The organism is Azospirillum sp. VT-I1 (assembly GCF_055698305.1).
Map to the genome: position 1 here is coordinate 57672 of NZ_CP168802.1, position 57671 is coordinate 115342.

Consider the following 57671-nt stretch of genomic DNA (forward strand, 5'->3'; position numbering starts at 1 on the left):
AAGCGTCTTGATGTTTCCGACGCCGCCCAGCGCCTCGGCGATGCGGGCGGCGCGGTCGGTCGGCACCGGTGCCGCAGGCGCGACCGCAGCGGCAACGGGCTTGGCGGAAACAGGCGCCGCGGCGACGGCCGGACCGTCGGCTTCCGCACCGGCGGAGCGCAGATACTCCTGCATCTCCGTCTTCAGGTTCTCCGACAGGGTACCGAACACAGCCTGCACGCTGTCGCGCACCCGCAGGATGCCGGACGCGCCCATGCTGCGCAGCTTGCCTTCGTCGACCCGGGCCGGGTCCTGCACCACCACGCGCAGGCGGGTGATGCAGGCGTCCAGGTTGGTGATGTTGCCGCGCCCGCCGAAGGCCAGCACGAGGTCGCGCGCCCGCTCGCTGCCGGTGGCGGCCGAAGCGGCACCTTCCGCCGCGTCCTCGCGGCCGGGGGTCTTCAGGTTCAGCGCCTGGATGGTGTAGCGGAACACGACGTAGTAGATCGCCGCATAGGCCGGCCCCAGGATCAGCACCAGCCACCATTTCTGCGAATAGGGGCTGAGCACGTTGAACAGCACGAAGTCGATGCCGCCCTGCGAGAAGGTGAAGCCCATATGGGCGCCCAGCGAGTTCATGATGAACTGCGAGGTCGCCGCCAGCACGGCGTGGATCAGGTACAGCACCGGCGCCAGGAACAGGAACGAGAATTCAATCGGTTCCGTGATGCCGGTCAGGAAGGAGGTGAGCGCGGCAGAGATCATGATGCCGCCGACTCGCACCCGGTTCTCCGGCTTGGCGGCATGCCACATGGCGATGGCCGCGGCCGGAAGGCCGAACATCTTGAACAGGAAGGCGCCGGACAGGATGCCGGCGGTGGGATCGCCCGCGAAGTAACGGGCGATGTCGCCGTGGACCACCTGTCCCGCGGCATTCTGGAAGGATCCGATCTCGAAGAAGAAGGGCACGTTCCAGATGTGGTGCAGGCCGAAGGGGATCAGCAGGCGTTCGACGAAGCCGTAGATGGTCGCCGCCAGACGCGGGTCGTTCACCGCCGCCCAGTGCGAGAAGCTGTTGATGCCGCCCTGGATCGGCGGCCAGATCACCGACAGCACGACGCCCAGCACGATGGCGGCCAGCGCGGTGATGATCGGCACGAAACGCTTGCCGGCGAAGAAGCCGAGATAGGCGGGAAGCGCGATCTTGTAGAAGCGGTTGAACATCGCCGCCGCAAGACCGCCGGCCAGGATGCCGCCGAACACGCCGGTTTCCATGGACTTGATGCCCATGATGGTCTTGGGCTCCATCCCCCAGACCCCGGTCATCACGCCAAGCGTGGCCAGCATCACGATGTAGCCGATGGTGGCGGCGATGGCCGACACGCCGTCATTCTCGGTATAGCCCAGCGCGACGCCGATGGCGAAGATCAGCGGGAGATTCCCGAAGATCACGTCGCCCGAATTCTTCATCAGCATCGACAGCAGCGGCGGCATCCATTCGAAGTTCGCCGCGCCGATACCCAGCAGCAGGCCGGCGACGGGAAGAACCGCCACCGGCAGCATCAGCGATTTGCCGATTTTCTGTAGAAACGCAAAGGGGTTCAATGCCATGGCGGCTCTCCCGCAATTTGTCCGGCGGCGGCAACATCGTCATCCCCGGACGGGAATACAACCCGCAACGGGGTCTGGTTTCTGGACATAGGCGACTTAGCATGTCGGGCAAGGCTTGAGGCTTATCCCGGATGCGCATGATCCGGCACGTGTTGGCCGCAGGCTTCCGCCTTTTCCGGACAGAAAGTTTCGATAATCTATAGCGGGAACTACGCCTGGGCCATGCGGCGTCTGCGCGCATACAAACGATCCGGCGTCCGTGCCAGGATCGCAGCCGTCCGACGCGAAGGCGCCCGCCGGGGTCGATGCGTTAAGAATGAGGACCAACCAATCATGACCGCGATCACGCTTGCAGCACCGCTGGCCGGATGGGCCATGCCGCTGACCGAAGTTCCCGACCCCGCCTTCGCCCAGGGGCTCGTCGGAACCGGCATGGCCATCGACCCGACCGTGAACGAGTTGCGCAGCCCCTGCGACGGCGTCGTGCTGTCGGTTCACCGCGCGCGCCACGCCTGCACGGTGCGGGCCGCCAGCGGGGCGGAGGTGCTGCTGCATCTGGGCGTCGACACCGTCGGGCTGAACGGCGAAGGCTTCACCGCCCATGTCCGCGACGGACAGGCTGTGAAGGCCGGCGATCCGCTGATCAGCTTCGACATGGATCTGGTGGGAAGCCGGGCGCAGAGCCTGGTCAGCATGATGGTCGTCGTGAATGACGGCTTCACCGTCGACGGCCAATCCGTCAACCGCGAGATCGCCGTCGGCGAGCCGGCGATGACCATCCACGGCGGCAGCGGCGCCGATGCCGCCCCCGCCGGCAACACCGCCCCCGACTCGGACGAGACGGGCGAACGCGGCGTGGAGCTGCGCATCGCCAACGGCCTGCATGCCCGGCCGGCCGCCGCCCTCGTCGCCGCCACCAAGCCCTATCCGGGAACCGTCACCATCCACTGCCGCGACCGCAGCGCGAATGCCAAGAGCGTCGTTGCCCTGATGGGGCTCGGCACCGTTCTGGGCGACCGGCTGACCGTCCGCGCCGCCGGCCCCGGCGCCCAGGACATGGCGGAGAGCATCGCCGTGCTGATCGAAGGCGGGCTGGGCGATCCGGTCGTCGACGGGGCCATGGCGCCCGCGGCGAGCGCCGCCGCTCCGGTTGCCGCCCAGGCTGCCGCTCCGGTCCAACCGCCGGTGGAGGAGGACGTCGGTCCGCCCTTCGCCCCCGGGGAGGAGGTCCTGCTGAAGGGCACCATCGCCGTGCCGGGTCAGGCGGTGGGCACCGTCGTCCGCCGTTTCCGCAGCGCCGTGCGCGTGGTGGAGGAAGGCGCCGGACCGGCGGTGGAGGAGCCGCGGCTGCGTCGGGCGCTGGACAGCGTGGTGGCGGAGCTGGGCCGCTCGGCCGAGCGGATGCCGGAACACGCTGCCATCTTCCAGGCCCATCGCGAACTCCTGGACGATCCGGAACTGCTGGACGGCGCGCTCGCCGACATCCGCGCCGGCAAGAGCGCCGAATGGGCATGGCAGCGGACGGCGCGCGTGCAGGCCGATGCGCTGGCGGCGCTGGCCGATCCGCGCATGGCGGAACGGGCGGCCGACCTGCGCGACCTCGAACAGCAGGTGCTCGCGGTGCTGGGCGGCAAGGGGCCCAGCGTCGGTCTGGCGGAACTGCCGGCCGGCAGCATCGTTCTGGCCGACGAGATCCTTCCCTCCGACCTTGCCGGCGTCCCGGCGGGGCGGCTGGCCGGAATCGGCATGGTGCATGGCGGCCCGACCTCCCACGCCGTCATCCTGGCGGCGGCGCTCGGCGTGCCGACCGTGGTGGCGCTCGGCCGGCAGGCGGAGCGGGTGCCGGACGGCGCCCCCGTCGTGATCGACGGCAACCGGGCCGAATTGCTGGTCTTCCCGCCGGAGGACATGCTGGCGACGACCCGCACCGCCGTCGCCGCCCGCGCCGCGCGGCGCGAGGAGAACCGCCGCAGCGCCGGTGAGGACTGCCGCATGGCCGACGGCACGCGGATCGAGGTGTTCGCCAACCTTGGCCGGGTCAGCGACGCCCCCGGCGCGGTGGTGGAGGGGGCGGAGGGCTGCGGCCTGCTGCGCACCGAATTCCTGTTCCTGGAACGCCAGTCCGCGCCGACGGAGGACGAGCAGCACCGGCAGTATCAGCAGATCGCGGACGCGCTGGAAGGCCGGCCGCTGGTGATCCGCACGCTGGATGTCGGCGGCGACAAGCCCCTGTCCTACCTGCCGCTGCCGAAGGAGGAGAACCCGGTGCTGGGCCTGCGCGGCGTCCGCGTGGGCCTGCGCGAGCCGGAGCTTCTGCGCGCGCAGATCCGCGCCATCCTGCGGGTGAAGCCGGCGGGTGCCTGCCGCATCATGGTGCCGATGATCGCCTCGCCGTCGGAACTGCTGGCGGTGCGCCGGATGGTGGACGAGGAGCGCGAGAGGCTCGGCCGTGCGGAACCGATCGAGCTTGGCGCCATGATCGAGGTTCCGGCCGCGGCGCTGATCGCCGACCGCATCAGCGCGGTGGCCGATTTCCTGTCCATCGGCACCAACGACCTGACCCAGTATGTGCTGGCGATGGACCGCGGCAACCCGCATGTGGCGGCCCAGCTCGACGCCCTGCATCCGGGCGTGCTGCGGCTGATCCGCCTTGCCGTCATGGGGGCCAAGACCTACGACCGGACGGTCGCGGTCTGCGGCGGCTCCGCCTCCGACCCGATGGCGGCCCCGCTGCTGATCGGTCTCGGCGTGACGGAACTGTCGGCCACCCCGGCGGTGATCGCCGATCTGAAGGCCTTCATCCGCACCCTGCGCATGGAGGACTGCCGCCGCGTCGCCGAGGCGGCGCTGGCCACCGACAGCGCCGACGAGGTTCGCCGGCTGGTCGCGGAGACCTGGCCGGCAATCTGACGCCGGCACTGCCGGCGAAAGCCGCACAAGCCGAAGGCCGGCCGCCCTTTCCCGGGCGGACCGGCCTTTCGTCTTTTTGCGGGCGCCGCAGGGAAGCGCCGTGCCATCGGCCAAACTAAAGTTGCAACTGGTGCCATGCGTTAGCTCATTGACTGCACCGCCTGAGCGCAAGCACGAACGGCAATCGTATAACTTGATCAGCTTTTGCAGCCAAAAGACATCATCGGCGCGACTCTGCATTTTATTTGAAAATCCGCAAAATTATTCACGCCTGCGGAATGGTCTCTGCTGCGGCATTTTGAACCATAGTTTGATTGCGCCTGCATTCCAAAGTTATCCAAGTTAAAATATTAATATATCAACCCTAAAGGACCGTCTCTGCGGAACGAACCATCCAATTGTCAATAAGGGCAGAGCCGGGCTGACCGCCCGGTTTCCTTTACCGTCTTTGGTTTAGACCGTCGACCACCTTGGTGGATCTGCCGGTCGCGGCCGTTCCCTCCGCCGAGGCAGGAACTCTTTGCATAAGCAGGACCTTACCATGATCACGCTCCTTCCGCGGCTGTCGATCCGCGCCACGCTTGGCCTTGTCGTCGCCGCGCTGGGCCTGCTGCTGATCGCCACCAGCACCCACACGATGATCGACGTGGTGAACCGCACGCGCACCGCCGACCGGGTGGCCACGCTCAGCGAGACCAGCCGCGAACTGCTGCGCACTCTGCTGGCGATCCGGCTGGAACGCGGGCTGGTCGGGCCGGCGCTGGGGGCCGAAGGGCCGGCCGGCGATAGCGAACTCCGCCAGATCACCGCGAACCGCGAGGTGGCGGAGGCCGGCTATGCCGCCATCGCCGCGAGGCTGGATGGGCTCGACCTGCCCGGTTTGCCGGCCGCCGCCTCGCGTCTGCGCACCGCACACGACACCCTCGCCACCCTGCGTCGGCAGGCTGACGAGGCTCTGCGCCAAGGCAAAGCGGCGCGTGACCCGGCGGTTTCCACCGCCTGGGCGACGGCGCCCGTCGCCTATCTCGACGCGCTGACCGCCGCTACCGATCTGCTGGATGCCTCGCTGAAGCTGGCCGATCCGATGGTCGATCACCTGCTGGGCATCAAGCGCGCCGCCTGGAACACCCGGCTGAACGCCGGCGGCATGGCACTGCGCATCCAGACCGCGGTCGCCACCGGCCAGGCCTGGACGCCCGCCGACGCGCAGGCGGTGGCGGAGGCGGTCGGCCGCACCACCCAGGCCTGGACCCTGGTGACGGAAGCCGCCGCACGTCCCGACACGCCCGACGCCATCCGCAGCGCGGTGGAGAAGGCCAAGGTCAATTTCGAAGGCCCGCTGGTCGAACAGCGCAAGGCGGTGCTCGCCGCGCTCGCCGAAGGACGCAAGTCGCCAGTCGAGATCGGCACGATGCGCCAGCAGGACACCGCCAGCCAGGGCTACATCGTCGATGCCGCGCTGGCCGCGGTGGACCAGATGGTTGCCCGTGCCGATGCGCAGGCCGCGCACGCCACGCGCGACGCCATTGTCGCCGGCCTGCTGGTGGTGGCCGCCATCGTGCTGACCATCGCCGGCATGATCGTCGCCAAGCGCCGGGTGAGCGACCCGATCCGTTCGATGACCGACGCAATGCGCCGGCTGGCCGACCGCGACATGGCAGTGGCGATCCCCGGGCTGGACCGCAGCGACGAGATCGGCGGCATGGCCACGGCCGTCACCGTCTTCCGCGACAGCATGATCACCGCCGACCGGCTTGCCGCCGAACAGGCGCGCGAACAGGCCGCCAAGGAGAAGCGTGCGGCCCATCTGGAAGCGCTGATGCGCGATTTCGACGCCAAGGCGATGCACATCGTGGAGACCGTCGCGTCCGCCGCCACCGAGATGCAGGGCACCGCGGGCGCCATGTCCACCACCGCCACCCAGGCCAGCGAGCAGGCGACCGCCGTCGCCGCGGCGTCCGAACAGGCATCCGCCAACGTCCAGACGGTTGCGTCGGCGACGGAAGAGCTGTCGGCCTCCATCCTGGAGATCGGCCGCCAGATCGCCGCCTCCACCCGCATCTCGGGCGAGGCGGTGACCCAGGCCGACCAGACCAACACCACCATGCGCGTCCTGGTGGAGGCGGCCGACCAGATCGGCCATGTGGTGGAGATGATCAACACCATCGCCGCCCAGACCAACCTGCTGGCGCTGAACGCCACCATCGAGGCGGCCCGCGCCGGCGAGGCCGGCAAGGGCTTCGCCGTCGTCGCCGGCGAGGTGAAGGCTCTGGCCAGCCAGACCGCCCGCGCCACCGACGAGATCCAGGCCAAGGTGCGGGAGATCCAGCTCGCCACCGGCGGTGCGCAGGAAGCGATCCAGGGCATCGGCCAGACCATCGGCCGCATCAGCGAGATCACCACCACCATCGCCGCCGCCATCGAGGAGCAGGGCGCCGCGACTCGCGACATTGCCAGCAACGTGACGGAGGCCGCGCGCGGCACCACGTCGGTGTCCTCCACCATCGTCGGCGTCAATCAGGCGGTGCTGGAGACCGGCTCCGCCGCGACCGAGGTGCTGGACGCGGCCAGCAGCCTCGCCCGCGAGGCGGAAACCCTGCGCGGCGAGGTGACGTCCTTCATCACCGCAGTGCGCGCCGCGTAACCCTCCTGCCAGGGCGGGCTCAGGAGCGGCATCAGGGACGACCGTTCCGCTCCCTGCCCGCCCCCGCCAGCATGGTTTCCTGCACCGCCATCACCGCCGCCCCGATCACCCCGGCGCTCTCCACCTCCGGCACATATTGGATGTCGAGATGCCGGGTGGAGAGGGCGAGCGAGCGCTGATAGACGCTCTGCCGGATCGACGCCAGCAGAAGCGGACCGATCCGGGCGACGCCGCCGCCGATGAAGATGTGCGACGGGTTGAAGAAATTGACCACCGCCGCCAGCATCCGGCCGATATGGGCGCCGGCCTGCTGGACGATGGCGTTGGCGGCGGCGTCGCCCGCCCGGCTGGCATTGCCGAGATCGACGGTGGTCAGCGTGCCGTTGCGCTCCAGCAGGTCCATCAGCCGCGGGCTCTCCCCGGCGCGGGCGGCCTCCTCCGCCATGCGGGCGATGGCCGGGCCGGCCGCCATCGCTTCGACGCAGCCGGCATTGCCGCAATGGCAGATCGGCCCCTGCGGATCGACGCAGATATGGCCGACGTCTCCCGCCGAGCCGTCCCGCCCGCGATAGACCATGCCGTGGCAGATGATGCCGCAGCCGATGCCGGTGCCAATTTTGATGACCAGGAAGTTCTGAAGCTGCCCGCGCAGGCGCCAATGGGTGCCCAGCGCCATGATGTTCACGTCGTTGTCGACGAAGACCGGGGCGGCATACTCCTCCGCCAGACAATCGCGGATCGAGAAGCTCTCCCACCCCGGCAGCAGCGGCGGGTTGACCAGCATGCCGCTGTCGAAGGCGACCGGTCCCGGCACGCCGACCCCGATCCCCAACACCTGCGCCGCACCGATCCCGCAACGCTCCCGCGCCTCGCGCAGCAGATCCCGCACGCGCGCGAACAGGGCGGCCGGACCGTCGCGGACCTCGGCCGGTTCCGACCGGTGGTCCAGCACCGTCATGTCCGGCGCGAGCAGAGCCACGTCGAGGCTCGTCGCGCCGATGTCGATCCCCGCCAACACCCCCATGCGGTGGCTCAGCCGCAGCACCTCCGGCCGCCGCCCGCCGGAGGATGGCTGCACCCCGCCCTCCTCGATCAGTTCGCGCCCGATCAGTCCGGATATCGCGAGGTTGGCCTTGCTCTTGGAGAAGTCGACGGACGACGCCAACTCGCCCCGCGACAGCCCGCCCGACCAGAACAGCCGCTCCAGCATGGCGCGCTCGCCGTCGGACAGACGTTGCCAGTCAACCATGAGGATTGCCTTTCTGGAGTGCTATTGCCCCCTCCCCATCCCTCCCCGCTTCGCGGGAGAGGGGGCCTTACGCGAAGCGGCGGCAGTTCCCTCCACCGCCGAAGGCGGGGAGGGTTAGGGAGGGGGCACACGATTCCTTCCCCCATCCCTACCACACCCTCTCCACTTTTGCCAAATTATGTTCGAAGTCGGCCATTGTCTGTCCAAAGCATCGGGCTTACCATCCGCTTAACAGACGAAGCGGCGCCCTTCGGGACGACACGCTCCGCGATGGGAGAAACGTCATGGACGGCATCCGCCCCGCCGCAGCATCGCGGCCGGTGGGAAGGCCGTCAGGGGGTGCGGAGCCATGAGCCTGCATGTCGCCTTCGACGGCATCACCAAGGAATTCGGTCCCGTGCGCGTGCTGCACGGCGTCAGCTTCGACCTGCATCCGGGCCGGGTGCATGGGCTGCTGGGCGAGAATGGCGCCGGCAAATCGACGCTGATGAAGATCCTCGCCGGCTATCACGCGCCGACCTCCGGCACGCTCAGCATCGACGGCGAACCCGTGGCCTTCAAAGGCTCGCGCGACGCCGAAGAGCGCGGGATCGTGCTGATCCACCAGGAACTCAGCCTTGCCGACGACCTGACCGTCGCCCAGAACATGTTCCTGGGCCACGAGATCAAGCGCGGCTGGCTGCTGGACGACCGCGCCATGCGCGCACAGGCGGCCGAGGCCCTGCGTCAGGTGGGCTTCGACCGCGATCCCGACACCAAGGTCCGCGAGCTGATCGTCGCCGAGAAACAGCTGGTCGAGATCGCCAAGGCCCAGCTGCGCAACGCCCGCCTGCTGATCATGGACGAGCCGACGGCCAGCCTGACCCCGTCCGAATGCGACCGGCTGTTCGGACTGATCGAGCGGCTGAAGCAGAACGGCGTCACCATCGTCTACATCTCGCACAAGCTGGACGAGGTGGAGCGCATCACCGACGAGGTGATCGTCATGCGCGACGGCCGCTTCGTCGCCCGCGCCCCCACCGCCGAGACGCCGCGCCAGCGCATGGCGACGCTGATGGTCGGGCGCGAGTTGACCGACATGTTCCCGGACAAGCACATCCCCGCCATCGGCAAGCCGCTGATGGCCGTGCGCGGCCTGACCGTACCCGGCTGGGCGGAGGATGTGAGCTTCGACCTTCACCCCGGAGAAATCCTGGGCTTCGCCGGCCTTGTCGGCGCCGGCCGCACCGAGCTGTTCGAAGGCATCCTGGGCCTGCGCCCGCGCAGCGGCGGCACCGTCGAGATGGAAGGCCGCCCGGTCTCCTTGCGCAACCCGCGCGAGGCGATGCGCAACGGCCTGACCTATCTCAGCGAGGACCGCAAGGGCAAGGGCCTGCACGTCAATATGGGGCTGCGCGACAACCTGACCCTGATGATGCTGCGCCACCATGCCCAGCCGCTGCTGTCGCCGGCCTCGGAGGATCGGGCGCTGGAACACGCGGTCGCCGGCTTCGGCATCCGCGGCAATCCGCAGGGCACAGCATCGTCGCTGTCCGGCGGCAACCAGCAGAAGCTGGCCATCGCCAAGTTCCTGGAGCCGGACCCCCGCGTCTTCGTGCTGGATGAGCCGACGCGCGGCGTCGATGTCGGCGCCAAGCGGGACATCTATTTCCTGATCGCGCGGCTGGCCGCCGAAGGGCGCGGCGTGATCGTGATTTCATCGGAACTGATCGAACTGATCGGGCTCTGCCACCGGGTGATCGTGATGCGCGGGCGCCGGGTGACCGCGACCGTGCCCGCCGACCGGCTCAGCGAAGAGGAGTTGATTGCCCATGCCATCGGGACAGATGCCAGCGGGACCGACGTCAGCACCCGCCCCCACGCCGGCCACTGAGGTCCGCAGCGTGTCCACAGGCAAGCCGGCACGCCGCTTCGACCCGCACCGTTTCGGACCGGTCGTCGGGCTGGTGCTGCTGCTGATCGTCGGCACGGCGCTGAACCCGGATTTCGCGACCTGGGACAACCTGATGAACGTGCTGACCCGCACGGCCTTCATCGGCATCATCTCCATCGGCATGTGCTTCGTCATCATCTCCGGCGGCATCGACCTGTCGGTGGGGTCGATGGCGGCGCTGATCGCCGGCGGCATGATCCTGCTGATGAACGCATTGGCCGAGTCGGTCGGCTCGCCGGTCGCGGTGGTGGGGCTCGGCATGCTGTTCGCGCTGCTGCTGGGCGGCGGGTTCGGGCTGGCGCACGGCTATCTGGTCACGCGCGGCCGGATCGAGCCCTTCATCGTCACGCTCGGCACGCTGGGCATCTTCCGCGCCGTGCTGACCTGGCTGGCCGACGGCGGCGCCATCACGCTGGACAACGATCTGTCGGAGGCTTACGGCCCGGTCTATTACGGCAGCATGCTCGGCCTTCCGGTCCCGGTCTGGGTCTTCCTGGCCGTGTCGGTGGCGGGTGCCGTCCTGCTGAACCGCACCGCCTTCGGCCGCTATGTCCAGGCCATCGGCTCCAACGAGCAGGTCGCCCGCTTCGCCGCAGTGGATGTCGACCGGGTGAAGCTGCTGACCTACGGGCTGCTGGGCGTGTGCGTCGGCATCGCCACGGTTCTGTATGTGCCGCGCCTGGGCTCCGCCTCCCCCACCACCGGCCTCTTGTGGGAGCTGGAGGCCATCGCCGCGGTGATCGTCGGCGGCACCTCCTTCAAGGGGGGCGAGGGGCGGATCGCCGGCACGGTGATCGGTGCGGTGCTGCTGTCGGTCATCAGCAACATCCTGAACCTGACCAGCATCATCAGCGTCTATCTGAACGCGGCGGTCCAGGGCTGCGTCATCATCGCCGTCGCCTTCCTGCAGCGCCGGCGCCCTTAAAAACGATAAGGAGGAGAAACGTCATGTCGGAAGTTGCGCGTTATTCCCGCCGTCTTGTCCTGGGTGCCGGTGTGGCCATGGCCGCGACGGTCGCCCTCGGTGGCGGCCTTGGCGGCGCCGCCTTCGCGGCGGACGCGGTGAAGCTGGGCGTCAGCATCCCCGCCGCCACCCATGGCTTCACTGGCGGCATCGTCTGGTGGGCCAACCAGGCGAAGGCGGAGTTGGAGAAGGCCCATCCCAACCTGAAGATCACCGTCAAGACCGCAAGCGGCGCGCCGGAACAGGCGAACCAGCTTCAGGATCTGGTGACGGTGACCAAGATCGACTCGCTGGTCATCTTCCCGTTCGAATCCGCCGCCCTGACCCAGCCGGTGATGCAGGCCAAGAAGAAGGGCGTCTACGTCACCGTCGTCGACCGCGGCCTGACCGACGCAAACGCCCAGGACGCCTACATCGCCGGCGACAACACCGCCTTCGGCCGCATCCCCGCCGAATACATCGCGAAGAAGTACAACGGCAAGGCCAACATCGTGGCGCTGCGCGGCATCCCCACCACGCTCGACAACGAGCGGTGGGAGGCTTTCACCGCCGTGATGAAGCAGCATCCGGGCATCAAGATCCTCGACGCCAAATACGCCAACTGGAACCGTGACGACGCCTTCAAGGTGACGCAGGACTTCCTGACCCGCTTCAAGGAGATCGACGTCATCTGGGCCGCCGACGACGACATGGCCTTCGGCGTGCTGAAGGCGATCGAGCAGGCCAAGCGCACCGACATCAAGGAGGTGTTCGGCGGTGCCGGCTCAAAGACGATGGTGAAGACCATCATGGACGGCTCCAACCCGCTGCTGCACGCCGACGTGTCCTATTCGCCGAAGTTCATCTACGACGCCATCAAGATGACCGCCGAAGCCCGCCTGAAGGGCGACAAGCTGCCGGCAACCTACATCATCCCGTCGTCGCTGATCACCAAGGAGAATGCGAAGGAGTTCTACTTCGCGGATTCGCCATACTGATCCTTGCGACGTTAGACCCCCACCCTGACCCTCCCCCGCTGGGCGGGGAGGGGATAGGACCCTTGTCGACGTTCGGCGGCAGTCCCTCCCCGCCCAGCGGGGGAGGTTAGGTGGGGGCATTCGCCAGCCGACACCTCCCGTCAACCGGGGAGCCCAAACCCATGAAGACCATCAAAGGCCCGGCGATCTTCCTCGCCCAGTTCGCGGGCGACGCCGCACCCTTCAACTCGCTGGACGGCATCGCCCGCTGGGCCGCCGGCCTCGGCTTCAAGGGCGTGCAGATCCCCAGCTGGGACCGCCGCCTGTTCGACCTGCAGAAGGCCGCCACCAGCCGCACCTACTGCGACGAGGTCAAGGGCACGCTCGCCGCTGCCGGCGTCGAACTGACCGAGCTGTCCACCCACCTGCAGGGCCAGCTCGTCGCCGTCCACCCCGCTTACGACGCGCTCTATGACGGCTTCGCCCCGGCGGAGGTCCATGGCCGTCCTGACGCGCGGCAGGCCTGGGCGGTGGACCAGCTGCATCTCGCCGCCAAGGCGTCCGCCAATCTCGGCCTGACCGCCCACGCCACCTTCTCCGGCGCGCTGGCCTGGCCCTATCTCTATCCCTGGCCGCAGCGCCCGCCCGGCCTGATCGAGACCGCCTTCGATGAGCTGGCGAAGCGCTGGCGCCCGATCCTGGATGCCTTCGACGAGGCCGGCTGCGACCTCTGCTACGAGATCCATCCCGGCGAGGACCTGTTCGACGGCACCACCTTCCAGATGTTCCTCGACCGGGTCGGCGGGCACAGGCGCTGCAACATCCTGTTCGACCCCAGCCACTTCGTCCTGCAACAGCTGGACTATCTCGGCTACATCGACGTCTTCCACGACCGCATCCGCATGTTCCACGTCAAGGATGCGGAGTTCAACCCGACCCCCTGGCAGGGCGTCTATTCCGGCTATGCGCCGTGGAAGGACCGGGCCGGGCGCTTCCGCTCGCTGGGCGACGGGCAGGTCGATTTCCGCGGCATCTTCTCCAAGCTGACCCAGTACGGCTTCGACGGCTGGGCGGTGCTGGAATGGGAATGCTGCATCAAGCATCCGGAGCAGGGGGCCGCCGAGGGCGCCCGCTTCATCCAGGACCACATCATCCGCGTCACTGACCGCGCCTTCGACGATTTCGCCGATGCCGGAACCGACGAGGCGGCCAACCGCCGGATTCTCGGTCTGGGGAAAGGGGCACCATGAGCGCGGAACAATCGCCTGCATCAGCCAGACGCTTGAGGCTGGGCATGGTCGGCGGGGGCCAGGGCGCCTTCATCGGCGCCGTGCACCGCATCGCCGCCCGCATCGACGACCGCTATGAACTGGTCGCCGGCGCCCTGTCCTCCGATCCCGAGCGGGCGCGGGCCAGCGGGGCCGAGCTGTTCCTGGCGCCCGACCGCTGTTACGACGACTTCCGGACGATGGCAAAGGCGGAGGCTGCCCGGCCCGACGGCATCGACGCCGTCGCCATCGTCACGCCGAACCACCTGCATTACCCCGCCGCCAAAGCGTTCCTCGAGGCTGGCATTCACGTCATCTGCGACAAGCCGCTGGTCCACACCGTGGAGGAGGCGGAGGACCTCGCCGCCCTGGTTCACAGCCGCGACCTCGTCTTCGTGCTGACCCACAATTACAGCGGCTATCCGATGATCCGGCAGGCCCGCGCCATGGTCGCATCGGGCATGCTGGGCAAAATTCGGGTGGTGCAGGCCGAATATGCCCAGGACTGGCTGGCGACCGATCTGGAGGCCAGCGGGCAGAAGCAGGCGTCCTGGCGCACCGATCCGGCGCAGAGCGGCATCGCCGGCTGCATCGGCGACATCGGCACTCACGCCTTCCATCTGGCGGAGTTCGTGACCGGCCTCACCTGCACCGACATCGCCGCCGACCTGACGGCGTTCGTGCCCAACCGGCGGCTGGACGACAACGCCCACATCATGATGCGCTTCGACGGCGGCGCCCGCGGCATGCTGTGGGCGAGCCAAGTCAGCCCCGGCACCACCAACGGCCTGCGCCTGCGCGTGTTCGGCGAGGCCGGCGGGCTGGAATGGCAGCAGGAACAGCCCAACGAACTGCGCTTCACCCCGCTGGGCGAGCCGACGCGCACCCTGCTGCGCGCCGGAGCGGGGAGCCTGCCGGCGGCGAGCGCCATCTCGCGCACGCCTGCCGGCCATCCCGAAGGCTATCTGGAAGGCTTCGCCCAGATTTACCGCGACGCTGCCGACCGCATCGCCGCCCGGCTGGACGGCCGCCCGGCTCCGGCCGACGTGCCCTTGCCGACGGTGGAGGACGGGCTTCGCGGCGTGCGCTTCATCCATGGCGCGGTGGAGTCCAGCCGCTGCAATGCCGCGTGGGTTTCGTTGGAGTCCTGAGCCACCCGTGACCTACCCCCTCTCCCCCGGGGAGAGAGGGTAATTTGCTTTTGCGTTCCCGTTGGCGTGATGCACAGAACCGGCAAAAGCCGTTCCGATGAGGCAATCACGCTCCCGGCCCTTTCCGTACCATCCGTTCATCAAGACAGCCGGAGCCGACCCAGACGGCACGGCCCCGAACGGACGTCGCATGACCACCCACGAATTCAACCCGTCGCGCCGGACGGTCCTCTCCGGCAGTGCCGCTCTCGCCGTTGCGGGAAGCGGGCTGCTGACCTCGGTCGCCGGCCCCGCCGCAGCGGCCGAAAAGACGGCCATCCGCCAAGACCCGACCAAAGGAACGAGACCCATGCTTCAGGGCAGCTACGTCACCACCAAGGATGGCGTCCAGATCTACGTCAAGCAGTGGGGGCCGCAGACCGGCCAGCCGGTCGTCTTCAGCCATGGCTGGCCGCTCACCGGCGACGCCTTCGAAGACCAGATGATGTATCTGGCCCAGCACGGCTACCGCACCATCGCCCATGACCGCCGCGGCCATGGCCGGTCGTCGCAGCCGGGCTTCGGCAACGATCTGGACCATTATGCCGACGATCTGGCCGCGGTGACCGAGGCGCTGGAGCTGAAGAACGCCGTCCATGTCGGCCATTCCACCGGCGGCGGCGAGGTCGCACGCTACATCGGCCGCCACGGCGTGTCGCGCGTCGCCAAGGCCGTGCTGATCGGCGCCATCCCGCCGATCATGGTCAAGACCGACTGGAACCCCGACGGCGTGCCGATGGAGGTGTTCGACGGCATCCGCGCCGGGGTGAAGGCCGACCGGTCGCAGTTCTTCAAGGATCTGACGATCCCCTTCTACGGCTACAACCGTCCGGGCGCCAAGGTCTCGCAGGGCGTCATCGACAGCTTCTGGATGCAGGGCATGATGGGCGGCCTGCTGGCCGAGTACGAGTGCGTCAAGGCCTTCTCCGAGACCGACCAGCGCGAAGACCTGAAGAAGATGATCGTCCCGACGCTGGTGATGCACGGCGACGACGACCAGATCGTCCCGATCGCCACCTCCGCCAAGGCCGCCGTGGCACTTCTGCCGAAGGGAACGCTCAAGGTCGTCCCCGGTGCCCCGCACGGCATCTGCACCACGCACAAGGACATCGTGAACGAGGAACTGCTGGCCTTCATCCGGAGCTGAGTCATGACCTACCTGTCCCGTCTCGACCTGCACGATGTCGTGCGCAAGGAAGCCGCGGCGCTGCTCCAGGCCCGCCTGTCCGACGCGCTCGACCTGGAAGCCCAGACCAAGCAGGCCCACTGGAACGTCAAGGGCCCGCATTTCCTGCAGCTGCACGAGCTGTTCGACCGCCTCCATGACGAGGTCGAAGGCTTCGTCGACCTGATTGCCGAACGCATCACCACGCTGGGCCACATCGCCGACGGCCGGGTGCAGACCACCGCCTCCCGCAGCGCTCTCTACGAATATCCGCTGCAGGCAGTCGACGGCGTGGCGCATCTGAAGGCGCTGGCCGGCGCACTGGCCCAGTTCGGCGCCCGCGTGCGCGCCGACATCGAGACCGCCACCGGCGTAGGCGATGCCGACACCGCCGACCTGTTCACGCAGGTCTCGCGCGAGTGCGACAAGCAGCTCTGGATGCTCGAAGCCCATCTGGTGACCGGCGAATCCGCGACCTGATCCCCACGGTCAATGTCTCTTGCCGCACAACAGTCATGTTCCATCTCGCATGATTGTTCTGCCTGACTCCACCATGGCAATGTCCCTGTCAGACGGCGCCAACGACGCACGACGGCAGGCGGCCCACCCATTTAAAACCCACACCGAACAGGAAACGATCATGACCTTCCCGGCCAAGTCGCTCATCAATGCCGACGACACCGTCTTCGTTTTCATCGATCACCAGCCGCAGATGTCCTTCGGCGTGGTCAACATCGACCGCCAGCAGCTGAAGAACAACACCATCGCTCTGGCCAAGACCGCCAAGCTGTTCGGCGCCTCGACCATCGTGACCGCGGTCGAGACCGAGAGCTTCTCCGGCTACATCTGGCCGGAGCTGATGGACGTTCTGAAGCAGGACCCGATCGAGCGCACCTCGATGAACAGCTGGGATTCGGAAGAGCTGGTGGCCGCCGTCAAGGCGACCGGCAAGAAGAAGCTGGTGATGGCCGCGCTGTGGACCGAAGCCTGCCTGCTGTACCCGACGCTGTGCGCCATCGAGGAAGGCTTCGAGGTCTACATCGTCACCGACTGCTCGGGCGGCACCTCGCAGGAGGCCCATGACGCCGCGGTCCGCCGCATGGAGCAGGCCGGCGCCCATTCCATCACCGCCATCAACGTCCTGCTGGAAATCCAGCGCGACTGGGCCAAGCGCGGCACCTATGACGGCGTCATGAACATCGTCCGCGAGCACTTCGGCGCCTACGGCATGGGCGTCGATTACGCCTACACCATGCTGCACAAGGCCCCGCAGCGCGGCGAATTCCCGCACAAGGTGATCGGCGCCGCCGCTCACGAGCACGCCTGATCCGCTTCCCGGCGTCCGGCTTCGGCCGGGCGCCGGCTTCTGTTTCCAGACCAGCTTTCCAGACCGGGAGACCGGATCCATGATGCCCTATCTCCTATCGGCCGGCGCCGGCATCCTGGTCGGCGTGATCTATGCGCTGATCGGGGTCCGTTCCCCGGCGCCGCCGACCATCGCACTGATCGGGCTGCTCGGCATGCTGGTCGGCGAACAGGTGGTGCCGGTCGTCAAGCGTCTGATCGCCGGCGAACCCGTCGTCGCTTTCATCCAGACCGACTGTGCCCGCCATGTGCTGGGCCCACAGGCCGGAACCGACAAAGCCCCGGCCACGACGACCGCTGACGGAGAGAAGGCATGACGCCCCCTACCCCTCCCGCGATCAGCCGCCGCAAGGCGATGGCGGGAACTGCCGCCGCCTCCCTGCTCTCCGCGCCGCTGATGTCCACCCTCGCGTCCAGAACCGGGAATGCCGCCATGCCCAACACCGCCACCACCGGCGACCTGATCCTCGTCAACGCCAAGGTCACCACGCTCGACCGCGCCAACCCGCAGGCCAGCGCCATCGCCATCCGCGACGGCCGCTTCCTGGCCGTCGGCACGGAGGCCGAGGTGCGCGCCGCCGCGCCGCAAGCGACGGTGATCGACGCCAAGGGCCGGCGGGTGATTCCCGGGCTGATCGACAGCCACATGCACATCATCCGCGGCGGCCTGAACTACAACATGGAACTGCGCTGGGACGGCGTGCCGAGCCTTGCCGACGCCATGGCGATGTTGAAGCAGCAGGCGGCCATCACGCCGCCGCCGCAGTGGGTCCGCGTCGTCGGCGGCTTCACCGAGCACCAGTTCGCCGAAAAGCGCCTGCCGACCATCGAGGAGCTGAACGCCGCCGCCCCCGACACGCCGGTCTTCATCCTGCACCTGTACGACCGCGCCCTGCTGAACGCCGCGGCCCTGCGCGCCGTCGGCTATACCAAGGACACGCCGAATCCGCCGGGCGGCGAGATCGTGCGCGACGCAGCCGGCAACCCGACCGGCCTGCTGCTGGCGCAGCCCAACGCGACGATCCTCTATTCGACGCTGGCGAAGGGGCCGAAGCTGCCGCCGGAGTACCAACTGAACTCCACCCGCCATTTCATGCGCGAGATGAACCGGCTGGGCGTGACCGGAGTGATCGACGCCGGCGGCGGTTACCAGAACTATCCCGACGATTACGCGATCATCGAAAAGCTGCATGCCGACGGCGAACTGACCCTGCGCATCAGCTACAACCTGTTCACCCAGAAGCCGAAGGAGGAACTGTCCGACTTCGCCGGCTGGGCCTCCAAGGTCAAGCCCGGCGACGGCGACGACAGCTACCGCCACAACGGCGCCGGCGAGATGCTGGTCTATTCCGCCGCCGATTTCGAGGATTTCCGCGTCGCCCGCCCGGACATGCCGCCCAACATGGAAGGCGATCTGGAGCCGGTGATCCGCCTGCTGGCCGAGAACCGCTGGCCCTGGCGCCTGCACGCCACCTACGACCAGACCATCAGCCGGGCGCTGGACGTGTTCGAGAAGGTCAACCGCGACATCCCCTTCGACGGGCTGCACTGGTTCTTCGACCATGCGGAGACCATCAGCGACCGCAACATCGACCGCATCGCCGCACTTGGCGGCGGCATCGCCATCCAGCATCGCATGGCCTATCAGGGCGAGTATTTTGTCGAGCGCTATGGCGCGAAGGCGGCGGAACGGACCCCGCCCATCGCCAAGATGATGGCGGCCGGCCTGCCGGTCGGTGCCGGCACCGACGCCACCCGCGTCGCCAGCTACAACCCGTGGGTCTCGCTGTCCTGGCTGGTGACCGGCCGGACGGTGGGTGGCCTCAGCCTCTATCCCCAGGCCAACCGGATGGACCGCGAGACGGCGCTGCGCCTGTGGACGGAGGCCAACACCTGGTTCTCCAACGAACAGGGCAAGAAGGGCCAGATCAAGGCGGGTCAGCTGGCCGACCTCGCCGTGCTATCCGACGACTTCTTCTCGGTTTCCGAGGACCGCATCGCCCATCTGAACTCGGTCCTGACCATGCTCGGCGGCGCGGTGGTGCATGGCGAGGGCGATTACGGCCCGCTGGCCCCGCAACTGCCGAAGCCGATGCCGGACTGGTCGCCGGTGCGGACCTTCGGCGGCTATTACAAGGCCGCCGACGGCGGTGCGGGCGACCAGCGCAAGGCGCTGGCATCGGCCTGCGGCTGCGCCACCGGCTGCGGCGTCCACGGCCACGACCACGCCGCCGCCTATGCCGCCGACGTCCCGGCTGCCGACGTGCAGTCCTTCTGGGGTGCGCTCGGCTGCGGATGCTGGGCGGTGTGACCCCCTCCCCGACAGCTGGTCCCCTCTCCCCCCGGGGGAGAGGGTTAGGGTGAGGGGGATGCGCGGTGAGAATCTTCAAGGATCGCGCGCTCTCCATTCCCACCAAATCCGCTTGATGCATCCCCCTCACCCCGACCCTCTCCCCGGGGGGAGAGGGGGATTCTCGCCTCCTCGTAAACATACGAAACGGTTCCCGCCATGACCTTCCGCGATTTGGAAAGCCCCATCGACCGTATCCTCGACTGGGACGGCACATGGTTTCTGGCCCGGCTCGCGTTGGTGGGTGCCTATCTGCTGGGCGGGCTGGTGAAGCTGGCCGACTGGCCGGGGGCGGTGGCCGAGCAGGCGCATTTCGGCCTGCATCCGCCGGAGCTGTGGGCGGCGCTGACCATCCTGGTCGAGCTGGTCGGGCCGCTGCTGATCCTGCTGGACCGCGCGCTGTGGCTGGGGGCCGGGGCGCTGGGCGTGTTCACGGTGCTGGCGGCACTGATCGCCAACGACTTCTGGACGATGGCCGGCCATGAACGCTTCATGGCGACCAACGCCTTCTTCGAGCATCTCGGGCTGGTCGGCGGCTTTGCGCTGGCCGCCATGCTGTCGCGGCTGCGCCGGCGCTCCCGGCGCCTTTGAGGGCAGCCCGCCCGCCCCCGCCAATGGACGAGATCAGTGGGCGCGGCAGAGCATCAGGCTGTCGACGATCCGCACCAGCTCGACCACCGACCGCGCCTCCATCTTGCGCATGGCCTGACCGCGATGCAGCTTCACCGTCGCCTCGCTGAGGCCGAGATCGTCGGCGATCTGCTTGTTGCGCAGGCCGGACACCACCATCATCGTGATCTCGCGCTCACGCGCCGTCAGCGTGTCGAAGCGGGCGCGCTGGGCGACGAGGCCCCGCTCCTGGTCGCGCTGCTCGCCATGCCGGGCGATGGCGGCGTGGATGGCGTCCAGCAGTTCCTGGTGATGGACCGGCTTGGTCAGGAATTCGAAAGCCCCCGCCTTCATCGCGCGGACCGACATCGGCACGTCGGCATGGCCGCTGATGAAGATCACCGGCAGGCTGTTGCCGCAGCGCGCCAGCTCCGCCTGGAAATCCAGCCCGCTGCGCCCCGGCAGCCGCACGTCCAGCACCATGCAGCCGACGTCGATGGCCGGGCGCTGGTCGATGTATTGCTGCACCGACCCGAAGCTCTTCACCTGCAGCCCGACGGAATCGAGCAGCCCTTCCAGCGCCTCGCGGACGGCTTCGTCGTCGTCGATGATGACCACGGTCACCGCGGCCGCGGCGGTTTCGGTCTTGCCCCTCATCACACCCCTCCGGACGATACCGGCAGAACGAATTCGAACACGCTCCCGCAAGGGGTGCCGGGCGTCGCGGTCAGCCGCCCGCCATGCAGTTCCACAATGGACCGGCTGATCGACAGGCCCATGCCCAGCCCTTCCGGCTTGGTGGTGTACAAGGCGCGGAAGATGGCGTCCACATCGGCGTCCGCGATGCCCGGCCCGCTGTCCTCGACCCGGACGCGGATCCAGCCGTCCTCGCCGGCGGTGACGATGCGCAGGCGCCGTTCCGGTAGGTCGGGAGCGGCCATCGCCTCGACCGCGTTCATCACCAGATTGAGGACGAGCTGCTGCAGCTGCACCCGGTCGCCATGGACCCACGGCGCCCCGGCCGGAAGATCGGTCTCCACCGTGATGCGGGCGCGGCGCAGCTCCGCCCGCACCAGCGCCAGCGTGTCGGCGACCAGCGCGCTCATGTCCACCCATCCGGGATCGGCGGGGGTCCGGCGCGCCAGCGCATGGATGCTGCGGACCACGTCGCCGGCCCGCTGGGCGTCACGGACGATCCGCTCCACCACGACGCGGGTCTTGGCCAGATCGGGATGCGGCTGCGACAGGTGCTGAAGGCAGGTGCCGGCATTGGTGATGATCGCCATCAGCGGCTGGTTGACCTCGTGCGCGACGGCGGCGGCCAGTTCCCCCATCATGGTCAGCCGGCCGATATGGGCGAGGTCGGCCTGGGCCTTGCGCAGCGCCTCGGCGATCTGGCGGCGCTGGGTCAGGTCGCTGAACACCAGGATGGAGCCGACCATCTCGCCGCGGTCGTCGATGATGGCGGAGCAGCGCTCCTCCACCACGATTCCAGCCGGCACCGCCACCCCGGCCGGAGCCGGCTCTCCGCGCGGCAGCAGCCGCGACAGCCGTTCCGGCGGGGCGAAGGCGCCATTGCGCAGGACGACGGCGGAGAAGTCCTCCAGCGGCTCTTGCGTTTCCTCGTCCACCGCGACGAAGACGGAGGCGAGCGGCTGCCCGGCCGCCTCCGCCGCCGTCCAGCCCGTCATCGTCTCCGCCACCCGGTTCATGAAATCGACGCGGCCCTGGCTGTCGCACAGGATGACGCCGTCGCGGATGCTGGCGAGCGTGGCGGCATAGCGCCGCTCGCTCATCCGCAGCCGGACGTCGCTGGCGTGCTTGTAGAGCGCCATCTGGATGACGGTGCGCATCTGCGGCTCTTCGAAGGGCTTCAGCAGATAGCCGAAGGGCTCCGTCAGGCTGGCGCGCTGAACCACCTCGTCATTGGCGTAGGCGGTGAGGAAGACGACGGGGATGCGCTGTGCGTCGCGGATCTGCCGCGCCGCCTCGATCCCGTCCATCTCCCCTTCCAGGCGGATATCCATCAGGACCAGATCGGGCTGGTGGCTGCAGGCCAGCCGCACCGCCTCCTCGCCGCTGGCCGACATGCCGACCACGACATGCCCCATCCGGGAAAGTTGATGCTGAATATCGCGCGCAACGATGCGGTCGTCTTCGACGATCAGGATCCGTGCCGCGATCATTCACTTCCCCGATTGCGCCCCTTCAAAGGAAAGGTGACGATGAACTCCGTCCCAGCGCCGGAACTGTATTTCAAATTCCCATGCAGCTGGCCGGTCAAGTCAGCGATCAGCTGAAAACCGACCGTGTCCATCCTATCGGGATCGTACCCTTCGGGCAAGCCCACGCCGTCGTCGCGAACGGATAGACGGCAGTCCCGCCCGTCCGTCGCCAGCCCCACGCTGAGCACCCCGCCCCGCCCGCCCGGAAAGGCGTGCTTCAGCGCGTTGGAGACCAGTTCGTTGACGATCAGGCCGCAGGGCACCGCCCGGTCGAGGTCGAGCTTCAGGTCGTCCATGTCGGTGTCCAGCCGCACCGCGCCGGCCTGCCGGGCATAGGCGCGCAGCAGATGGGCGCACACCGATTCCAGATGCTCGCGCATCGGCACGCGGGCGAAATTGCCGAGCCGATAGAGGTTTTCGTGCACCAGCGCCATCGAGCGCACCCGGTCGCGGCTGTCGGCGAACAGGGCGGCGACCGCCTTGTCCTCGATGCGGCGGGCCTGGAGGTTGAGGAGGCTGGTGACCAGCTGAAGGTTGTTCTTCACCCGGTGATGGATCTCCTTCAGCAGCGCCTCCTTCTCCTCCAGGGTCGCAGTCTCCAGCGAGGCCGCCGCCTGGGCGCCGAGCAGCGTCAGGATGTCGACCCGCCGCGGCGTGAAGGCATGGGTCGCCAGCGCGTTCTCCAGATGCAGAAGCCCGACGACGCGCCGGCGGCGGACCAGCGGCATGCACAGGATGGAACGCGCCTCCGTCTCGCGCAGATAAGGGTCGGCGGAGAAGGGGCCGGGGGCGCGGGTGTCGTCGACGATCACCGCCTCCTGGTCGCGGATCGCGCCATGGACGATGGCGTGGGGCAGCGGGATGCGGTCGGCATCCTCCTGCACCAGCCGGACCGACACGCCGTAGAGCCCGGTCGTCGCCTCCGCCTCCACCCGCAGTCGTTCGCCGCGGGCGAGGATCAGCATGCCGCGGCTGGCGCCGGCATGTTCCAGCACCAGGGTCAGCAGCGTGGTGGTGAGTTGCTCCACGCTCGCCTGGTCGGAAACCGTGCGCAGCGTGCCGAGAAGGGCGGCCAGATCAATACCGTCGAAGCCGCGCGGCGCCTCCGGCAGAGCCGGTTCCGCCGCGTCGAGGGCAAGCGAGGGATAGCGCCGGGCGAGCTGCCCGACCTTGGCCGTGGCGCCCCAGCGCGCATAGCCGTCGGCCGCATCCCGGATGCAGGCGAGTTCCAGCGTCGGCACGCCCAGCCGGCGGTAAAGGCCGGCGGCGCATTCATGGGCCAGCGCCTCCACATGCGGCAGGGCGGTGCGCCGGGCGGCCTGGACGGCGCGGTCATAGCCGCGCATCGCGTCCTCCGTCCGCCCTTGCGTCCTTGCGGCCTCCGCCTCGGCCAGCGCGAAGCGGGCGTCGAAGCTGTCGGGGCTGTGGCCTGCCCAGTCGCGCAGCTGGCCGAGATGGCGGGCGAGTGCCGCGGCGTGGCGGGCGCGATGGTCCGGCCGGACGTCGTCCATCGCCCCGGCCCGCGCCAGAGCGGCGTGGAAATGGAACTCCGCCATTTCCCAATGGCCGGAGGTGGTCCACAGCAGCCCTTCCGCCCGCTCCGCCGCCTCCACCGCCGCCGCCATCTCGCCGGCGATGCAGCGGAGCTGGAGCGTGCGGATCCAGTGCCAGCAGGTGGCGATGTCCAGGCTGGGGTTGGCCAGCAGCCGCGCCTCGAAGGCGGCATTGTCGAAGCCCTGCCCGTCGAAGCAGCCGATGGCGTCGGTCTGGCCGCGCAGGGCGCGCAGCAGCTGCAGCTGCGTCGTCAGGATGTCGGCGCACAGCCCGAATTTCACCTGCCGGACATAGGCCAGCCGCGCCTCCGCCGTGCGCTGCACCGTCGCCAGCGGATCGCCCGAAGCCAGCATGCTGGTGACGAGCGTGACGCTGGTGAAGCCACCATAGGTGACGTCGCCGGCCTCGCGTGCCTCCTCGAAAGCGCGCAGCAGCAGGGCGCGCTCGCTGCGGATGTCGCGGGTCCAGGGGACGACGTGATAGGCGAAGGTCATCAGCACCCGCGCCCGGTAGCGCGTCGGCCCCTGGCGCTCCGCCAGATCGTAGCCGAGCCGGCCGAACTCGTAGCCGGCGGCATAGTCGCCGAAATAGGGGCCCGCCATCATGCCGAGATAGGCGAATCCCAGGGCGGACGCGTCGCTGCGCCCGTTCCGCAGCGTCAGGTTCGCCATCCGGCACAGGATCAGGCAGACGAGGTTGCGGTCGCTGAAAAATGCCGGCGGCAGTGCCGCGGCCAGCACGTCCAGCGTCGCCCGGCTGTCGGGATCGGCCGCGGCGGGGGTCGATGCCAGCGACGCGATGGGCCGGTCGCCGATGGCCGCCCGCAGCCGCCCGTATTCCTCATGCGCCAGCGCCGCCGGCGGGTGGGCGTGCCAATCGATGCCGACGCCCCGCAGATAGGCCAGACAGGCGTCGATGGCGCGGTCGCTGCGGTCGATGGCGGTGTAGACGGTCACGAGCAGCGCCGTGATGGCGGCGCGGTCCGCCGGACATTCGGCCCGGCCGGCCAGGGCGCTCAGACGCCGCTCCGCCTGCTGCAGGTCGCCGCAGAGGAACTCGCACTCGGCCTGCAGATGCTCCAGCGCGAAGGCCAGCCGGTGCCGCCGCTCGATCGCGCCGCCCTCCAGCAGGCGCAGGCCGCCCAACGCATAGGCCAGCGCCGACCCGTGGGCGCTGGCGACCTTGGCCTGATGGCCGGCGGCGAGATGGAGCGTCGCCACCTCCGACCGCTCCCGCCCGTCCTGGATCAGAGGCAGGCAACGGTCATACTGGCCGACCAGCGCGAACAGCCGCTCCCCCGTCAGGTCGGCTTTGAAGCCGCGGTGCAGCGCGCGGGCGATGTCGAGGTGGAGCCCGGCGCGCGATTCCGCCGGCACCAGGGCATAGGCCCCTTCCTGCACCCGGTCGTGGAGGAAGCGGACTCCTCCTCGGTGCGCAGAACCAGCCCTTCGGCCAGCACCGGCCCGAGATGGCGCTCCGTCTCCTCCTCCGTCAGGCCGGCGGCGATGGCCAGGGTGGACAGCCGGACGGCGGCGCCCAGCGCGGCATGGCGGGCCAGCAGGTCGCGCGCCTGCGCCGGGAAGCGGCCGAGCCGCTCGGTCATCAGCGTGGCGATGCCGGCGCCCGACGGCGCCTGCTCCACCGCCGCCAGATCCCAGTCCCAGCGTCTGGCCTCGCGGTCGAACCACAGGCGGCCGGAGCGTTCCAGCGCGGTCAGCAGCTGCACCGCGAAGAAGGCGTTGCCGCCGGTCCGCTCCTGCAGCAGGGCGGCGAGCGCCGCCACCTCCCCCGGCTTGCGGTCCAGGCTGTCGGCGACCATGCGGCGCAGATCGTCGGGAGCCAGCGGCCCCAGGGCGATCTCCTCGCAATCGATCACCTCGCCGGCCGCACCGCCACACGCATCCCGGATGCGGCGCATCAGCGATTCCAGCGGGTGGCCGGCGCCTATCTCGTCGCTGCGGTAGGCGCCGACCAGCAGCAGATGGCCGATGCCGCCGTCGGCGACCAGCCGGTCCAGCAGGTCCAGCGTGGCGCGGTCCAGCCATTGCAGATCGTCCAGGAACAGGACCAGCGGGTGGTCGGGACGGGCGAAACTCTGCAGTACGCGGCGGAACAGCAGGTCGAAGCGGTTCTGCGCCTCCCGCGGCGGCAGCGGCGGCACGGCGGGCTGTTCGCCGATCAGCAGGGCCAGATTGGGGATCAGCGCGGTCATCAGCGCGCCGCCGTCGCCCACCGCCTCCGCAAGGCAGCGGCGCCACTGGTCGCGATGCGGGGCCGGCAGCGCCAGGATGCGGGCGACCAGCGCGCGGAAGGCCTCCGCCAAGCTGGCATAGGGCAGGTCGCGCTTGCCCTGGTCGAACTTGCCGACGGCGAACAGGCCGCGCGGCGGCACCAGCCGCTCCTCCAGCGACCGGACGACCGCCGACTTGCCGACGCCGGACCGTCCGGCGACCAGGACGATGCCCATCCGGCTGCGGGTGGCGACCCGCTCGAAGGCGGCCTGAAGGAGGGCGACCGGCTCGTCCCGCCCATAGAGGTCCGGCGGCGGGACCAGCCCCTCCGGCATGTCTCGCCTGCCGACCGGGAAGGCGGGGATGCTGCCTTCGACATCCCATGACCGAAGGGCATGGGTGAGGTCGCGGACGAGCCCGTCTGCGCTCTGGTAACGGTCCTCCGCCGTCTTGGCCAGCAGGCGCAGCAGGATGTCGCCGATGGCCGCGGGCAGGTCGGGGGCGTGGTGGGCCGGCGGGATCGGCGCGCGCGCCAGATGGCTGTGGACCCACTCCATCGCATCGCGCGCGGCGAAGGGCAGCTCGCCGGTGAACAGCTCGTAGAGCGTGACCCCAAGCGCGTAGAGGTCGCTGCGGCGGTCGACCGGACGGTTCATCCGTCCCGACTGTTCCGGCGCCATGTAGGGCAGCAGCGCGTCCGGCCGCTCGGCCTCGTTGGGCATGGGAACCGGCAGGGGGCCGGCGCGCCCGAAGCCGGTCAGGCGCACCGATCCGTCGTCGCCGACCAGCAGGTTGAAGGGCCGCAGGTCGCCGTGCAGCAGGCCGCGGCGATGCAGCTGCGCCACCGCCCCGGCGATGCGGATGGCCAGCGACAGCCGCTGCCGGAACGGCATCGCCGGCACGGGCAGGGCCGACAGCGGCTGTCCACCCGGATCGGCGAGGGTCAGCACCGGGACCATGCCATGCTGCAGCAGGTCCAGCGGCTTGACCGCCCAAGCCGGGTCCAGCCGGTGGGACAGCCCGTGCTCCCGCCGCAGCCGGCCGAGCGCCGCATCGGAGCGGGCGGCCGCATCGTCCGCCGGCGTGGGCGCCATGCGGACCAGGATCGGGAAGGGCTGGCCCGGCCGGGTCACGCGCAGCAGCCGGCTTTCCCCGTCGCTGCCCAGGGCGTGGCTGCCGGATCCGGTCGCCGTCAGATGGTCGAAACTCGACTCCATGTGCCGGCCCTTCCCCGCCCGCCATCCCTGATATGCCCTGCCGCCCTATCCTGCCGCCATGGCGCTGTTCAGGGAAGCGATCAGGACGTGGTCGTCGACCGGCTTGCCCAGCACGCCGCGGGCGCCGCCGCCCAGCGCCCGCATCCGCGTTGCGTCATCGGCGTAGGAGGTCATGAAGAGGATGGGCGGATGGCCGCCGCCGTCGGCGTTCAGCCGCTCCTGCAGATCCAGCCCGGACAGGCCGGGCATGCGCACGTCCAGGATGATGCAGGCGATGTCCGCCCGGTCCGCATGGGCCAGGAAATCCTCGGCGGAGACGAAGGGCCGGCAGCGGAAACCGACGGACCGCAGCAGGTCGTCCAACGCCTCGCGGATCGCCTCGTCGTCGTCGACCACCGCTATCAGGGGTGCATTGGACACGTCGTGATGCCTCGACCGAATAAAGGGCGCCGGTCCCTGGCGCCACGCGCATCCTATCCGGATGGGACGGGCGCGGGATACCACACCTAGGTCTAGAAAGAGGCGGTCTGGAAAGAGACGGAGGTCAGCCCGTACCGCGCCCCGCGGTCAGCCGCGGTCGGCGCGCGACAGGGCGTCCACGAAATGGCCCATCGCCAGCTTCATGTCGTTGAAGACCGTTCCCTGCGACACGCCGAGATGGGCGGCGATCTGCGGATAGGACATCCCCTCCACCCGGTTCAGCACCCAGACCCGGCGCGCCCGGTCCGGCAGGGCCTCCATCGCGCCCATGAACTGGGCCAGCCGCTCGCGGTGAAGAAGCCGGTCCTCCACCGAGGGGCTGCCGCAGGCGACCTCCAGCGGATCGTCGGTGTCCGAGGCCGGCGCCTCGAACCGCTCCTGGGTGCGGCGGCGGCGGATCTGGTCGAGGGCGAGGTTGTGGACGGTACGGTGGAGGAAGGCGCCGATGTTGTCGATCGGCCCCTTCTGCGCGGCGTTGCAGGCCCTGAGATAACTCTCCTGGATCACGTCCTCCGCCGTCGGCACGTCGCGGACGATGCGCAGGGCCCGGCCGAGCAGGGACTGGCGGTGGTCCAGATAGATGGCGGTCAGACTTGCGGGCATGGTCGGCCTATCCGTCGCACGGGCGCTTCCTCGGGGTCGTGAGAGATTGATAATGATTCGCAGTCGTCGCTGTCAAGCCGGGCTGCAGACAGGTCCGGAGGACAGGTCGGCCTTGCGGCATCCTCCGGCTCAATTTGTGGGCGCCCCAGCCGTCAAACGTCTACTATGCGTGACCATGCTGACAGAGGACGGGCGGACGGGTGAGGCAGGACAGGTCCAACGGAGAAAAGGCCGAATCCGGCTACCGACATGCCGATCCGGTGACCGATGCGGCGCTCGACTGGTTCGTCCGGCTGCTCGACGATCCGGCCGATCCAGCGACCCTGGCCGCCTATCGGGCGTGGCGGAACAGCGACCCGCGCCATGCCCTGGCGTTCGACCGGCTGACGGAGGTCGGCGGCATGGCGGAACTCCACAGCGCCACCTTGGCGCATCTCCCGGGGGCACAACTCCCGGCGGCGCATCTGCCGGCGACCCCGGTGCCGATGAGGCGGCCGGGACACTCCCGGCGGGCCTGGATGGGCGCAATTGCGGCGACGGGGCTGCTGGCCCTGGTCGGGACGCATCTCTATCCCGATCTGAAGACCCGCTGGAGCGCCGACCACCGCACCGCCACCGGCGAAAGGCGGGAGGTGGCGCTGCCGGACGGTTCCCGCCTGATCCTGGACAGCGACAGCGCGGTGGCGCTGGCGTTCGGCGGGGCGGAGCGCCGGGTGGCGCTGCTGCGCGGACGGGCGTGGTTCGACGTGGTGCGGGACACCGCCCGCCCCTTCCGCGTCGTCGCCGGCTTCAGCACGGTCGAGGTGACGGGAACCGCCTTCAGCGTGCAGTCTGACGGCCGCGAGGATTCCGTCTTCCTGGAACGTGGGCGGGTGACCGTCAGCCGGCTGGACGATCCCGGCCGGACGGTGACCCTCGCCCCCGGCGACCGGCTGACCGCGACGGCGCGCGGACTGACCATGCAGCCCCGACCCGATCCGGCGGAGGCGATGTCCTGGCGCGACGGCCGCTATGCCTTCCACAACGAGCGATTCGCCACTGTGGTGGAAACCCTGCGGCGCTATCACGCAGCCCCGATCCTGCTGCTGGACGACCGCATCGCGGCGGAGCGCGTCAGCGGCAATTACCGGCTGGACGATCCGATCGGAACGCTGGCCGCCCTGGCCGGGATGATCGGCGCCCGGATGACCAGCCTGCCGGGCGGCATCCTCGTCCTGCGCTGACACGGGCAGGCTTGAAACAGGCAGGCTTGAGAATCGCTCGCAACTTTTTTTGTGAGGGTCAGCGGCCCCGTACGTCTGGCGAAGAGGGGGTAGGCTTGTCTGCCTGCGATTGAGCCCCTGCGCCAGCTTGAGACGGGAGTTGCAGGATATGGTCCGCCGCACGGGATCTATAGTCAAAGTTGCAGATTTCAACCGGTCCCGGATTGCCGGGCATTTGTTTGCCGCATTGATGACCTCCACGGCGCTGGGCGCGGCGCTGACGGCGCTTCCCGCCGCGGCGCAGCAGGCGGCGCCGGCCAACGGCCCCGCGGCCTTCTCGCTGCCCGCCCAGCCGCTGCGCAGCGCGCTCGACGCCTTCAGCCGGCAGACCGGCTGGCAGATCGGCTATCCCGGCACGCTGACCGACGGCCGTACCTCCCGTCCCGTCAGCGGCTCCATGCCGCCGGCCCAGGCGCTCGAGACCATGCTCGCCGGGACCGGGGTCACCTATCGCCTGACCGGCCCGGCGACCGCCACGCTGGCCCCGGCCCCCGTCGCCTCGTCCGGCGGCGACACGATGGCGCTGGGCCCGGTTTCGGTCACCGCCGCCGCCCCGGCCCCCAGCGGCCCGGCGCAGATCGTGATCGGCAAGGAGGAGCTGGACCGCAAGAACCCCAGCGACATCCGCGACGTCTTCGCCGGCGAGCCGGGGGTGCGCGTCGGCAGCTCGGTGCCGATGTCGCAGAAGGTCTACGTCAACGGCGTGGAGGAGACCAACCTGTCCGTCAGCATCGACGGCAGCCGGCAGAACAACAAGGTCTTCCACCACAACGGCACCACCCTGATCGACCCCGTCTTCCTGAAGACCGCCCGCGTCGATGCCGGCGTGGCGCCCGCCGATGCCGGGCCGGGGGCGCTGGCCGGCTCCATCGCCTACGAGACCAAGGACGCCCGCGACTTCCTGAGCGGCGACGGCATCGGCGCCTTCGTCAAGTCCAGCTTCGGCACCAACGGCTCCGTCTTCACCAACAGCGCCGCCGGCTATGGCCGTCACAAGGGGCTGGAAGGGCTGGGTTACTTCACCTACGGCAAGGGCGCCCGCTTCGAATCCGGCGACGGCCGCAAGGTCGAGGGGACCAAGACCGACCTGAAGAGCGGCCTCGGCAAGGTCGCCTACGAGACGGACGCCGGCCATCGCTTCCAGGTCAGCTACGAGCGCGTCTATGACGACGCCCCGCGCCCGTTCCGCGCCAATGTCGGCTTCATTTCCGGCCGCCCGGCCTGGGAACCGCGGGTGCGCGACTACACGCTGGACCGCCAGAATCTGGTCTTCACCTACACCGACAGCCTGCCGACCGACCTGTGGAACCCCAAGCTGGTGGTCGCCTATGGCCGGACCGACGTGGAGACGCCGATCTACACCCGTCCGGTCGGCAGCAGCACGGTCCCCGGCAGCTATCCCGGCAAGGGAGCCACCAGCTCGCTGAACGGCAAACTGGAGAATGTCTTCAACGTCGGCATGGGCACCATCACCGCCGGCACCGACTTCTACGTCGACCGCGCCCACTATGAAGACCAGACCATGACGGCGCTCGAAAAGGCCCGCAATGTCGGCGTCTATGGGCAGGCGCGGCTGTCCCCGGTGGAACGGGTCCGCCTGTCCTTCGGCATGCGCGCCGACCGGCAATGGTTCGAAGGCACCACCGGCGAGGAATGGCGGAACAGCGGCGCCAGCCACAATGTCTCGGGCGAGTTCGACATCCTCCCCGAATATCTGACCGCCAAGGCCGGCTGGTCGCGCAGCTGGGGCGGCGTCCAGCTGGCCGAGAACTTCATCATGAACCCGGTCTGGCGCTATGGTGCCGGTCCGCAGCCGGTGACCGCCAGCAACCTGACCGCCGGGCTGGTCGGCCGCTACCAGGGCTTCACCGCCGAGGGCCGCGTCTTCCGCACCGACCTGGACGACGTCCGCGCCCCGCGCTTCGCCGCCGGCAGCGGCACGCTGACCCGCGACGTGCGGTCGAAGGGCTATGAACTCGGCGTCGGCTATGCCTGGGATACCGGCTTCATCCGCGCCAAATACGCCGACATCGACGTGACCATCGACGGCCTGCCCGCCGATTCCGACACCGGCACCTACATCGCCACCCCGATGGGCCGCGTCTACACCATCGGCGGCGCCCACACGATCCCGAAATGGGAGCTGACCTTCGGCGCCGACGTCGAGATCGTGCTGGATTACAACAAGGTCCAGGCCGGCCAGCGCCCGCTGAAGGGGTACGAGACCCTCAACCTCTTCGTCGAACACAAGATCCCGCAATACTCCAACCTGACCCTGCGCGCCGACGTCCGCAACCTGTTCGACGAGACCTACGCCGACCGCGCGACCTATGGGCAGGAATTCGGCACCGTCACCCCGCTCTACCAGCCGGGCCGGACCTTCCTGCTGACCGCCTCGGCGAGCTTCTGACCTCCGCACCGCAACCGGGAGCCTCCCCGCATGCCGCAATCGACCGCCCATTTCGAGACGGAGCATGGCAAGCGCTATGCCGCCCAGCTCTGCCGCCATTTCGCGCACAAGATCGAAACGGTGGAGACCGAGGAGGGCGGCGAATGCCGCTTCTCCATCGGCACCGCAAGGCTGCGGGCGGCTCCCGACCGGCTGACCATCGAGGCCAGCGCCCCCACCGCCGCGGAACTGGCGGAGCTTCAGTCGGTGATGGAAAGGCACCTGCTGCGCTTCGCCTTCCGCGAGGGCGACCGGCAGCTCGACTGGGCGGCGTAAAGCCGGCCCGACCCACCGGATAGCCCCTCTCCCCTTGCGGAAGAGGGGTTGGAGTTAGGGGTGCAGATTTCCAGTCATTGAGGCCTTCCTGGCCTTCGGCCACCCCCTCATCCCAACCCTTCTCCCGCACCGGGGAGAAGGGCCACCAAGACCGAAAGCGGTTGCCTCCTGCCGAGGTACATCGGCCGGAAGACTCCTGCCTCGCCCACGCCTTGCCCGAAGCCCTTCAGGATCGGCAAACCATGCGTTCCACCCAACAGATCGCAGAGCACGCGACATTCCAGAACTTCGCCAACTGCTATTGGCGGGAGATCGACGCCGGCCGGACCACCCGGCACGGCACGGAGGGCGAACCCGCCGTCGAGTGCGTCGAATGGCTGCTGCCGTCGCAGCGGGCAGCGTTGCGGGCGGAGATCGTCTCGCGCTCGCTCTGCGGCCCCTGCGGCTTCGGGCGGATCTGGAAGCGTGCCCTGCCCGCGGCGTCCCCGGATGCGTCCTGGCAGCCGACCGAACCCTTCACCGCGCTCTGCTGCCTGGCGGGTGAGAGTTATCGCCGGATGGAGGGCGAGGCTGCGGGAACCGACCTGCGCGGCAGCGAACTGGAGCTGCTGCTGCGCGTCCTGCAAAGCTACCAATCGGTCCAGCGCTATCTCGACGCGGCACCGCCGGCCGATCCGGAGGCGGACGGTGACGAGGACGAGTTCATCGCCGCCGAACAGTCGCTGGTCTTCGGCCACTGGCTGCACCCGACGCCCAAGAGCCTCCAGGGCATGACGCCGTGGCAGCAGCCGGTCTATGCGCCGGAACTGGGCGGGCGGTTCCGGCTGCGCTGGTTCGCCGCCCCGGCGGCGCGGGTCAGCCACCGCTCCGCCGTCCGCCAGTCGGCGCCGGAGATGATCGCCTCCATTCTGGGCGATTCCATCTCCCGCCTCGCCCCCCGCGAGGACGAGTTGCTGATCCCGATGCATCCGCTGCAGGCCGAGGCGCTGGCGCTCGACCCGGCGGTGCAGGCGATGCTGGAGCGCGGCACGCTGCGCGCGCTGGGCGAGGCCGGACCGGAGTTCACCGCCACCTCCTCGGTGCGGACGGTCTACAGCCCGGACAGCCCGTGGATGCTGAAGTTCTCGCTGCCGGTGCGCATCACCAACTCGATCCGCGTCAACCGGCGGCACGAGCTGGACGCCGGCGTCATCATGGCCAAGCTGATCGGCGCCATCGGACGGGAACCGAAACACGATCTGGGCCCCCGCTTCGGCTTCGTGCTCGACCCCGCCTACATCACGCTGGAGTCGCCCGACGGCGGCGAAAGCGGGTTCGAAGTGATCCTGCGCGAGAACCCCTTCGCCGGAGGGCGCCAGCGCGGCGTCGCCACCATCGCGGCGCTGGCCGCCGACCCGCTTCCCGGCCGTCCATCCCGGCTGGAACGGATCGTCCGCCGCCTCGCGATGGAACGGGCCGGCGGCGTGGCGGAGGCGGCGCGGCGCTGGTTCGACGCCTATCTCGACTGCGCGCTGGACCCGGTGCTGCGCCTGTACGACGCGCACGGCGTGGCGCTGGAGGCGCACCAGCAGAACGGGCTGCTCGAATTGCGGGACGGGATGCCCGGCCGCTTCCTCTACCGCGACAACCAGGGCTTCTACCTGTCGGCCGCCTACCGCGACCGGCTGCGGCGGCTGATCCCGGAGGCCGACAACATCCGCTCGCTCTATTACGAGGAGGGGGAGATCAACCGGCGCTTCTCCTATTACGTGATCGTCAACCAGATCTTCTCGGTGATCGCCCGCATGGGCAAGGACCGTCTGGCGGCGGAGGAGGACCTGCTGCGCATCCTGCGCGCCCGGCTGGAACGGCTGGCCCTGTCGCTGACCCAGGCCGGCCGGCGCTTCGCCGAAGGGGTGCTGGACAGCCCGACCATCGGGGCCAAGCTGAACCTGACGACCCGCCTGCTGAACATCGACGAGCTTCAGACCGCCAGCGAGGCCGACCTGTACGCCCAATGGCCCAACCCGCTGTGCCGGACCGGCGCCGCGGCTGCCGAGCGGGGACGCCATGCCCTTTCCGCGTGACCTGCCCGGCCGCCCGGAGGAACGGGTGGTCCGCCAACTTGCCGCCGCCCTGCTGTTCGAGGGGATCGTCGAGCCGGCCGCCGACGGAGAGGTCGGGGAGGATGGCGGCGAGCGCCTGCTCCTCTGGCGGTCCGGCGGGCGGGAGTTCCGCTGCCTCGCCACCGCCGGGCCGTTCGGGCGCCCCCGCATCCGGTCGGGATCGGTCGAGATGCGGGGCGACGACGGCGGCTGGCGCGCCGCAACCATCGGCCGGATGGTCGCCGGGCTGGACGCCCCCGAGCCGCACCTGAACGGTTTGCTGGCCGAGCTGGAGCGCACGGTGTCGCTCTGCCGCTGGAACGCCGCCAACCTGCCGGCCACCCCGCGCCGCGGCCTGCCCTTCCCCGACCTGGAAGGCCGGCTGGAGGAGGGGCATCCCTATCACCCCTGCTTCAAGGCGCGGCTGGGCTTCGACGAGGCCGACCATGCCGCCTTCGGGCCGGAGGTGGGGCAGCGCTTCCAGCTGGTCTGGCTGCTGGTCGCCCGCTCCTGCCTGCATCGGGCGATCCCCGGCGAGGAGGAGGCGTTCTGGCAGGCCGAACTCGGCCCCGCCGCCTGGGCGGAGGTCCGGCGGCGCCGGGAGGAGCTGAACCTGCCGGCGACCGACTATTGCCTGCTGCCGCTGCATCCCTGGCAATGGTGGGCCCTGCGCGAGGGGGAACTGGCGCCCTGGCTCGCCCCCTGGTTGGCCGACGGGCGCGCCGTCTGTCTGGGGCCGCTGGGCGACCATTACCGGGCCAGCCAGTCGATCCGCACGGTGATGAACGCCGACGACCCGCGCAAGGCCGACGTGAAGCTGCCGCTGAACATCGTCAACACCGCCTCCCGCCGCATCATCGACCCGCATTCGGTCTGCACCGGCCCCGCCATTTCGGAGTGGCTGACGGCGGTGGTGGCGAGCGATACCGACTTCAGCGACCGTTACCCGCTGACCCTGCTGCCGGAATATGCGGGTATCATCGCCGACCGCGACGGCCCGCTGGCCGGACAGATGGCGGCGCTGTGGCGGCGCAGCGTGCAATCCACCCTGGGCGAAGGCGAATCCGCCATCCCCTTCAACATGCTGATGGTGACGGAGGCCGACGGCTCCGCCTTCGCGGCACCCTGGATCGAGCGGTACGGGCTGCTGCCCTGGCTGGACCGGCTGCTGGAGGTGACGGTTCTGCCGGTCTGGCACCTGCTGGTCCGCCACGGCATCGCGGTGGAGGCGCACGGCCAGAACATGGTGCTGGTCCATCGCGACGGCTGGCCGGTGCGGCTGATCCTGCGCGACTTCCACGACAGCGTGGAATACGCGCCGGACTTCGTGGCGGACCCGGCCCTGCTACCCGATTTCCCCAGCCTGCACCCGGCCTACCGCGACGCGCCGCCCGACCGTTATTACTGGGCCGGCGGGGTCGACGCGCTACGCGAACTGGCGATGGACACGCTGTTCGTCTTCAACCTGACCGACGTGTCCGACCTGCTGGCCCTGAAGCACGGCCTTCCGGAGCCGGAGTTCTGGCGCCGGGTGCACGGCCTGCTGGAGGCCCACGCCCGCCGCCACGGGCTGGAGGAGCGGCACCGCCGCGTCGGCCACACCGAACCCGAGATCCTCACCGAATCCCTGCTGCGCGGCAAGCTGCTGCGCGCGCGGGAGGAGATTCACCACACCGTTCCCAACATCTTCGCGCGCTTCGCGCCTGAGGGCTCCCGATGATCCGCATCGACGACCGAACCTATTCGCAAGCCGAGGTGGAGGCGCTGACCGCCGCCCATGCCGAGCGGGCCCGCCTGTCCGACCGGCCCGGTGCCCGCTTCGCCGTCTGCTTCACCGACACCATCGACTGGCTCGCCCTGTTCTTCGCCATCCGCGCGGCGGGCGGCAGCCTGCTGCCGCTGCACCCCTCCACCCCGCCGGAGGCGGCGCGGCGGCTGGCGCGCGAGGCCGGCTGCCATGCGCTCTACCACAACAGCCTGACGGCGGAGGAGATCGCCCCCCGCCTGCCGAACCGGAGCCGGGCCAGCTCCTGCAGATGAGTTCCGGCACCACCGGCGCGCCCAAGCGCATCGCCCGCAGCTGGTCGGAAATCGACCGCGAGATCGAAAGCTATGTCGGCTTCTTCACCGAGCCGGCCGGGATGACCCCGGTGATCGCCTGCCCGACCACCCATTCCTACGGCCTGATCTGCGGCCTGCTGGTCGGGCTGCGGCGCGGGGCGGAGCCGGTGATCCTCGACACCACCAACCCGAAGTTCCTGCTGAAGGCGCTGCGGCAGATCGAACGGCCGCTGCTCTACTCCTCCCCCGTCATCCTGCACACGCTGGCCCGGCTGCTGCCGGAAGGCGAGCGCATCCATGCGGCGATGACCTCCGGCACGCTGCTGCCGGAACCCTGGTTCGAGCGGATCCGCGGCAAGACCACCCACATGTTCCAGCAATATGGCTGCTCGGAAGCCGGCTGCATCGCGATCAACCCGGACATGGCGGGCAGCGCCGAACTGGGCCGCGTGCTGCCCCACCATCGCCTGTCCACCGGCACCGCCGACGCCCCGGCGGAGATCGTGCTGTCCGTTGTGGGCGGCGAGATCCGCACCCGCGACCTGGGCTATCTGCGCGACGACGGCATGCTGATGTTCATGTCGCGGCTGGACGACACCATCAACGTCGCCGGCCTCAACGTCTATCCGCAGGAGGTGGAGGACGTGGCGATGGCGATGCCCGGCGTCACCGACGCCGTCGCCTTCCGCCGCACCGACCGCTTCGCCGGCGAACGGGTCGCCTTGCTGTTCTCCGCCGCAGCCGAGGTGACCGACACCGCGCTGCGCGACTGGTGCCGGGAGAATCTGGCCGCCCACCAGCAGCCGGGCGAACTGATCCGCGCCGACGCCCTGCCCCGCATGGCGAACGGCAAGATCAGCCGGCGCGAAGTCGCCGCCCGCTATGCGGAGGCCGCGGAATGACACCGGCCATGACCGAACATGAGGTTATCGACGCGATCCATACCGTCCTGCGCGACCATCTGCAGAACCGGCATCTCGACCGCTTCGGCCCGGACGCGCGGCTGAACGAGGATCTCTACCTCGACTCCGTGCTGATGATGGAGCTGTTCTTGCAGCTGGAGCTGTCCTTCGGTCTGGAGGCGCCGGACGAACTCATCACCTCGCGCGATCTGGCGACGGTGGCCGACGTGGCCGGCCTGTTCGCCGGCACCCGCCCGGCCGCCGCGGAAGAGGCGCTTCCCCGGCAGCGTCCATGGCGAGGAGTATCAGGATCTCAAGATCCACTGCTTCGTCAGCTGTGTCTGCGACGCGCTGAAGCGGGCGGGGATCGACCATCGCCCCTTCTATTTCGGGGTGTGGGACGCCGGGTTCGAGGTCGGGGCCGACCGGGTGCTGCGCTATCACGGGCCGACCGTCAGCCATGATTTCTTCCGCGACTGGTACCGCCGCCTCTACGGCGCGGAGGTGCGGCAATGGTACGACCATGGCCGCAGCAAGGAGGAGAACCTCGCCCTGCTGGTCGATCTGGTGGAACGGCGGTCGGACAGCCTTTCCATCATGGCGATGGTCGATCTGTTCCACCTGCCGGAGCGGGAGAACAAGTTCAATCAGAACCCCTTCCCGCATTACCTGATGCTGGAGACCGGCAGCGACCCCGCGGTCTTCATGGTCCGCGACCCCGATTTCCGCTGGGAAGGGGAGATCGGGCGCGACCGCATCGCCAACGCCTTCCTCCAGCCCAGCGTCGCCGGCGGCTACCTGTTCGACCGGCGCGAGCTGCACCCGGCCCGGCCCGCCGACGTCGCCGCCTATTTCGAGGCCTGCTTCCTGCCCGACGCCAACCCGCTGACCGCCGCGGTGCGCGGCATCCTGGCGGCGCATCTGGACGGAACCGACGGGCTCTCGCCGGCCCGCCTGTCGCATGCCCTGCGCGAACTGCCGGTGTTCGCCATCCGCAAATACGCCTACGAGCACGGCTTCGCCTTCTTCTGGCGGGCGCTGCGCCTGCCCGACGACAGCTTCCTCGCCCACTGCGACGAGATCGAGGAGCTGTTCCAGGGCTTCAAGGCGCTGCAATACGCGATCCTCCGCCTCGCCCAGACCGGCGATGCGGGCCTCGCCCCCGATCTGTTCGCGCGGCTCGACCTGCTCGACCGGCAGGAAACGGCCTTGAAGGGCGAGCTTGGCGCCGTCTTCCGGCAATGGCGCGCCGCCACCGCTCCAGCCGCCCTTTCGACCCTCCCTTCTTCCAAGGTGGCATGATGAGACTGTCGCTCTGCACCATCAGCTTCCGGCATCATCTGGTGTCGCTGGAGGATCTGGCCGTCTGGGCCGCCGGCAACGGCTTCCAGGGGATCGAGCTTTGGGGGGCGCATGCCCGCAACATGGCGGCGGTGTCCGACCGCGGCGGCGACTGGCTGGCGGAGTTCGGCCTGTCGGTGCCGATGGTCAGCGATTACCTGCCGCTGGACGGCGATCCCGACGCGCTGGTGCGCAAGACGCTGGACCTCTGCCGGCTGGCGCAGCGCTGGGGGGCGCCCAAGATCCGGACCTTCGCCGGCAGCGCCGGCAGCGCCGAAACCTCGCCGGAGCGCAGGATCTTCATCGCGGAGCGGCTGCGCACGCTGTGCGGGCTGGCCGCCGACCATGGCCTGTCGCTGCTGGTGGAGACCCATCCCGGCACGCTGGCCGACAGCCTGGCGTCCACCCGCGCTCTGATCGCCGCGGTCGGCCATCCGGCTCTGAAGATCAATTTCGACGTGCTGCATGTCTGGGAGGGCGGCGACGATCCGGTGGCGGCCCGGCGGGCGCTGCGTCCGCACATCGGTCACTACCACCTGAAGAACATCCGCGCCCGCGACGACCTGCCGGTGTTCGAACCGGCCAACGTCTATGCCGCGGCCGGGCGGCGCGACGGCATGGTGCCGCTGTTCGACGGGGCGGTGGACTATCGCCGCTTCCTGGCCGAACTGGCGGACGATCCGGCGGCGGAAGGCTCGCTGGAATGGTTCGGCGACGATTGCTACACGGTGCTGCGCCGCGACCGCGCGGACGTCGAGGCGGCGCTGGCCCCCATGGCGGGCACCCTGCCCCGCCGCGTCGGCGCAAGCAGGGGAGCGCGTTCGGCCTGTCATGAGCCTGCGGAGCCAGCCGGCGATGGCCGGATGCAGGAATGGAGTTCCGTTGCATTTCCGTTGACGCGCTTCGCGCAGGCCCATCACTGTGAACGGACGGGGCAAGCGGAGAGCGTTCCCATGGTGATGCTGACCGAGCAGTTTCTGATCGATTACCTGCTGATCACCGCCGGTTTGTTCACCGTCGCCAACTGCGTGCTGGGTGGCTGGTTCGTCGGCACGGTTTACCGGCAGCAGAGCATGTGGATGCGCCTGCTGCTGTGGGGGCTGCCGGCCACCCTGATGACCACCGCGCCCTGGTCGCTCCTGCTGCCGATGGGCACGGCGCTGACGATCGGCGTGGCCACCGCGGCGGCCATGGTAAGCGGCCTGCTCCTGATGCCCTGCGGCCCGAGCCGGCTGGCCGGTGGATGGCCCGGACTGGTCGTGGACGGCCTGTCCGGCATCGGCCGCACGATGCTGATGCTGATCCCCGCGGTCCTGATCGGGAACGCCCCGACCTGGGTGCTCTGGCTTTCGCTGACCGCCCTCGCTCCGTCGCTTTTCTGCGCGATCCACCGTCTCCATGCCGTCCATGGCGGCACCGGCCTGCTGGCCGAGGAGACCATGCTGTGGGGCGGCACCCAGGGTGCCGTGCTGGGCGGCGTCCCGGCCCTTCTCATGGTGCTGTGAGGCCGCTCCGCCGAACGGATAACCTCCAAGGAGAAGCCGGCAGGGCCTTGAGATGTGGCGGCGCCGACCGTATCGTCTTTCCGTCGCAGATAGACTGCGGCGTTCCTTCAGCAAGGAGCTTGCTGAGCATGACCACCACCGCCGGCACCGGACGGAAGTCCGGCACCCTGTCCCTTGCCGGGAAGACCGCGGCCTCCCGCGCCGAAGGCGCTGCGGACCGCGATTTGCCGGCCCGTGAATCTCCGATCGTCCGTGAATCGCCGACATACGACTTCATGGTCTTCGTCGGACGCTTCCGCCCTTTTCATCTCGGCCATCTCACCGTCATGCGGCGGGCCCTGTCGGAAGGCCGGCATCTGATCGTTCTGGTCGGATCGTCGCGTCAGGCGCGCAGCCACCGCAATCCCTTCCGCTTCGAAGAGGTGCGCTCCTGCATAGCGGGCGCCTTCTCGCCGGAAGAGTGCGAACGCATCACGGTGCTTCCCCTCATAGACCGCTACAACGACCTGGAATGGATCCGCGATGTCCAGGCCGCGGTGCAGGGCGTCGTCGCGCAGCACCACCGGCCTGCCGACGGTTCCGCCCCCAGGGTCGGCCTGATCGGTCACTCGAAGGACCACAGCAGCTATTACCTGCGGATGTTCCCGCAATGGGGTGCGGTGGAATGCGGAAACTGCCAAGGCATTTCGGCCACGCCCATCCGCGACGCCTATTTCGCCGACGCGGCGGCGGCGCTGGAGGCTTGGAAGGGGGCGCTGCCCGCGAACGTCGCCGCCTTCATGGCGGAGTTCGCGCACACCGGCGAGTACACAAGGCTGGCGGAGGAAAGCGCCTACATCGCCAAATACCGGGCGGGGTGGGCCGATGCGCCCTACCGCCCCACCTTCCTCACCGCCGACGCCGTGGTCGTGCAATCCGGCCATGTCCTGCTGGTCGAGCGCCGGGGCCTGCCCGGACGCGGCCTGCTGGCCCTGCCCGGCGGCTTCGTCGGCCAGCATGAGCGGATCAGGGACGCCATGATCCGCGAGCTGCGGGAGGAGACGAAGCTCAAGGTTCCCGTGGGCTTCCTGGAAGGCGGCATCCGCGCCAGCCAGATCTTCGACCATCCCTATCGCTCCACGCGGGGGCGCACGGTGACCCAGGCGTTCCTCATCCACCTCAAGGCCACCGGGGAAGGGCTTCCCAAGGTGCGCGGCGGTGACGACGCCAGATCGGCCCGCTGGATGCCGATCGCCGAAATCGATCCCGAGCGGATGTTCGAGGACCATTTCCACATCATCCAGACGCTGGTCGCACAAGCCGACGCCTGACCGGGAACACGGGGACGGCCCCGGCCAACACGCGAACGATCCTGCGCGGCAGCCGTTCGTCAAGACCGCCGGTCGTCAACCGTCACGGGCTGCGCCCCGGTCAGCGAGAACAGGAGGTTTCAGCCATGCTCGTCAATTTCAGCAGCCGCGCGCACAACCACAATTTCGCTACCGACTTCATCGTCCGCTCCCTGCTCGACACCGACTGGTACAAGCTGGCGATGCTGCAGTTCATCTGGCGGCATTTCCACGACGTGAAGGTCCGCTTCAGCCTGATCAACCGCACCCGGTCGGTGAAGCTGGCCCGCATCATCGACGAGGCCGAACTGCGCCGCCAGCTGGACAATGTGCGCTCGCTGCGCCTGAAGCGGTCGGAGGCGGTCTGGCTGCAGGGCAACACCTTCTACGGCCAGCGCGGGATCTTCCGGCCGGAGTTCGTCGCCTGGCTCGCCGACGACTTCGCCCTGCCCGACTACCGGCTGTCGGAGGAGGACGGCCAATGGCGCCTGGATTTCGAAGGATCCTGGGCGACGGCCACGATGTGGGAAATCTACGCCCTCAGCATCATCAACGAGCTGAAGACCAGGGCCGCGCTGGCTGAAATGACGGAGACCGAACTCGACATCCTCTACGCCCGCGCCAAGGTCCGCCTCTGGGACAAGATCGAGCGGCTGCGCCCGCTCACCGACCTCAGCCTCTCGGATTTCGGCACGCGGCGGCGGCACAGCTTCCTCTGGCAGGAATATGTCGTGGAGACGATGGCAGCCGAACTCGGCCCGCGGTTCATCGGCACCTCCAACACCCACCTCGCCATGAAGCATGATTTGGAGGCCATCGGCACCAACGCGCACGAACTGCCGACGACCGTCGCGGCACTGGCCCGGAGCGAGGAGGAGCTGCGCGGGGCGCAGTACGAGGTGCTGCGGCTGTGGCAGGAGACCTATGGCGGCGCCATGCTGGTGTTCCTGCCCGACACCTTCGGATCGACCCAGTTCCTGAACGACGCGCCGGACTGGGTGGCCCACTGGACCGGCATGCGGGTGGACAGCAAGGAGCCGGTGGCGGCGGGCGAGGAATACATCGCCTGGCTGGAGCGGCATGGCCGCGATCCGCGCGAAAAGCGCGTGCTGTTCAGCGACGGGCTGGACGTCGAGGACATCCTGCGGCTCCACCGTACCTTCGGCGGCCGCATCCGCGACGGCTACGGCTGGGGCACCCTGCTGACCTCGGATTTCCGCGGCTGCCATCCGCGCAACGGACAGGGGCTCGACCCGCTGAGTCTGGTCTGCAAGGTGACGGCGGTCGAGGTGGACGGCGTCTGGAAAGGCGCGGTCAAACTCAGCGACAATTACGAGAAGGCCACCGGACCGGCGTCGGAGGTCGCCCGCTACCGCGCCATCTTCGGCACCGAAGGCGTCGCGAACGTTCCCGTCCTGGTCTGAACCCGAGGAGACCCATCATGACCGAGACCATCATCAGCCCGGACGCCGCCTTGGATGCCGTCGCCGCCGTCATGCCGGTGCGCAGGACCGCCGTATCTCTGGCCGGCAAGCGGGTCGGAAAGCTCGACGTCGACCCGGTGAAGGGCTTCGCCGCCATAGGCGGCGGCAATCTGGCGCCGCCCACGGCCAACGCCCAGGTCAGCCGCATGATCGCCGAGATCGACCGCACTAACCGGCTGTTCATCGAGGCCGGCCATCCCATTGCGGTGTTCCTCGACACCCATGAGCCGGGCAAGCCCGAATTTCCCTATCCGCCCCACTGCGAGGCCGGCACCGGCGAGGAGGATCTGGTGGAGGAGCTGTCCTGGCTGGACGGCGCCCCGGGCGTCACGCTGATGCGCAAGGACTGCATCAACGGCGTCGTCGGGACGACCGACCTTGCGACCGGCCGCAACCGGCTGTTCGACTGGATCGCCGGGAACGGCATCGAGACGCTGGTGGTGGACGGCATCTGCACGGACATCTGCGTTCTCCAGGCCGTGCAGACGCTGCTGTCGGCGCGCAACCACGGCATGACCGGGCCGCTGCGGGAGATCGTGGTGTATGAGCCGGGATGCTCCACCTACGACCTGCCGCTGGCCACGGCCCGCAGCCTCGGCCTGCCGGACAGCGCGGCCCACCCGCAGATGGTCGCCCATCATGTCGGGCTGTATCTGATGCAGGCGAGCGGCGCCGTCATCGCCGACGATCTGCTGCTCCAGCCGCGCTGAACGGGGCGTCGGCGCGTCCGGCATCGCGTGACCGGCGGTCAGGGCCGCAGGGCCTGCAGGACCAGTTCCACCATGTGGGCGAGCCGCTCCTCCCGCGCCGGTTCGGCCAGCAGGTCGCGGCCGAAGATGACGGACAGCGTGTGGACGTTGGACAGGTAGAAATAGGACAGGCCAGCGATGGAGATGTAGAGCTGCACCGGGTCCACCCCGGCCCTGAACACCCCCAGCGCCACGCCGCGCGCCAGCACGTCGGCGATCATCTGGACGAAGGGCGAATGCATCGACTGGACATGGGCGGAGCCCTTCAGAAGCTCCGCCCTGTGCAGGTTCTCGATGTTCAGCAGCGCCATGAATTCGGGATGATCGATGAAATATTGCCAGGTGAATTCGATCAGCCGCGCGATGGCCTGCGGCGGGGCCAGCGTTTCCAGGTTCAGCGTGCGTTCGGTGGCGCGGATATGGGCGTAGGCGCCCTCGAGGACCGCCAGATACAGCTCCTCCTTGTTGCCGACATGGTAGTAGAGCATGCGCTTGTTGGTGCCGGCCTGCTCGGCGATGCGGTCGATGCGGGCGCCGCCCAGGCCGTAGCGCGCAAACTCCTCCGTCGCCGCCGCCATGATGCGGGCGCGGGTCCCTTCCGGATCGCGGGTCGTCTTGGCCGGTGCGGCGGCTCTGTTCGGCGTCGGTGCGGGCGGCACCGGATCGGGTGCGTCGGTCAGGCTGTCCATGCGGGAAGCCGGCTCCTGCGGTACGGGACGGGGGCGGTCTTCCCCGATGGTAGAGCGTCGGCCGGCGAATTCAAACCACGCTGCGGTGCCGGTCGATGCAGGTGTCCAGCACCTCGCCCATCGGCCGTTCCCACCAGTTGGTTTGCGAGAAGATCTCCACCTCCGAAAAGCCGGCGAATCCGCACTCCTCCACCCAGCCGCGGATGCGCGGGATGTCGATGACGCCGTCGCCCATCATGCCGCGGTCGAGCAGCAGGTCGGCCGTCGGCACCAGCCAGTCGCAGACATGGAAGGCCAGCAGCCGCTCACTACCGGCGCGGCGGATCTGCGCCTCCAGCTGCGGATCCCACCAGACGTGATAGACGTCGACCGCCACCCCCAGCGCCCCGGTCCGCCCCGGGTCCAGCCGGTCACAGAGGTCGAGCGCCTGGGCCATGGTGTTCACGCAAGCGCGGTCGGCGGCATACATCGGATGCAGCGGCTCGATCGCCAGCGGCATGCCGGCCTTGCGGGCATAATCCAGCAGTTCGGCGATGCCGTCCTCGACCTGCGAGCGGGCGAGTGCCAAATCCTTGCTGGGCGCCGATCCGGGGCGGGAGAATTGCGGCAGACCGCCGACCACCAGCACGAGGCAGACCGCCCCCAGCGCCGACGCCTCGTCCACCGCGCGGCGGTTGTCGTCGCGCACCTCCGCCGCCTTGGACGGTTCGGCCGGGAACATGCCGCCGCGGCAATAGCCGGACAGCGCCAGCTCCCCAGACCGCACCGCCCGCACCGCGGCGTCGAGCCCGACCGCCGCCACCTGATCGCGCCAGGGTGCAACGGCGCGGATGCCGCGGCGGGCGCAGGCATCTAGGATCTCCACCAGATCGCCCTGCTTGCGGACCGTCGCGGTGTTGATCGACAGCCAGCGATGATCTCCGGAGAAGTCTCTTGTCTTAAAATCGGGCATCACGAAATCCCCCGCACAGCCAGGACCGCCGCCATCCGCCGTGCCGCCCGGTCCGGATCGGACAGCAGCCCGGCGCGGTCGGCCAGCCGGAACAGCTCCGCCAGATGCAGGGTGGAGCGCGTGCTCTCCTGCCCGCCGACCATGGTGAAATGGTCCTGGTGGCCGTTCAGATAGGCCATGAAGACGACGCCGGTCTTGTAGAAGCGGGTCGGCGCCTTGAAGATGTGGCGCGACAGCGGCACGGTGGGCGCCAGGATGTCGTGGAAGCCCGCCTCGTCGCCGTCGGCCAGATGGGCCAGCGCCGCCGCGGCGGCCGGCGCGATGGCGTCGAAGATGCCGAGCAGCGCGTCGGAATGATGCTGCCCGTCTCCGGCGATCAGTTCCGCGTAATTGAAATCGTCGCCGGTGTACATGCGAACGCCCTCAGGAAGGCGCCGCCGCATGACGATCTCCTTGTCCTTGTCGAGCAGCGAGATCTTGATGCCGTCCACCTTGGGCGCGAAGTCGCCGATGATCGACAGCGCCGTGTCCATCGCCGCGTCGATGTCGGTGGTGCCCCAATAGCCGGCCAGCGTCGGGTCGAACATGTCGCCCAGCCAATGCAGGATCACCGGCCGCTTCACCTGCGACAGGATCCGGCCATAGACGCGGACGTAATCCTCCGGCCCCCTGGCGACACGGGCCAGCGCGCGCGACGCCATCAGGATGATGCGGCCGTCGAGCGCCTCGATGGCCTCGACCTGCTCCTCATAGGCGCGGATCACGTCGTCGACGCTGCGGGCGTTCTCCGGCGGCAGATGGTCGGTGCCAGCGCCGCAGGCGATCACCCCGCCGCGCGCTTTGGCCGCCGACAGCGAGCGGCGGATCAGCTCCAGCGAGGTCGGCCAGTCCAGTCCCATGCCGCGCTGCGCCGTGTCCATCGCCTCGGCGACGCCGAGGCCGAGGTCCCACAGATGCTCGCGGAAGGCGATGGTGCGGTCCCAGTCGATGGCCGGCGCCAGCCACGGGTCGCCCTCGGCCAGCGGGTCGGCGACCATATGGGCGGCGGCGAAGGCGATGCGGGTCAGCGGCCGTTCGGTGCGGGCGGGAAAGCCGCGCGGCGGGGCCAGGGTGTAGCTTTCGATGCTGCGGTCGGGGCGGGGGAGGCGGATGGTGGGCATGGGTCAAGGTTCCTGGGTAGGTCGTTGCCGCCGGATGCCCCCTCGCCATCCCTCCCCGCTTCGCGGGAGAGGGGGTTGGACGCTTGCGGAGGCTAAGCAAAGGACGGCGGCAGTTCCCTCTCCCACCGAAGGTGGGGAGGGTTAGGGAGGGGGCATCGTCAGCCGACGCCTCACCCCCCGATGGCCGGCACGTCCACCCAGCGGCGCTCGCGCCAGCTCTGCAGCGCGCATTCCACCAGCTGGACGCCCTTGGCGCCTTCGATGAGGCCATGGCGGTAGGGCGCATCCTCCACCACATGGCGGATGAAGGACTCCCACTGCACCTTGAATCCGTTGTCGAACACGGCGTTGTCCGGCACCGGCTGCCAGGTGTCGTAGAAGTCGATGGTCTGCTTCTGGTCGGGGTTCCACACCGGGCGCGGCGTGCCCTGGCGTGGCTGGATCACGCAGTCGGTCAGCCCCGCCACCGCCGACCCGTTGGTGCCGTCGACCTGGAAGGTCACCAGATCGTCGCGGTAGACCCGCGTGCACCAGGAGGAGTTGATGGTGGCGATCACCCCGCCCTCAAGCTCGAACATCGCATAGGCGGCGTCGTCGGCGGTTGCCTTGTAGGGCTTGCCCGTCTCGTCCCAGCGTTCGGGAATGTGGGTGGCGCCCAGGCAGGAGATGCTCTTGACCTGACCGAACAGGTTGTCGAGCACGTAGCGCCAGTGGCAGATCATGTCGAGGATGATGCCGCCGCCGTCCTCCTCCCGGTAATTCCAGGACGGGCGCTGCGCCGGCTGCCAGTCGCCCTCGAACACCCAATAGCCGAACTCGCCGCGCACCGACAGCATGCGGCCGAAGAAGCCGCTGTCGCGCAGCATGCGCAGCTTCTCCAGCCCCGGCAGGAACAGCTTGTCCTGCACCGTGCCGTTCTTCACCCCGGCCTCCTCCGCCAGCCGGACGACGCGCAGCGCCTCGTCCAGGTTGGTGGCGATGGGCTTCTCGCAATAGACATGCTTGCCGGCGCGGATCGCCTTTTCCAGCAGCGTCGGGCGCATCTGGGTGGTGCCCGCGTCGAAAAAGATCACGTCCTCGCGGTTTTCCAGCGCCGCGTCGAGATTGTCGCTCCAGCGCTCGATGCCGTGGCGGCGGGCCAGCTCCTGCATCTTTTCGGCATTGCGGCCGACCAGGATCGGGTCGGGCATGACGCGCGTGCCGTCGGACAGGGTGACGCCGCCCTGGGCGCGGATCGCCAGGATCGAGCGGATCAGGTGCTGGTTCATGCCCATCCGCCCGGTGACACCGTGCATGATGAGGCCAAGGCGCTTGGTGCTCATGGGAGGGTTCCTTCGGAAAACGCTGATGTCGGGTGTGAAAGGGGTGACAGGCCGGACCAGTCGGGATCGGCCGAATGGGCGTATCCGGGGCCGGACAGCGGCGCCGTCGGCAGACGGCCGCTGCCGGTGGCGAGCCTGACCGTCCCGTCGGCGTCACGGGTGTAGAAGCCGGGATGGCCTCTGAGAAAGGCGTCGGCCTCGTCAGGATTGCCGAACCCCTCGCCGTATTGGTGCCCATTGCGTTCGGCATGCGGGATGCCGAGGAAGGCGACCAGGGCGGTGTCCTGCTGCACCGACACGCCGGCCTGACAGGTCAGATCCTCGGCCGAGATGAAGTGCGGCGGTCCCCAAGCCGTGCAGCGGGCGCGGTTGAGCATCGCCTTGTAGAGACCCTTGCAGGATTTCGACGATACGCCGCGATAGCCCATGGCACGGGCGCGCGGGAAGGCGTCGTAGCCGTCGTCGGATTCGTCGATGATGACCGGCACCCGCTCCGCCACCGCCCCCAGCGGCCGGGCGAGCGCCTCCTCCCGCGTGATGGGCTGCTCCAGATAGGCGAGCGCCCGGCGGATGCCGGCCAGCGCCGGAGAGGCGTCGATCCGGTCGAGAAGCTCCGCGACATGACCGGCGTCGCGGTACTGCTCGTTGCCGTCGAGCGTGGCGTGGTAGCCGGGAACAGCCTCCTCCAGCACGGCGGCCAGTTCGCCAAGCCGGTTGAGGTCCGCCGAAACGTCACCGCCCAGCTTGATCTTGAACCAGCGCAGATGCGCCTGTTTCAGCAGGGCGCGCAGATCTTCGGGACTGTCGAGCAGGCCGACGGTGTGGCGCAGTTCCACCTCGGCAAGCGGGGAGAGGCTTTTCAGGAAAGCATCCAGTCCGAAGCCGCCGAGGTCGGGCGTCAGCCGCGCATCCAGTCCGGCGACATTGGCGCCCAGCCCCTCGAAGGCGTTCAGCCCCAGCACCCGCAGCAGCCCGTCCAGCACCGCCTTGTCGATCTGCGCCGGCCCGAAGGCGGCGGCGAGTTTCGGCTCCAGCGTCGGGGTGAAAGCGGCGTGATGGCCGAAGGCGGTGTCGAGGCGGCTGTCGGACAGGTAGGCATCGCGTGCTTCGATCAGCGAGCGGCGCAGGCCGTCCACCGTGTCGGCCGGGCTGCGGTCCGGGCGCTTGTCGAACCATTTCGGCATCATCATCTCGGCGGCCGCCCCCCAGGCCTCGCCCTGCCCTTCGACAGCGACCAGGGCGCGGACGAAGGCTTGCGGGGCGGCCTCCACCGTCACCGCGCCGAAGCGGAACGGCTTCACGAAGCGGACGGGCCGCTCGTACAGCTCGATGGCGCGGATGCGGAGACGGGGGCGGGCATGGTGAAGATCCTCTGTGTTTTGCCCCCACCCTTCCCATGCTGGCGCATGGGCCCCTTCCCTCCCCCGCTGGGCAGGGGAGGGAGTTGGTCGCCGGGCGGCGGCAGTCCCCTCCTCCGCCCAGCGGGGGAGGGTTAGGGTGGGGGTCTAACGCGGCGGCCTAACCGCGCCCCCTAATCCAGATGCCCCTGCGCCGCGAAATGCTTGCGGATGGTCTGGGTCAGCTGGATGAAGACCGGGTCGCCCATGACGTCCAGCGTCCGCGGACGCGGCAGCGGGACCTCGTAGGTCGCGGCGATGGTGCCGGGGCGTTCCGACATCACCATCACCCGGTCGGCCAGGAACACCGCCTCGGGGATGGAATGGGTGATGAGGATCACCGTCTTGCCGGTCTCGTGCTGGATCCGCTGCAGCTCGACGTTCATCCGCTCCCGCGTCATGGCGTCGAGCGCGCCGAACGGCTCGTCCATCAGCAGGATCTTCGGGTCGTGCACCAGCGCCCGGCACAGGGCGGCGCGCTGCTGCATGCCGCCCGACAGCTGCCAGGGGTATTTGTTCTCGAACCCCGTCAGCCCGGTCATCCCGATCAGCTTGTGGGCGCGCTCCAGATAGCGCTCGCGCGGCAGGCGGCGGATTTCCACCGGCAGCATGATGTTGCGCAGCACCGACCGCCAGGCCAGCAGGGTCGGACTCTGAAAGACGATGCCGGTGTCGTCGTGCGGCTCGGTCACCACGTCGCCTTCGATGCTGATGGTGCCGCTGGTGACCGGCAGCAGCCCGGCCAGCATCTTCAGCAGGGTGGACTTGCCGCAGCCGGACGGGCCGACCACCACCAGGAATTCGCCCGGCCGCACGTCGAAGGTGATGGGGCGGAGCGACGGCACCTCGCCGTCGCGGGTGCGGTAGGTCTTGGTCACGCCGTCGATGCGGATCAGCGGCGCGCCGGACAGGCGTTGCGTCTCCGCCTCGCCCACCAGTTTCAACTGAGGCTGTGCCATGCTTTCCTCGTCGGGCCTTACGGGGGGCCGGTCGGTCACCAGGGGCCGGTCACTTGGCGGCGGCGTTCACCGCCTTCGCCGCAGGGTCGTCCGGCAGGAAATCGCGGGTGTAGAAGCGCTTCGGGTTCTCCTTGGCCGAGGCGTCCAGCCCGCCATATTCGACCAGCATGTCCACCGTCTCCTTCATGTTGGCGTCGGTGACCTGGAAGGGCCGCATCTTCTCCGTCTCCTTGGTGCGGTAGAGCGGAATGGTCAGCTCGAAGCCTTCCTGCAGCGTGTCGGGCTTGCCGCCCTTCGGGTTGGCCTTCAGGATGGCGGCCGCGGCGTCCTTCGGCGCCTTCTCCGCCTCCTCCACCGCCTTGGTGGTTGCGGCCATGAAGCGGCGGACGAGGTCGGGGTTGTCCTTCAGCGTGTCGGTGTGGGCGATGATGCCGGAGGAGACCATGTTGACGCCGTAATCGGCGAAGCGGATCGGCGTCACCGACTTGCCGGTGGCGTCCTTGATCTTCATGCTCTGGTCCATGACATAGCCCAGCAGCAGGTCGGCCTGTCCGTTGATGACGGCGTTCAGCTTGGTCTGGGCGTCGCCCGACACCACCTCGAAATCACGTTCCTTCAGGCCGGTCTTCTTCAGGAACAGCGGCCAGATTTGGGACATGCTGTCGCCCGGCGTCATGGCGACGATCCGGTTCTTGATGTCCTCCGGCTTGCGGATGTTCTTGTCGGTGAAGCCCATCGCCGACATCGGGCTGGTCTGCAGCAGCACGCCCGGCGAGGTCACCGGCGCGCCCTTCATCGCCGCCTTGATCATGGTCGGCACGTCGACATAGCCGAAGGTGACGCCCTTGCTGGCGACCAGCTGCGTCGTCACCGCCGACCCGCGGCCCTCCTGGATTTCCAGGTCGATGCCCTCGGCCTCGTACAGCCCCTTGTCCTTGCCGTAGTAGAAGGGGGCGTGCTCCCCATAGACGTACCAGTTCAGCATCAGCGTCACCTTGTCGGCGGCCTGCGCCGGCAAGGTGGAGGCGGCAAAGGCGCAGAGCGCCGCGACGATGGTTTTCTTCATCACGACCGGTGTCCTCCCATGGGTGGTGGATCGCCCCGTCGGCCGGCGCTGTGCGGCGTCGGGGTTCTTGTCGGTGATTCGTGTCTTGGACCGGCGTTCAGGCGGTGGGGCTGAACTTGTCGCGCTGGCTGGCGTGCCAGGGAATGGCGAAGCGTTCCAGCACATCGATGACCCAGAACAGCAGCACGCCCATCAATGCCAGCACGGTCAGGGCCGCGAACATCAAGGGCAGTTCGAAATTGCCGATGGAGCGCTGCAGGACGAAGCCGATGCCGGAGTTGGAGCCGACGAATTCGCCGACCACCGCCCCCACCACCGCCAGGGTGATGGAGACCTTCAGCCCGGCGAAGATCGCCGGCAGGGCATGCGGCAGGCTGACCATCCGGAAGGTCTGCAGCCGCGACGCCTTCATCGAGCGGGCAAGGTCCATCATCTCGCCATCCACCGACTTGAACCCCTGCACCGCCGAGACGACGACGGGGAAGAAACCCAGCAGGAAGGCGGCGATCACCTTCGGCATCAGGCCGAAGCCGAACCAAACCACGAACAGCGGTGCGATGGCGACCTTCGGGATCGACTGCGAGAAGACCAGCAGCGGGTAGACATAGGCCTCCACGGTGCGCGATCCGGCGATCAGCATCGCGATGGGAATGCCGAACAGCACCGACAGCGCGAAGCCGCCCAGCGTCGCCGTGAAGGTCGGGACGGATTCGGACAGCAGCCGCGGCCATTCGTCGATCATCGCCAGAACGACGTCGCCGGGCTTCGGCACCAGATAGGCGGGCACGCCGAACAGCCGGACCGACAGATCCCACAGAACCAGCAGGATGACCATCAGCAGGATGGGGCGGACCCAGTCGGAATTGAGCAGGCGCAGCGCTGCGCCCGAGCGTGAGCGACGTTCCATGCGTCTTCTCCGGCCGGCGGGCTCGGGCGGCCGGAGGGGCGGCCGCGGTGTTTTAACCGGCTGGTTAAAAGTATGCCCGCCGCATCCTGCCGGTCAATCCTTACAATGGTGGTAACGGACTGTTTATGGCGCTGACGGTCAGGCAGTGACGAGAAGGACACCATCCAGCAGACGCAGTTCGGTGTCATCGGAATGAACCGCGTCAATCTGGCCGCGCTGAACGGGCTGGTTCCGGAAACCCGCGTTGCCGCCCAGCCCTTCCTGTTCCACTCGGTCGATCACATGCACAAGGTGAAGGACGGCCCAGCCGGTGACAAAATCCTGGCGGCGATGGAAAAGCACGGCCCGATCGGTCTGGCCTTCCAAGGCAATAGCGCGCGCAGCTTCTACAACAGCAAGCGGCCGATCAACCGGCTGGAGGACCACTGCCTCGGCGCGCGCATCGTTGCGCGGGAACGAAGCCGGGGCGCCCCGCCGCACGGAGGACCGTCGACAAGCTACGGACATGCTTGCCGTCGATCCCCATGTGCGGCGGGACACGCTTAAGTAATGCGGTTCCGCCGGCTGCGCCATTAGGGGCAGCCCTGCGACAGAATCGACCTCAGGCCCGAACGTCGCGAGCCGGGATCAGCAGGCCGTCCTTTGCGGCACTCCATCGACGGGTGGAGCGGGCACGCAGGGCTTCGCCGCGCCCTGCCCCGGCCCGCCTTCCACGGCGGCCGGCGCGGTTCGCCCCGCTGTTCCGGCCAAGTCGTAGCCGGTCCATGCGAGATGGCCCGGCGACATCAGCAGCGGCGCCCAGATCAGGGCCGACAGGATGTTGAAGGTCTGGAATTTCCGGTGGGGCATCGCCATCATGCCGGCCGTCGTCGGCACCACCGCGCGCAACGGGCCGATGAATCGCGCCAGGAAGACGCTCTTGCTTCCATGCCGATGGAAGAAGGCTTCGCCGCGGCTGCGCAGTTCGGGCCGCTTGCTGAACGGCCACAGCCGGAAAACGCGCTCGCCATAGCGGCGGCCCAGCCAGTAGGACGTGGCATCGCCAAGGATGGCGCCGCCCGCGATAGCCAGATAGACCGACCAGAAATCGAGGACACCCGCGGCCACCAGGGCGCCGGCCGCGGTCAGCATGACGACGCCGGGGATGAGCAGCCCGACGAGGGTCAGCCCTTCCGCGAAGGCCATCAGGAAGATAATGGCTTCCGCCCAATCCGCATGCGCTTCGATGAAGGCGGCGAGAGCGGCCCCCTGCGCCGCAATATCAGGAAGTCCAGTCAGCACGATGTTTGCGTCCACGTCGTCTGGATCCCGAATGGGCGCCGGCGCCGGATGCGCTGTCGATGCAGGTCGATCATGAGGAGAGGCCGGTCCTTTCAGGTCGATGAGGGCGTCGGAGGTCCAAATGCGGGATCGTCCCATTCGGCGAAGGCGCAGGGAAAGAGAGCCGGCATTGCTGCCGGATCCCCATTGCCCGAGCGACCCAGGTCGAAGTGCCCCACAGTTGGGCCTGCTCCTCCGGACGTACAAGATGATCCCGGCCGGGTTTCCCAGGGACATTCAGTCGGGCCGCAAGCCGACCCGGCGCCCGCTACCTCACCAGCATTGCCGCCGGCCTGACGAAGCTCTTGCGGCCGCGCTTGAATCCCATGAGCGGCGCGGCTATTCCGCCGAAGGCGTCGGCCTCGTCTTCTGCATCGAGCACGATCATGTCCGCCCATCCGCCGACGGCAATGCCATAGTCCGCGATCCTCATCAGCCGGGCGGCCCCGGCCGAGATCATGTCGAGGCAGTCGCCGAAGCTTTCCGGCCCCAGATGCATGAGGTTCGCATAGAGGTTGCCCATCCGCACCAGCGAGCCGTCGCCGAAGGGCGTGAAGGGATTCAGGACATTGTTGGTGGCGACCGAGACGGTGACGCCGCCTTCCGCCAGCAGGTGGACCGGCGCCACCCCGCGCGACGCCCGATGGCCGGCATCGCGCCCATTCAGATAGAGATCCGTCGCGGGCAGCGCCGTCACCCCCACCCCGGCATCGGCCAGGAGGGCAATCATCCGCGCCAGCGCGGCATCGTCGATGACCGCGAGCTTGGTGGCATGGCCGACGGCGACCCGCCCCTGCCAACCCGCCGCCACCGTCCGCCGGCAGATCTCCTCCAGATGGGACCAGCTGGGGTCGAGATCGAAATCCAGATGGAAATCGAGATCGACGTCATGCGCCACCGCCAGGGCGAAGATCCTCTCCATCTGCAGCGATGGATCCGCGTCGGTGTAAGGACAGCCGCCCAGCAGGTCGGCCCCCTCCGCCAGCGCCTGCGCCAGCAGCCGTTCGACCGCGGGATCCTGGGTCATCCCCTCCTGCGGGAAGACGCAGATCGACAGGTCGATGGCGAAGGCAAAATCCTGCTTGAGCCGCTTCATCGCCTCGAAACTGCGCAGGCCGACCAGCGGATCCAGTTCCACATGGGCGCGCATGTGCATGGTGCCTTGCGTGATCGCGCGTTCCAGCGTGCGGGCGCCGCGTTCATAGACATCCTCGACCGTGAAATTCCTTTTAAGGCCGGAAACCGCGGCGATCGCCCCCTTCAGTCCGCCGCCGGCGTCACGGCACCGGCAGAGCAGACAGGACTTGTCGAGATGGATGTGCGTATCGACCAGCCCCGGCAGGACAAGACGCCCGCCGGCATCCTCCTCTATGGCGGCCGTCGCGGCCAGGGCGGGGGCGATGGCGGCGATCCGCCCCTGCCCGACCGCGATATCCTGCGGGCCATCCCATCCCCTCAGGCGGGCGTTGCGCAGGAGAAGGTCGAAACTGTGAGTCTGCGGCATTTCGAATCCGGCGTGTCGTTTGCATGCAGAAATCGTATGCAGTTTTGATACCATCATGACGACACTGACGGAGGTTCAAATGAGTGCGACGACCGAACGCGACCTGCAGGCCGTGAAGGATTATCTGGAGGCCTCCATGGCCCCCGATCCCGTGCGTGCGGCGAAACATGTGGCTCCGGGCTTCATCTGCCGCTTTACCGGGCATCGCGTCTTCGATACGCCGAGCGGGCCGACCGGCTTCAACGCCGCCCGCTACAAATGGGTGAAGAAGCGGATCGAGCGTTATGACGTGGTGCCGGGGGAAACGGAGACCATCGTCTACAGCCTGGGCTACCTGTACGGCGCCTGGCCGGACGGCACGCCCTTCGACAACAACCGCTATGTCGACCGCTTCGTGGTGCGGGACGGGCTGATCGTCGAAACCGATGTCTGGAACGACAGCGCCGAATGGATCCTCGATCCCTCCTGCGCCCGCTGACCTGATCGCGCCGTTCCCCGATTCCTGGCGCCCTTATTCGGTGTAGGGCGCCAGGATATCCATGAGGTCGCGGCTCTTGGCGCCCGAGCTTTGCAGCAGCGCGCGGGAGGCCACCGCCTCCAGATGCTCGTCCATGAGGGCGCAGGCCTTGTCGGCAGGGCCGGTCCGGATCGCCTCGATCAGTTCCAGATGCTCATTTACTGCGCATTCCGACGAGTGGGGCCGGCTGAAGACGGCCAGCGACAATCCCGCGCGGTAGCAGATCTCCGTTACATAGCGGATCAGCACGGGCTTGCCGGTCATTTCCGCCAGCCGAACGTGGAATTCCGTGGCAAGGCGGATCGAAATCCCCTCGGCGCCATGGCGGGCCTGATGTTCGGCTTCGACGATGGCCTTCAACTGCTTCACCTGGGCCTCGGTCAGCTTGCCGGCCAGATGCCGGACGACCTGACGCTCCAGATCGACCCGGATGTCGAAGATGTCTCGGGCATCCTCGAAGGACGGCACCGCGACCACGGCGATGCGGTTGCGGCGCAGATCGACCAGGCCCTCCGCCGCCAATTGCCCGAGCGCGCTGCGGGCGATGGTCCGGCTGACGCCGAAGCGTTCGCCCAGCGAATCCTCGGGCAGCCGGTCTCCCGGCGAAAGCGCCCGTTCGATGATCGCGCGGCGCAGGGCCGTGCAGATCACCGCAACCCGGTCGCCTCCGGTTTTCTTCGAACGTTTTTCCTCGGCCATCACCGTCCTCGCCTGCTCCGCCTTCCATAAGCGAGGCCGGATGGGAATGCAACTCACCAAGTGCCGCATTTGAATGCAGCGTCACAGCCCGACTGCACAAATGAGATGCATACAAAAACTGTACACACTTTTGATCGGCAGCCCTCCGGCTTTCCTGGTGCGGAGCGCGGCGCGTTCCGGGAACTGGCGCACCCGTTGCATACAGTTCCGTCGATCCGTCACGAAGGTATGCCGCATGTTCCCATCCCAAGCCATCCCGCAAGGCCCGTCTTCCGTCGCCCCTTCCATCGCAGTCGAGCTGTCGCAGGCCGCCGTTTCGTTCGGCAAGCCGGGCAAGACGGTCGCAGCCCTGCAGGAGACGAACCTTCGGATCGCCGACGGCGAATTCGTCGCCCTGGTCGGCCCGTCGGGCTGCGGGAAGTCCACGATCCTGCGGCTGACGGCCGGTTTGCTGAATCCGACCCAGGGGGCCGTCATCGTCGGCGGGCGCGAGGTGGGGGCCAAGGCCCTGCGGATCGGCATGGCCTTCCAGAATCCGACCATGCTGCCCTGGCTTACCATCGAGCGGAACGTCATGCTGCCGCTGAAGATCGTGCGGCCCTTCCGCAACGACTATCGCGCCAAGCGCAAGACGGAGTTCCGTGACCGGGTGCATGCCCTGCTGGCCGATGTCGGGCTCGACAAATTCGCCAACCATTATCCCTGGCAGCTGTCGGGCGGGATGCTGCAGCGCGCGAACCTGTGCCGCGCCCTCGTCCATGAACCGAGCCTGCTGCTGCTGGATGAGCCGTTCGGCGCGCTGGATCAGTTCACCCGCGAGGAGCTGTGGGGGACGATGCAATCCCTGTGGCTGAAGCGCAAGCCCACCGTCCTGCTGATCACCCACGACCTGAAGGAAGCCGGTTTCCTCGCCTCGCGCATCTGCGTGATGAGCGCCCGCCCCGGCCGCATCATCGACGACAGCGCCGTCGATTTCCCCCGCCCGCGCACCATCCAGATGACCTTCGACGCCGATTTCGTCGCCCTCAACCAGCGCCTGCGCGATCTCATCATCGACGCGCGCAGCGATACCGCCATCCGGGGAGCCTGAGCCGTGAGCTACGACCTGCGCCGCCGCCTTTGGGCCGCCATCCTGATTCTCGGCTTCTTCGCGGCCTGGGAAGTCCTCTGCCTCGTCCTTCAGGTCTCGGATCTGGTCCTGCCCCGCCCGACCCAGGTCTTCGCGACGCTTGCCG

General features: G+C 68.7%; 46 protein-coding genes and 3 pseudogenes (2 of these 49 cut by a window edge). 30 read left to right on the forward strand and 19 right to left on the reverse strand.

The window, feature by feature from the left end:
* Positions 1 to 1590 carry the 5' portion of a PTS glucose transporter subunit IIBC gene (ptsG, locus tag AB8P05_RS14425; RefSeq protein WP_472759804.1) on the reverse strand. It extends 201 nt beyond the left edge of the window, so 1590 of the gene's 1791 nt are visible here — the first part of the coding sequence; it begins with the start codon at positions 1588 to 1590; its stop codon lies beyond the left edge, outside the window.
* A gap of 333 nt (positions 1591 to 1923) precedes the next feature.
* On the opposite strand from ptsG, the gene ptsP reads away from it, so the two are divergent.
* Positions 1924 to 4500 carry a phosphoenolpyruvate--protein phosphotransferase gene (gene ptsP, locus AB8P05_RS14430; protein ID WP_472759805.1) on the forward strand — a complete coding sequence of 859 codons (2577 nt, stop codon included), beginning with the start codon at positions 1924 to 1926 and terminating at the stop codon, positions 4498 to 4500.
* Positions 4501 to 5041: 541 nt separating this feature from the next.
* Positions 5042 to 7144, forward strand: coding sequence for a methyl-accepting chemotaxis protein (locus AB8P05_RS14435; protein WP_472759806.1), 2103 nt, complete (start codon positions 5042 to 5044; stop codon positions 7142 to 7144).
* A 31-nt stretch (positions 7145 to 7175) separates the two neighbouring features.
* Here the strand turns inward: AB8P05_RS14435 and AB8P05_RS14440 are convergent, their stop codons facing one another.
* Positions 7176 to 8393 (reverse strand): ROK family protein, encoded by a 1218-nt coding sequence (locus AB8P05_RS14440; RefSeq protein WP_472759807.1) that lies wholly within the window; start codon positions 8391 to 8393, stop codon positions 7176 to 7178.
* 349 nt (positions 8394 to 8742) lie between these two features.
* Here AB8P05_RS14440 and AB8P05_RS14445 point away from each other — a divergent pair, with 349 nt between their 5' ends.
* From AB8P05_RS14445 to AB8P05_RS14495, 11 genes are all read left to right on the forward strand, one after another.
* Positions 8743 to 10266: a sugar ABC transporter ATP-binding protein gene (locus tag AB8P05_RS14445; RefSeq protein WP_472759808.1), complete on the forward strand. Its 1524-nt coding sequence runs from the start codon at positions 8743 to 8745 to the stop codon at positions 10264 to 10266.
* Positions 10220 to 11251 carry an ABC transporter permease gene (locus AB8P05_RS14450; RefSeq protein ID WP_472760132.1) on the forward strand — a complete coding sequence of 344 codons (1032 nt, stop codon included), beginning with the start codon at positions 10220 to 10222 and terminating at the stop codon, positions 11249 to 11251. The genes AB8P05_RS14445 and AB8P05_RS14450 overlap by 47 nt, the downstream gene beginning before the upstream one ends.
* A 77-nt stretch (positions 11252 to 11328) precedes the next feature.
* Entirely contained in the window at positions 11329 to 12267 is a 939-nt protein-coding gene (locus tag AB8P05_RS14455) for a substrate-binding domain-containing protein (protein ID WP_472760133.1), read from the forward strand.
* 161 nt (positions 12268 to 12428) lie between these two features.
* Positions 12429 to 13496 (forward strand): sugar phosphate isomerase/epimerase family protein, encoded by a 1068-nt coding sequence (locus tag AB8P05_RS14460; RefSeq protein ID WP_472759809.1) that lies wholly within the window; start codon positions 12429 to 12431, stop codon positions 13494 to 13496.
* A complete protein-coding gene (locus AB8P05_RS14465) occupies positions 13493 to 14665 on the forward strand; it encodes a Gfo/Idh/MocA family protein (RefSeq protein WP_472759810.1) in 1173 nt (390 codons plus the stop codon). Before AB8P05_RS14460 ends, AB8P05_RS14465 begins: the two co-directional genes overlap by 4 nt.
* Before the next feature lie 349 nt (positions 14666 to 15014).
* Positions 15015 to 15851 carry an alpha/beta fold hydrolase gene (locus AB8P05_RS14470; RefSeq protein WP_472760134.1) on the forward strand — a complete coding sequence of 279 codons (837 nt, stop codon included), beginning with the start codon at positions 15015 to 15017 and terminating at the stop codon, positions 15849 to 15851.
* A gap of 3 nt (positions 15852 to 15854) precedes the next feature.
* Positions 15855 to 16349 (forward strand): DNA starvation/stationary phase protection protein Dps, encoded by a 495-nt coding sequence (gene dps, locus AB8P05_RS14475; protein WP_472759811.1) that lies wholly within the window; start codon positions 15855 to 15857, stop codon positions 16347 to 16349.
* Positions 16350 to 16509: 160 nt separating this feature from the next.
* On the forward strand, positions 16510 to 17196 hold the full coding sequence (locus tag AB8P05_RS14480) for a hydrolase (protein ID WP_472759812.1): 687 nt from the start codon (positions 16510 to 16512) through the stop codon (positions 17194 to 17196).
* 79 nt (positions 17197 to 17275) lie between these two features.
* Complete coding sequence (locus tag AB8P05_RS14485) at positions 17276 to 17551, forward strand: XapX domain-containing protein (RefSeq protein WP_455173108.1); 276 nt, start codon at positions 17276 to 17278, stop codon at positions 17549 to 17551.
* Positions 17552 to 17631: 80 nt separating this feature from the next.
* Complete coding sequence (locus AB8P05_RS14490; RefSeq protein WP_472760135.1) at positions 17632 to 19545, forward strand: amidohydrolase; 1914 nt, start codon at positions 17632 to 17634, stop codon at positions 19543 to 19545.
* Positions 19546 to 19743: 198 nt separating this feature from the next.
* Positions 19744 to 20175: a DoxX family protein gene (locus tag AB8P05_RS14495; protein ID WP_472759813.1), complete on the forward strand. Its 432-nt coding sequence runs from the start codon at positions 19744 to 19746 to the stop codon at positions 20173 to 20175.
* A gap of 33 nt (positions 20176 to 20208) precedes the next feature.
* Here the strand turns inward: AB8P05_RS14495 and AB8P05_RS14500 are convergent, their stop codons facing one another.
* The 6 genes from AB8P05_RS14500 to AB8P05_RS14525 all read right to left on the reverse strand — a co-directional run bounded on the left by AB8P05_RS14500 (position 20209) and on the right by AB8P05_RS14525 (position 28503).
* Positions 20209 to 20850 (reverse strand): response regulator transcription factor, encoded by a 642-nt coding sequence (locus tag AB8P05_RS14500; RefSeq protein ID WP_472759814.1) that lies wholly within the window; start codon positions 20848 to 20850, stop codon positions 20209 to 20211.
* Complete coding sequence (locus AB8P05_RS14505) at positions 20850 to 22379, reverse strand: response regulator (RefSeq protein WP_472759815.1); 1530 nt, start codon at positions 22377 to 22379, stop codon at positions 20850 to 20852. Before AB8P05_RS14505 ends, AB8P05_RS14500 begins: the two co-directional genes overlap by 1 nt.
* A complete protein-coding gene (locus AB8P05_RS14510) occupies positions 22376 to 25348 on the reverse strand; it encodes a histidine kinase dimerization/phosphoacceptor domain -containing protein (RefSeq protein WP_472759816.1) in 2973 nt (990 codons plus the stop codon). Before AB8P05_RS14510 ends, AB8P05_RS14505 begins: the two co-directional genes overlap by 4 nt.
* Positions 25273 to 27420, reverse strand: coding sequence for an ATP-binding protein (locus tag AB8P05_RS14515; RefSeq protein ID WP_472759817.1), 2148 nt, complete (start codon positions 27418 to 27420; stop codon positions 25273 to 25275). Before AB8P05_RS14515 ends, AB8P05_RS14510 begins: the two co-directional genes overlap by 76 nt.
* A gap of 45 nt (positions 27421 to 27465) precedes the next feature.
* Positions 27466 to 27840, reverse strand: coding sequence for a response regulator transcription factor (locus AB8P05_RS14520; protein ID WP_472759818.1), 375 nt, complete (start codon positions 27838 to 27840; stop codon positions 27466 to 27468).
* A gap of 147 nt (positions 27841 to 27987) precedes the next feature.
* Positions 27988 to 28503, reverse strand: a complete 516-nt coding sequence (locus AB8P05_RS14525; protein WP_472759819.1) for an RNA polymerase sigma factor — start codon at positions 28501 to 28503, stop codon at positions 27988 to 27990.
* A 200-nt stretch (positions 28504 to 28703) separates the two neighbouring features.
* On the opposite strand from AB8P05_RS14525, the gene AB8P05_RS14530 reads away from it, so the two are divergent.
* The 13 genes and pseudogenes from AB8P05_RS14530 (at position 28704) to AB8P05_RS14590 (ending at position 43905) form a co-directional block, all read left to right on the forward strand.
* The gene (locus tag AB8P05_RS14530) at positions 28704 to 29726 is read left to right on the forward strand and encodes a FecR family protein (protein ID WP_472759820.1); all 1023 of its coding nucleotides are present in this window, start codon (positions 28704 to 28706) and stop codon (positions 29724 to 29726) included.
* A gap of 214 nt (positions 29727 to 29940) precedes the next feature.
* Positions 29941 to 32175, forward strand: a complete 2235-nt coding sequence (locus AB8P05_RS14535; RefSeq protein WP_472759821.1) for a TonB-dependent receptor — start codon at positions 29941 to 29943, stop codon at positions 32173 to 32175.
* Positions 32176 to 32205: 30 nt separating this feature from the next.
* Positions 32206 to 32490, forward strand: a complete 285-nt coding sequence (locus AB8P05_RS14540; protein WP_472759822.1) for a DUF2218 domain-containing protein — start codon at positions 32206 to 32208, stop codon at positions 32488 to 32490.
* 242 nt (positions 32491 to 32732) lie between these two features.
* A complete protein-coding gene (locus tag AB8P05_RS14545) occupies positions 32733 to 34556 on the forward strand; it encodes an IucA/IucC family protein (protein WP_472759823.1) in 1824 nt (607 codons plus the stop codon).
* The gene (locus AB8P05_RS14550) at positions 34540 to 36294 is read left to right on the forward strand and encodes an IucA/IucC family protein (protein WP_472759824.1); all 1755 of its coding nucleotides are present in this window, start codon (positions 34540 to 34542) and stop codon (positions 36292 to 36294) included. Before AB8P05_RS14545 ends, AB8P05_RS14550 begins: the two co-directional genes overlap by 17 nt.
* Positions 36291 to 37042, forward strand: a pseudogene (locus tag AB8P05_RS14555) (AMP-binding protein); the annotation flags it as partial. The gene AB8P05_RS14550 and the pseudogene AB8P05_RS14555, both read left to right, overlap by 4 nt.
* A 249-nt stretch (positions 37043 to 37291) precedes the next feature.
* Complete coding sequence (locus tag AB8P05_RS14560; protein WP_472760136.1) at positions 37292 to 37537, forward strand: AMP-binding enzyme; 246 nt, start codon at positions 37292 to 37294, stop codon at positions 37535 to 37537.
* A gap of 8 nt (positions 37538 to 37545) precedes the next feature.
* A complete protein-coding gene (locus AB8P05_RS14565) occupies positions 37546 to 38001 on the forward strand; it encodes an acyl carrier protein (RefSeq protein WP_472759825.1) in 456 nt (151 codons plus the stop codon).
* Entirely contained in the window at positions 37904 to 38839 is a 936-nt protein-coding gene (locus AB8P05_RS14570) for a DUF6005 family protein (protein WP_472760137.1), read from the forward strand. Before AB8P05_RS14565 ends, AB8P05_RS14570 begins: the two co-directional genes overlap by 98 nt.
* A pseudogene (locus AB8P05_RS14575) lies at positions 38839 to 39699 on the forward strand (sugar phosphate isomerase/epimerase family protein); the annotation flags it as partial. The gene AB8P05_RS14570 and the pseudogene AB8P05_RS14575, both read left to right, overlap by 1 nt.
* Positions 39700 to 40511: 812 nt before the next feature.
* The gene (locus AB8P05_RS14580; protein WP_472759826.1) at positions 40512 to 41693 is read left to right on the forward strand and encodes a bifunctional nicotinamide-nucleotide adenylyltransferase/Nudix hydroxylase; all 1182 of its coding nucleotides are present in this window, start codon (positions 40512 to 40514) and stop codon (positions 41691 to 41693) included.
* 125 nt (positions 41694 to 41818) lie between these two features.
* Positions 41819 to 43135: a nicotinate phosphoribosyltransferase gene (locus AB8P05_RS14585; protein ID WP_472759827.1), complete on the forward strand. Its 1317-nt coding sequence runs from the start codon at positions 41819 to 41821 to the stop codon at positions 43133 to 43135.
* Positions 43136 to 43152: 17 nt separating this feature from the next.
* Positions 43153 to 43905, forward strand: coding sequence for an isochorismatase family protein (locus AB8P05_RS14590; RefSeq protein WP_472759828.1), 753 nt, complete (start codon positions 43153 to 43155; stop codon positions 43903 to 43905).
* A gap of 38 nt (positions 43906 to 43943) precedes the next feature.
* Here the strand turns inward: AB8P05_RS14590 and AB8P05_RS14595 are convergent, their stop codons facing one another.
* The 8 genes from AB8P05_RS14595 to AB8P05_RS14630 all read right to left on the reverse strand — a co-directional run bounded on the left by AB8P05_RS14595 (position 43944) and on the right by AB8P05_RS14630 (position 52396).
* Positions 43944 to 44633: a TetR/AcrR family transcriptional regulator gene (locus AB8P05_RS14595; protein WP_472759829.1), complete on the reverse strand. Its 690-nt coding sequence runs from the start codon at positions 44631 to 44633 to the stop codon at positions 43944 to 43946.
* A gap of 70 nt (positions 44634 to 44703) precedes the next feature.
* Positions 44704 to 45585, reverse strand: coding sequence for a sugar phosphate isomerase/epimerase family protein (locus tag AB8P05_RS14600; protein ID WP_472759830.1), 882 nt, complete (start codon positions 45583 to 45585; stop codon positions 44704 to 44706).
* Positions 45585 to 46745, reverse strand: coding sequence for a dihydrodipicolinate synthase family protein (locus AB8P05_RS14605; protein WP_472759831.1), 1161 nt, complete (start codon positions 46743 to 46745; stop codon positions 45585 to 45587). Before AB8P05_RS14605 ends, AB8P05_RS14600 begins: the two co-directional genes overlap by 1 nt.
* Positions 46746 to 46915: 170 nt before the next feature.
* Positions 46916 to 48067 carry a Gfo/Idh/MocA family protein gene (locus AB8P05_RS14610; protein ID WP_472759832.1) on the reverse strand — a complete coding sequence of 384 codons (1152 nt, stop codon included), beginning with the start codon at positions 48065 to 48067 and terminating at the stop codon, positions 46916 to 46918.
* Entirely contained in the window at positions 48064 to 49368 is a 1305-nt protein-coding gene (locus AB8P05_RS14615) for a hypothetical protein (RefSeq protein ID WP_472759833.1), read from the reverse strand. Before AB8P05_RS14615 ends, AB8P05_RS14610 begins: the two co-directional genes overlap by 4 nt.
* Before the next feature lie 230 nt (positions 49369 to 49598).
* Complete coding sequence (locus AB8P05_RS14620) at positions 49599 to 50423, reverse strand: ABC transporter ATP-binding protein (protein ID WP_472759834.1); 825 nt, start codon at positions 50421 to 50423, stop codon at positions 49599 to 49601.
* A 49-nt stretch (positions 50424 to 50472) separates the two neighbouring features.
* Complete coding sequence (locus AB8P05_RS14625; protein WP_472759835.1) at positions 50473 to 51489, reverse strand: ABC transporter substrate-binding protein; 1017 nt, start codon at positions 51487 to 51489, stop codon at positions 50473 to 50475.
* Positions 51490 to 51586: 97 nt separating this feature from the next.
* Positions 51587 to 52396, reverse strand: a complete 810-nt coding sequence (locus AB8P05_RS14630) for an ABC transporter permease (RefSeq protein WP_472759836.1) — start codon at positions 52394 to 52396, stop codon at positions 51587 to 51589.
* Positions 52397 to 52546: 150 nt separating this feature from the next.
* Here AB8P05_RS14630 and dctP point away from each other — a divergent pair.
* Positions 52547 to 52819 (forward strand): annotated as a pseudogene (gene dctP, locus AB8P05_RS14635) (TRAP transporter substrate-binding protein DctP); the annotation flags it as partial.
* 204 nt (positions 52820 to 53023) lie between these two features.
* On the opposite strand, the gene AB8P05_RS14640 reads toward dctP, so the two are convergent.
* Both AB8P05_RS14640 and AB8P05_RS14645 read right to left on the reverse strand, forming a co-directional pair.
* A complete protein-coding gene (locus AB8P05_RS14640) occupies positions 53024 to 53815 on the reverse strand; it encodes a DedA family protein (RefSeq protein WP_472759837.1) in 792 nt (263 codons plus the stop codon).
* Between the two features lie 169 nt (positions 53816 to 53984).
* Positions 53985 to 55220 carry an amidohydrolase family protein gene (locus tag AB8P05_RS14645; RefSeq protein WP_472759838.1) on the reverse strand — a complete coding sequence of 412 codons (1236 nt, stop codon included), beginning with the start codon at positions 55218 to 55220 and terminating at the stop codon, positions 53985 to 53987.
* 79 nt (positions 55221 to 55299) lie between these two features.
* On the opposite strand from AB8P05_RS14645, the gene AB8P05_RS14650 reads away from it, so the two are divergent.
* Positions 55300 to 55698, forward strand: a complete 399-nt coding sequence (locus AB8P05_RS14650; protein ID WP_455173136.1) for a nuclear transport factor 2-like protein — start codon at positions 55300 to 55302, stop codon at positions 55696 to 55698.
* A gap of 33 nt (positions 55699 to 55731) precedes the next feature.
* On the opposite strand, the gene AB8P05_RS14655 is transcribed toward AB8P05_RS14650, so the two are convergent.
* Entirely contained in the window at positions 55732 to 56436 is a 705-nt protein-coding gene (locus tag AB8P05_RS14655; protein WP_472759839.1) for a GntR family transcriptional regulator, read from the reverse strand.
* A gap of 235 nt (positions 56437 to 56671) precedes the next feature.
* Here AB8P05_RS14655 and AB8P05_RS14660 point away from each other — a divergent pair, with 235 nt between their 5' ends.
* Positions 56672 to 57526: an ABC transporter ATP-binding protein gene (locus AB8P05_RS14660; protein WP_455173138.1), complete on the forward strand. Its 855-nt coding sequence runs from the start codon at positions 56672 to 56674 to the stop codon at positions 57524 to 57526.
* A 3-nt stretch (positions 57527 to 57529) separates the two neighbouring features.
* A protein-coding gene (locus AB8P05_RS14665) for an ABC transporter permease (protein WP_455173139.1) crosses the window boundary here: on the forward strand, positions 57530 to 57671 show its beginning. The gene runs 632 nt beyond the window's last position; only the first 142 of its 774 coding nucleotides appear in the window; it begins with the start codon at positions 57530 to 57532; the stop codon falls past the right edge of the window.

Excerpts from the sequence above, each read along its gene's own strand:
- ptsP (WP_472759805.1), top strand. The coding sequence starts at position 1,924 with ATGACCGCGATCACGCTTGCAGCACCGCTGGCCGGATGGGCCATGCCG.
- AB8P05_RS14435 (WP_472759806.1), top strand. The coding sequence starts at position 5,042 with ATGATCACGCTCCTTCCGCGGCTGTCGATCCGCGCCACGCTTGGCCTT.
- AB8P05_RS14440 (WP_472759807.1), bottom strand. The coding sequence starts at position 8,393 with ATGGTTGACTGGCAACGTCTGTCCGACGGCGAGCGCGCCATGCTGGAG.
- AB8P05_RS14445 (WP_472759808.1), top strand. The coding sequence starts at position 8,743 with ATGAGCCTGCATGTCGCCTTCGACGGCATCACCAAGGAATTCGGTCCC.
- AB8P05_RS14450 (WP_472760132.1), top strand. The coding sequence starts at position 10,220 with ATGCCAGCGGGACCGACGTCAGCACCCGCCCCCACGCCGGCCACTGAG.
- AB8P05_RS14455 (WP_472760133.1), top strand. The coding sequence starts at position 11,329 with ATGGCCGCGACGGTCGCCCTCGGTGGCGGCCTTGGCGGCGCCGCCTTC.
- AB8P05_RS14460 (WP_472759809.1), top strand. The coding sequence starts at position 12,429 with ATGAAGACCATCAAAGGCCCGGCGATCTTCCTCGCCCAGTTCGCGGGC.
- AB8P05_RS14465 (WP_472759810.1), top strand. The coding sequence starts at position 13,493 with ATGAGCGCGGAACAATCGCCTGCATCAGCCAGACGCTTGAGGCTGGGC.
- AB8P05_RS14470 (WP_472760134.1), top strand. The coding sequence starts at position 15,015 with ATGCTTCAGGGCAGCTACGTCACCACCAAGGATGGCGTCCAGATCTAC.
- dps (WP_472759811.1), top strand. The coding sequence starts at position 15,855 with ATGACCTACCTGTCCCGTCTCGACCTGCACGATGTCGTGCGCAAGGAA.
- AB8P05_RS14480 (WP_472759812.1), top strand. The coding sequence starts at position 16,510 with ATGACCTTCCCGGCCAAGTCGCTCATCAATGCCGACGACACCGTCTTC.
- AB8P05_RS14485 (WP_455173108.1), top strand. The coding sequence starts at position 17,276 with ATGATGCCCTATCTCCTATCGGCCGGCGCCGGCATCCTGGTCGGCGTG.
- AB8P05_RS14490 (WP_472760135.1), top strand. The coding sequence starts at position 17,632 with ATGTCCACCCTCGCGTCCAGAACCGGGAATGCCGCCATGCCCAACACC.
- AB8P05_RS14495 (WP_472759813.1), top strand. The coding sequence starts at position 19,744 with ATGACCTTCCGCGATTTGGAAAGCCCCATCGACCGTATCCTCGACTGG.
- AB8P05_RS14500 (WP_472759814.1), bottom strand. The coding sequence starts at position 20,850 with ATGAGGGGCAAGACCGAAACCGCCGCGGCCGCGGTGACCGTGGTCATC.
- AB8P05_RS14505 (WP_472759815.1), bottom strand. The coding sequence starts at position 22,379 with ATGATCGCGGCACGGATCCTGATCGTCGAAGACGACCGCATCGTTGCG.
- AB8P05_RS14515 (WP_472759817.1), bottom strand. The coding sequence starts at position 27,420 with ATGGAGTCGAGTTTCGACCATCTGACGGCGACCGGATCCGGCAGCCAC.
- AB8P05_RS14525 (WP_472759819.1), bottom strand. The coding sequence starts at position 28,503 with ATGCCCGCAAGTCTGACCGCCATCTATCTGGACCACCGCCAGTCCCTG.
- AB8P05_RS14540 (WP_472759822.1), top strand. The coding sequence starts at position 32,206 with ATGCCGCAATCGACCGCCCATTTCGAGACGGAGCATGGCAAGCGCTAT.
- AB8P05_RS14545 (WP_472759823.1), top strand. The coding sequence starts at position 32,733 with ATGCGTTCCACCCAACAGATCGCAGAGCACGCGACATTCCAGAACTTC.
- AB8P05_RS14550 (WP_472759824.1), top strand. The coding sequence starts at position 34,540 with ATGCCCTTTCCGCGTGACCTGCCCGGCCGCCCGGAGGAACGGGTGGTC.
- AB8P05_RS14560 (WP_472760136.1), top strand. The coding sequence starts at position 37,292 with ATGCCCGGCGTCACCGACGCCGTCGCCTTCCGCCGCACCGACCGCTTC.
- AB8P05_RS14565 (WP_472759825.1), top strand. The coding sequence starts at position 37,546 with ATGACCGAACATGAGGTTATCGACGCGATCCATACCGTCCTGCGCGAC.
- AB8P05_RS14580 (WP_472759826.1), top strand. The coding sequence starts at position 40,512 with ATGACCACCACCGCCGGCACCGGACGGAAGTCCGGCACCCTGTCCCTT.
- AB8P05_RS14585 (WP_472759827.1), top strand. The coding sequence starts at position 41,819 with ATGCTCGTCAATTTCAGCAGCCGCGCGCACAACCACAATTTCGCTACC.
- AB8P05_RS14590 (WP_472759828.1), top strand. The coding sequence starts at position 43,153 with ATGACCGAGACCATCATCAGCCCGGACGCCGCCTTGGATGCCGTCGCC.
- AB8P05_RS14595 (WP_472759829.1), bottom strand. The coding sequence starts at position 44,633 with ATGGACAGCCTGACCGACGCACCCGATCCGGTGCCGCCCGCACCGACG.
- AB8P05_RS14600 (WP_472759830.1), bottom strand. The coding sequence starts at position 45,585 with ATGCCCGATTTTAAGACAAGAGACTTCTCCGGAGATCATCGCTGGCTG.
- AB8P05_RS14605 (WP_472759831.1), bottom strand. The coding sequence starts at position 46,745 with ATGCCCACCATCCGCCTCCCCCGCCCCGACCGCAGCATCGAAAGCTAC.
- AB8P05_RS14610 (WP_472759832.1), bottom strand. The coding sequence starts at position 48,067 with ATGAGCACCAAGCGCCTTGGCCTCATCATGCACGGTGTCACCGGGCGG.
- AB8P05_RS14620 (WP_472759834.1), bottom strand. The coding sequence starts at position 50,423 with ATGGCACAGCCTCAGTTGAAACTGGTGGGCGAGGCGGAGACGCAACGC.
- AB8P05_RS14625 (WP_472759835.1), bottom strand. The coding sequence starts at position 51,489 with ATGAAGAAAACCATCGTCGCGGCGCTCTGCGCCTTTGCCGCCTCCACC.
- AB8P05_RS14630 (WP_472759836.1), bottom strand. The coding sequence starts at position 52,396 with ATGGAACGTCGCTCACGCTCGGGCGCAGCGCTGCGCCTGCTCAATTCC.
- AB8P05_RS14640 (WP_472759837.1), bottom strand. The coding sequence starts at position 53,815 with ATGGGACGATCCCGCATTTGGACCTCCGACGCCCTCATCGACCTGAAA.
- AB8P05_RS14645 (WP_472759838.1), bottom strand. The coding sequence starts at position 55,220 with ATGCCGCAGACTCACAGTTTCGACCTTCTCCTGCGCAACGCCCGCCTG.
- AB8P05_RS14650 (WP_455173136.1), top strand. The coding sequence starts at position 55,300 with ATGAGTGCGACGACCGAACGCGACCTGCAGGCCGTGAAGGATTATCTG.
- AB8P05_RS14655 (WP_472759839.1), bottom strand. The coding sequence starts at position 56,436 with ATGGCCGAGGAAAAACGTTCGAAGAAAACCGGAGGCGACCGGGTTGCG.
- AB8P05_RS14660 (WP_455173138.1), top strand. The coding sequence starts at position 56,672 with ATGTTCCCATCCCAAGCCATCCCGCAAGGCCCGTCTTCCGTCGCCCCT.